A 42706-nucleotide genomic window follows, 5' to 3' on the forward strand; every position below is an offset into this window, starting at 1 on the left:
CACGGAAAACGAGCAACGCGTCGAACTTTTCATCAGCCTCGTCCAGCAACATCATCGCACGCACAAGCCTGCAGCGTTCTACGCACGCGAGATCGGCCTATCGCCGACGCATCTCAACCGTATCGCCCGCAGCATCACCGGCCAAAGCGCCCACGAGATCATCGCACGCAAGCTGACGGACGAAGCACGGCGCGAGCTCGTCTTCACCCGCGGCAGCGTGCAGGAGATCAGCTTCCGGCTCGGCTTCGCCGATCCCGCTTATTTCTCTCGCTTCTTCCTGCGTCAGACCGGCATGACACCCAGAGCCTGGCGTCTTTCCGAGCGCACGAAGCTCGGCGCGTAAGCGCCCAGCCAGAGTGCCTACCGGACTGCATACGATTGCCGCCGCTACAGAAATCGCCCCGGCAGCGACGGCCGGCGCATGACGAGCGACGCCACCGTCGCCAGCAGCATGATGATGCCGAGCAGGAAGAAGGCGTCGGCGTAGCTCATTGTATAGGCCTCTCGCTGCACGACCCTGGCGACCATTGCCGTCGCCTGGCCCACCGCATCCTGTTCGCCTGGCGCCCGTGGCCGAAGGGTGCGCGCGAGCGCCTCCATGCGAGAGAGTGCTTCGGGGTTGCCGCTGTGCACATGAAGACCGATCAGGTTGGAATGGACCTGCTCCTGCACGCGAACGACCGTCGCAACAAGCGCCATGCCGACGGCCGACCCGACCGTCCTGACGATATGCACGAGCGAAGCGATCCAGGGTATTTCCTGAAACTGGATGTCTTCGGTGATCAGCACCATGGTCGGCACCGCCAGCAGCGGCGCCCCGAGCGCCTGCAGCATCAACGGCAACAGGAAATCGCCGGCCGCCCAGACACTGCTGAGATTGACCGCCATCAGGATGCCGCCGCCGGTCAGGATCCCGCCTACGGCCAAGAGATTGCGCGGGTCGACCCTGTAGCAGAGCCAGGCGACGACGGGCGTCAGCAGCAATTGCGGGATAACCGCATTGAGAAACAGCCCGCCGCTTTCGAGCGCCCGGTAGCCCTGAACGCGGATCAGATATTGCGGGATCAGGAAGGCGGATGACATGATGGCGAGCCTGACGGCAAACATCATCAGCAATCCGAGCCCGACATTGCGCCGCCAAAGCAGCTTCGGACTGACGACAGGCTTCGGATGCAGCACGGCGTGGATGAAGTAGGCGCCGATCAGGAACACGCCGGCCAGAAGCAACCCGACGATCGGGCCCGAGTGCAGCCAGTCCAGCCTGTTGCCCTGGTCGAGCGCCGTTACCAACGCCGCCAGACCAAGCGAAAGTGCCAGGAGCCCAAAACCGTCCACCTTGCGGAAACGCATATATTTGATCGGCTCGTGCGCCAGGCCATAACCGGCGGCAAAGACTGTCAGCGCGCCGGGGACGGCATTGAGCCAGAAGAGGAACTGCCAGGACAGGCGATCGGTCACCCAGGCCTCGAGCGAGACCGAAAGGCTGGGTGTGACAGTCGAAATCAACGCATAGAGCGACAGACCATACAGGCGCTGCTGCTGCGGCAAGTGGCGCATGATGACGGCATAAGCCATCGGAATGAGGATGCCGGCGCTCAGTCCCCTCAGCGCCTGCAATGTCAAAAGCACCTGCAGGTTCGGGCTGAGCGGAACGGCGAGCGAAAAGATTGAAAACAACCCCGCGCCGATGATGACCCCGCGCGTCGGCGAGAGAATGCCGCGCAGCCAGACTGCGGCCGGGATCGCGGTGACCTCGGCGACGATATAGGCCGTCGTGATCCAAGACGCTTCGTCGAAGCCGAGACCGAGTGCGCCTCTGATATCCGCCAGCCCGATTTCTGTCAGGCGCGAATTGAGGATCGAGGTAAAGGTGCCGAGGAGCACGGCTCCGATCGCCACGATGGTTTTCACGCTTGGCAACGGCACGCCAGGCTTTGCGATCGCAACGGATGTCATCGTCAGCCCTCCCCGTCCTCAGAGCTTCGCGGGCGTATCGGTGTGAATGGTCGACACGACCGACATGCCGGGCCGCAACTGCTGGCGCAGCCCCTCGGGCACATCGGTCAGCGCTATCTTCACCGCGATGCGCTGGGCGACCTTGGTGAAGTTGCCGGTGGCGTTGTCGGCAGGCAACAGGGCGAATTCCGAACCGCTCGCGGGCGAGATCTGCTCTATGCGGCCGGCAAGGCGTTCGCCCGGAAACATATCGACGGCGATCGTGACGGCCTGGCCGACCCGGACTTTGCCGAGTTGCGTTTCCTTGTAGTTCGCCACCACATAGACATTCGGCAGCGGAACGACGGAGATCACGCGCGTCCCAGCCGACACATACTGGCCGGCACGCACACTGCTCACATTGACGACGCCGTCGGTCGGCGCGATGACCTTGGTATAGCCAAGTTCGATTTCGGCAAGCTGAAGCTCGGCGCGCCGACTGGCAAGCTCGGCCGATGCCTGTTCGCGCTGCGTGCCCAACACGTCCAACTGCTGCCGCTCGGCATCGACTTCGGCCTGCTTCTCGATCATCTGGGCTTCGAAGCGGCGGATGGCGGCAAGCGCCTCTTCCAGCCTCTGGCCGGTCGACCAGCCGTCGCGGGCGAGTGTCTTCTGCCGACCATGCTCGGCGGCCGCGCGATCGCGGTCTGCGGCCGTCGCCTGAATGCTCGCTTGCGCCTGCGCGATGATGCGGTGCTGCAACCGCACGCGGCTATCGACATTGCGGATCGCCGCTTCGGCCGCCGATACGGCAGCCCGCACACGGCTGACCTTTGCCAGATATTCGGCAGGATCGATTTCGGCCAGGATATCGCCGGCGTGCACGCGCTCGAAGTCCCTGACGAGAACGGCGCGAACATGTCCGCCGATCTGCGTGCTAACCGGCGTTATGTCGGCGCGCAGATAGGCGTTGTCAGTCGATTGGTCGGTGAAACCGGCCACCCACTGCCCCCAGCCGAGCGGTATCACCGTGGCAAGACCTATGCCCATGACGATGACGGCGGCGCGCGTAAGGGCGAGATAGCTCCGCTTGCGGCGCTGCTTTTTCGTTTGCCTCGGCTCTTCGCTCTGCGACCGGCCGGTTGCTGGGGTCTGCATCGGAGCCGTTCGCTTGTCCTGAACGGGAAGTTCCGTGACGACTGCGTTCATTGCCGTAAATCCTTTGGGTCCGTTGGACCAGATCAAGATTTCGACAATATGAGCCCTGAGCGGCAATGAATGAAATGATCATTGAGCATGTGAGAAATGAGTGCCATTCATGCAGATCAAAGATACCGGCGTCATTCTTCGACGCCATAGCGCCTGGCGCTTTCGATCAGTTCATTGCGCAGCCATTGCACCGACGGATGTGCGCCCATGGTGCGATGTGACAGCATGGAGATCTGAAACGCCGGCGCCTGGTAGGGCGGCTCCCGCCAGGTCAGGTCGAGTGCCTTGGCGGCGCGCTTGGCAAATTGCAGCGGCGTGAAGGCGAGCATATCGGTCGCAGCCACCAGCGAGGGCACGGCCAAAATGTGAGAAACGGTGGCTCCGACCTTGCGTACCAGGCCTTCGGCACCAAGCAGGGCCTCAATATGACGCGGATTGCTGGTGATATAGGCGCGTTCCAGCCCGCCTTGATCGATTGTCGCGCCAGCACCCGCCTGGATCTGGTCGGAGATCAGAATGTCGATCTGCGGATAGAGCGAAAGTTCGCGCAGGCCGAAGGCGCCCCTGGCGGCGGGATGATCCCGGCGCATCAGCCAGACGCTTTGGTCCGAAAACAGCGGTTCGCTGACGAAGCGCGAGGGCGTCTTGCCGAAAACGCCGATGGCGACATGGATTGTTCCGCGATCGAGTTCCTCGGTGATGTTCATTTCACTGAGCGCGCGCACGCGGCAGCGCGCGTTCGGCGCCGCCTTGCGCATGCGCGACATCAAATCCGGGACAATCGTTGCGGTGATGTAGTCCGAAGTCGAGATCGAAAACTCGACCTCGGACGTTGCCGGATTGAAAACCGGCTCGGACAACGCAGCCTCGATCTGAACGAGGGCCGGTTTGAACGCTTGCGCCAATTCGGCCGCCCGGGGCGTCGGGTGCATGCCGTCGAAGCCGCGGATGAACAGTTCGTCGCCGATGATCTCGCGCAGTCGCGCCAAGGCATGGCTGACAGCCGATTGCGTCAGATGCAGGCGCTCGGCTGCCCGGGTGACGCCACGCTCGTCCAGCACCGCATTGAAGATCCGCACGAGATTGAGATCGAGATTATGAACGTCACGCATATTCGACATGGCCCTGATTCATTTGATTAATGTAGCCGGGCTTCGCATATCCCGCCAGTCAGATGCGCGCCGCCGCGGCCATCGGGCTGGAGCGCGAACCCACGGGAAGGTGTGAAATGATGATCCAGGAAGACGCGCGGCAATCGCCTTGCCGGAATGAAACGCTCGGTACCACTTTGAAGCCCGGTCAGAGAATGCTTGCAGATGCCATCCTGTACCTGGCTTCGGTGAGCCTTTTATGGTGGATGGGAATCCCATTGAATTGAGCGAGATTGCGCCACGCGCGACAGTCCACGCAAGAGAAGGGACCGAGTGGGACAATGCACGACATCACTGCTGGATCCGCAGCTCCACCCCTCTGAGCCTTTGCCTGTGAGGCGCCGGATCGCTGGGGCCATTATTGGCCTTTTGATCTTGCGATCGTACACCCATGGCCGTTTAATGTGAGAAACCTAGCTGGCACCCACCTGGCTGAGGAGAGCCCGCGCTCATGAAGCCAATGAACGAAAAGCACCTCGCGGTTCTGCGCAGGCACATGGTCGAGGTGATTGCAATCTATGCCGACCTTGAAAGCGAAGAACTCGGCAAGGCGGCGTTCGATGAACGGGTGATGGCAGCGATGCTCCAGGTGCCCCGGCATCTCTTTGTGCCCGCACCGGCTGCGCCCTTTGCCTATCAGGACATGCCGCTGCCGATCGGCTTCGATAAAACCGTGTCGCAGCCCTTCATGGTCGCTCTCATGATCGATCTCCTTGATCCCCAACCGCATGAGGCAGTGCTCGAGATCGGCACCGGCTTGGGCTACCAAGCCGCAATCCTCGCGGAGCTCGCCGGGCAGGTTTGGAGCGTTGAAATCATCGAGGAATTTGCAAGCCATGCCGAGGCTCTCCTCCGAAGCCTCGGCATCTCAAATGTCGGCATTCGTATCGGCGATGGGTCTGGCGGTTGGCCCGAACGCGCGCCATTCGACAAGATCCTGGTTACGGCGGCGGCCGAGGAGGCGCCGCCGGCTTTGCTCGAGCAGCTCAAGCCAATGGGCCGTTTGGTTCTTCCTATGGGCTCTGAACAACAGTTTCTGACTGTCATTGACAAGGATTCGGCGGGACGACTCGAGACGCGGCAATTCATCCCGGTTCGGTTCGGCCGGCTCGAGACGGTCTGATGCCCGCGTTGCCATCTGGCAAAATAGACCCTCACATTCTATTCCGAGGATCGTTTACCACGCCCATGCAGACGCTCGGCTGATTGACAAAAATCCTGATGTGAGCGGATTTGACCCGAAAGCCAGCATCATTGCCTGCACGAAGTTTGCCAGCGGTTTCAGGTGGGTGTTGCCGTGCGTGCGGGTGGAGTTGAAACAGCAGAACCATACTGGGTATTGTTCTGCCGGTCGATGAAATCGAGTGCCGCGACCGGAATGGATCCGATCGATACATTGTGCGACCTGATGTTCAGAACAAGCGCTTTCGCAGGTTTGAGGAATAAGGCGATGTAACGCGTCGCCTGCGAGGTTGGGGTGGCCCGCCCTTTTGCGACCGTCAGTGCCTCAGGCCCACTCACCACGTGATCGTCTCAGCAATCGCCGCACAGTCACTAGTCAGCGCCGCCTTATTGCCGCCAGCTGACCGCTATCACCGATCATCGCGCGGTTTGTCAGAAGCTGACGCGCGCGCCGATTTTGGCACCGGCCGACTGCGAGCCGTCACCTTCGATGTTGAACAGCAGCGAGAAGTCGAGGTCCCAGTTGTCGTTGTTGGAAAGTGCAAGCCCGGCCTCGACCCGTCCGAACAGACCTTCGCCATCGAGCGAGGCAAAGCCGACATCCGCGCCGACCGTTGGCGACAGGGTCAACCCGTTTTCCAGCTCAAGCGTCCGCTCGACGTCGAACCCCACGCTAAAGCGCGCCTGTTCCTCGATGAAGCCCTTTAGATCGATCGTCTCGCCGATCGCGTTCTTCACGGTGTAATCGTCAGTCTTCTCGTTGAAATAGACGGCTCTGAGTTTCGGCGTCAGAACTGTGAGCTCGTCGAGCTGCCATTCGCCGGTGAGCTTCACATCCGCCATCCAGCGGCTGGTGTCGAAGCTGCCGCCGAAGATGCCGGTATCTATGTCGTTCGACGAGCCGCCATAGAGCAGGTTGGCGTCGAGGAAGACGCCCTGCCCAATTTCGAACGAGGCATAGGGGCCGGCGAGCCAGCCATTGCCGGTCAGTTCGGCGTCCTCCGCCGTCGGATCCGTCATGTAGTCGTAGTGGAAGGACAGGCCGACCAAAGCACGGTCGTTGATGAGATAGTCGGCACCAACTGAGAACAGCGCGAAATTGCCCCATTTGTCGCTTTTGTCATCTTCATCCTTGTGGAACAGGAAGCTACCGTTCACCCAGATGTCAAAGAGCTGGTCAGTCTTCACGAAGGTTTGGCCGGCTGCAGCCGCATCGGCTGCATCACGTGCTGCCTGGATCTGGGCGAGGCTGGAGGAGAAGCCGAGCCGTGCGCCCTTGTCCGTGGGCGTTACAGCCGTCGTCACCGGATCGGTACTCGCCGCAGCCCGACGTCGATCGAGAAGGCCCGGCACCTGGACCGTCGACGAAAGCAGGTTCTGCCGTGTGCGGACGAAGTCGCGCACGAGGCCGTCGATCTCTTCTCCGACTGCCACGCGATCGAGCGCAATCCGATAGGTTACGTGGCCGACATTGGAGGAGCCGAACGCGCTGTGCAGCGTGTAACCAACAACCGCAGAGCCGGAATAGGATGGGTTGGGCGTGAACTTGAGATAGTAGCCGACCGGTGTGAAGCTGCCTGCGGCCGCAAGTTCCCCCTCGACGATTTCTGCTTTGCCGGCAATCGGAGGCTCGACCGAGGCGATTGCGGCGTTGATGAACGGGCCACCGGTCGCGCCGCTGTTGAGGTAAACGTTGTTCGGCGCCGAACCCGCTGGAACGTCGATGACGAAGTCCGGCGCGGTGACAGAGCGTCCGTTCAGCTTCAGCGTATAGGTGGCCGATCCGCTGGCGCCGCGGCTGTCGGTCACCGCGATGGTGAAGCGGTAGGTGTCGGGCGTCGCGTCGCTGGCGAGTGGCCCGGTCAATTCCCCGGTGGAGACGTTGAGAACCATGCCTTTCGGCAGGTCGCCGCTCTTGACGCTGTAGACCAGAGCGCCAACGCCGCCGGTCGCCGAAATGCGCGAAGAATAGGCTTCGCCGACCATCGCGTCTGGCAGCGCACCGGCAGACGGGCTGAAGACAAAATTGCTGGGTAGGATAGAAAGCGAGTAGTTCGCCTGGCCTGTGGCGCCGCTCGCGTCCGTTGCCGTCACGGTGAAGCGGAAGTCGCCGTCAGCGGACGGCTTTCCGGAAATGCGGCCGCTTGACGCATCCAGCATGAGACCGCCAGGCAAGGCGCCTGATGTCACGGCGTAGGTAAACCCACCAACGCCGCCGCTTGCAGAAATCGACGTGTCCGAATAGGCGACGCCAAGAGTGCCGGATGAAAGCATCGCGCCGGTAGCCGGCGTCAAAACTACCGGCACCGCTGCGACCGTGATCGAATAACTCGCATTGGCAGAGCCGCTATTCGCCGCCGTCGCCGTCACCGTGAAGTTCGCGGTGCCGATCGCGCCGACCGTCGGCGTGCCTGATATCGCGCCGTTCGACGCATTCAGGCTCAGGCCCACCGGCAGCGAGCCGGTCGTTACAGCATAGCTGATCGTACCAACACCGCCGCTCGCCGAGATCGACGTATCCGAGTAGGCAACGCCGACCGTTCCGGCTGACAGCACCGTGCCGGTTGCCGGGGTCAACACCAGCGTCGGGGCCCAGATTGCGATGGAGTAGCTTGCAGAGACGGAACCGGTTACTGCCGCCGTTGCCGTTACCGTGAAGGTCGCCGTACCGAGCGCGCCCGCCGTCGGCGTGCCTGATATCGCGCCGCTCGACGCATTGAGGCTCAGGCCTGCCGGCAGCGATCCGGCGGTCACCGTATAGCTGATCGTACCAACACCGCCGCTCGCCGAGATCGACGTATCCGAATAGGACGAGCCGGCGGTGCCGGCCGAAAGCGCCGTGCCGGTAGCCGGCGTCAGCACCAGAGCCGGCGCTCCAATGGCGATCGAGTAATTGGCCGAAGCCGAACCGCTGGTCGCCGCGGTTGCCGTCACGGTGAAACTCGTCGTGCCGAAACCGGCCGCCGTCGGTGTGCCTGATATCGCGCCGGTGGCCGCATCAAGAGCAAGGCCCGCCGGAAGAGCGCCTGATGTCACCGCATAGCTGAACGTGCCGACACCACGAGCCCACCGTGCCACCGGAAAGCGCTGTGCCGGTTGCCGGCGTCAGCACCACGGGCGGAGCACCAACTGTGATCGTGTAGCCGGTCGAGGCGGAGCCCGCGGTTGCAGCCGTCGCCGTGACCGTGAAATTCGCCGTGCCGAGTGCCGCTGCCGTCGGCGTGCCGGTGATGGCACCTGTTGTCGCATCGATGGTCAAGCCCGCCGGCAACGTACCCGCCGTCACCGCATAGCTGATCGTACCCACGCCGCCGCTCGCGGAGATCGACGTGTCTGAATAGGTCGAACCGACGATCCCGGCCACCAATGCGCCGCTTGCCGGGGTCAACACCACCGGCGGGGCCGCGATGGTGATCGAGTAGTTGGCCGCAGCCGAGCCGCTCGTCGCCGCCGTTGCCGTAACCGAGAAATTCGCCGTGCCGAGTGCTGCAACCGTCGGTGTGCCGGCAATCGCGCCGGTCGCCGTGTCGATGCTCAGGCCCGCCGGAAGCGAGCCGGCGGTCACCGCATAAGTGAATGTGCCTACACCGCCGCTCGCCGAGATCGCGGTCTCCGAGTAGGAGATCCCCACCGTTCCACCCGACAGCGCAGCGCCGCTCGCCGGCATCAGCACCACGGCCGGCGCTCCCACCACAATCGTGTAGCTGGCCGACGCGGTACCGCTGGTTGCCGCCGTCGCTGTCAGCGTGAAACTCGCCTGGCCGAGCGCTGCATCAGTCGGCGTGCCGGTGATCGCGCCGGTCGATGCGTTGAGCATGAGGCCGGGAGGTAGGGATCCAGCGGTCACCGCAAAGCCGATCGCACCTGCGCCGCCGCTTGCCGAGACCGAGGTGTCCGAATAGGATGAACCGACCGTGCCGGCCGAAAGCGCCGTGCCGCTTGCCGGCGTCAGCACCACCGGCGGCGCCCCCACCACGATCGTGTAGTTCGCCGAGGCAGAACCTGCCGTGGCCGCTGTCGCCGTCACCGTGAAGTTCGCCGTGCCGAAGCCGGCCGTCGTCGGCGTGCCTGATATCGCACCGGTTGCCGGATCAATGGCGAGGCCCGCCGGAAGGGCGCCGGTCGTTACAGTGTAGCTGAACGCACCCACACCGCCGCTCGCGGAGATCGACGTACCCGAATAGGACAACCCGACCATGGCGCCCGAAAGCGCCGTACCGCTTGCTGGCGTTAGCACCACGGGTGGCGCCACCACCGTGATCGAATAGCTCGCCGAGGCCGTGCCGCTCGTCGCAGCAGTCACAGTCACCGTGAAATTCGCCGTGCCGAGTGCCGCTGCCGTCGGTGTGCCTGATATCGCGCCGGTGGCCGCATCAAGAGCAAGGCCCGCCGGAAGAGCGCCTGATGTCACCGCATAGCTGAACGTGCCGACACCTGTCCGAATAGGACAAGCCCACCGTGCCACCGGAAAGCGCTGTGCCGGTTGCCGGCGTCAGCACCACGGGCGGAGCTCCAACCACAATCGAGTAGGTCGCCGATGCAGAACCCGCCGTTGCCGCCGTCGCCGTCACCGTGAAATTCGCTGTACCGAACGCACCGGCAGTTGGCGTGCCGCTGATCGCGCCGGTCGACGCATTCAGAGTGAGGCCATCGGGAAGCGCTCCGCTGCTAACCACATAGGTGAACGCACCCACACCGCCGCTTGCCGAAATCGTCTGCGAGTAGGCAGAACCGACGGTGCCGGCCATCAGAGCCGTTGTGGCCGGCGTCACCACCACCGGCGGTGCTCCGATCACGATCGTATAGTTGGCCGTAGCCGAGCCGCTGGTCGCGGCCGTCGCCGTCACCGCGAAATTCGCCGTACCGAACCCGCCCGCCGTCGGCGTGCCGTTAATTGCACCGGTCGATGCATTCAGGGTGAGGCCCGCGGGCAGACCGCCAGCGGTCACCGAATAGGTGATCGCGCCCGCGCCGCCGGTCGCCGAAATCGATGCGTCGGAATAGGCCGAGCCAACGGTTCCCGCCGTTAGCGTCGTACCATCTGACGGCGTCAGCACCACCGGCGTCGCGGCCACCGTGATGGAATAGCTGGCCGAAGCCGAGCCCGCGGTTGCGCCGGTTGCCGTCACCGTGAAGTTGAAAGTGCCGAACCCGCCCGCCGTCGGCGTGCCACTGATCGCACCGGTTGACGGGTTCAGGGCGAGGCCTGCAGGAAGAACACCTGATGTCACGGCGTAACTGATCGTCCCCAACCCACCGCTCGCCGAAATTGACACACCCGGATACACAACGCCAACCGTGCCGCCCGCCAAGGCGCCGCTCGCCGGTGTCAGCACCACAGGCGGTGCTACGATCGCGATCGAGTAGCTAGCCGAAGCGGAACCGGTGGCCGTCGCCGTCACCGTGAAGTTCGCCGTGCCGAACCCGCCCGCCGTCGGCGTCCCGCTGATCGCACCGGTCGATGTATTCATGGAAAGACCCGCCGGCAGCGAGCCGGCCGTAATTGCATAGGTGATCGTCCCGACACCGCCGCTCGCCGAGATCGAGGTGTTAGAGTAGGACACCCCCACGGTACCGCCGGTCAAAGCGCCGCTCGCCGGCGTCAGCACCACCGGCGGAGCTGACACCGTGATCGAGTAGCTGGCCGAAGCCGAACCGGAAGTCGCAGCCGTCGCCGTCACAGTGAAATTCGCGGTTCCAATCGCGCCCACTGTAGGCGTGCCGGTGATCGCGCCAGTCGATCCATTGATGCCGAGGCCTGCCGGCAGTGCGCCGGCGGTCACCGCGTAGGTGATTGTGCCAGACCCCCCGCTCGCCGAGATCGATGCGTTGGAATAGGAGGTTCCCACCACGCCGGCCGAAAGCGCTGTGCCGCTTGCCGGCGTCAGCGACAACGGCGGGAAGGCAATCACGGTGACCGTAACGTTCTGCGTGATGAAGTGCACCCCGCCGGTCGAGATGGTGGTGCTGTCCTGGACCTTCAGGTTGAAGGTCGAACTGCCAACCGCAGATGGCGTGCCGGTCAGGAGACCGCTGGTCGAGAGCGTAAGCCCGGGGGGCAGGCTGCCGCTGTCGCGGGTATAGGTGTAGCCGGGAGTGCCGCCGCTTGCAGAAAACTGGACGCTATAGGCCGTACCGACACCACCGTCCGGCAGAGCATCCGGTGTTACGTCGATGGTAGGCGGGGCGATGAGGACGCTGTAGGCTTTATCGAGCGTATTGGCCGTCGGCGTCGTCGAATCGACAACACGGACGGTAAAATTGTAGGGACCCGAGCCGGTCGGCGTACCGGAGATGATACCGGAGGAGGAAAGGGAGAGGCCGGGCGGCAGATTGCTGCCTGCGACGAGCGAATAGGTATAGGGGCCGGTTCCGCCGCTCGTGCTGAGCGCCTGATTATAGGACGTGCCGATCACCGGCGTGGCAACGCTCGAGGGCGTGACCGTCAGCGGGGAGGTCGACGGATTGATCGTGATGTTGAATGTAATCGGCGTCGCGAAATCATCCTTGACGATGAACGTGTCGGATGTCGCACCGTCGCCATTGTTAGTGTAGATGAGCGCCGAAGTGTTCGACGGCATTCCGAAGGTCAGGCTGCCGTGGGACGGGGATATGTTGGCCGGCGAAATAAAGCCGAAATCCGCGCAGGTAAAGGTTGCCGTACCGCCCGAGCTTATAGTTGCCGTCTGCGGTGAAATACAGGCCGCCTGAGCCGCTGATATCGGCCACAGCGCCGCCAGGCAGGCGAACATCACCAAAGCAAGGAGGTGGGCCACGTTCGTGCGATATCCGCACACCAGGTTTGCCCAACCAAACGATTTCTGCGCCATTGTTCCGCCCTTGTGCGCACGGCACGTCACATGGACGCAAGTCCATCGTCACGATCAGTCCGTTCACCGCCTCACCCAGTGACATGTATTTTCGAGTCACACAACCCAGCATCGTGCGACTTTAGCGAGAAACTCGTTCAAAAAGTTTGTCAAACCGCCCTTCCCAAGATGCTCGTTATGAGAGAGAGTGCGCCGCAGGATAAATCCAGAGTCGTCGAATTTTATCGGGATGGGGGCAACCATGAGCGAACCTTTTGTGGGGCAGATCATGATGAGCGGGTTCGGCTTTGCGCCGCGCGGTTTTGCACTGTGCAACGGCCAGATTTTGGGGATCAATCAGAACCAGGCCCTGTTCTCCTTGCTGGGGACGTACTACGGCGGCAACGGCTCAACCACCTTTGCCCTGCCGAATCTGCAGGGGCGAACGCCTGCAGCGGCCGGTCCGTCCGCCGACCCCAGCTGGAACCCGACACCCTATGAAATCGGAGAGGCCGGTGGCATTGAAGCTGTGACCCTCATGCAGCAGCAGATTCCTGCCCACCAACATCAGGGCAACGGGACGACTGCGGAGGCCAATCAGCGCAACCCGACGAACACGCTTTACGGTACCACCTCCCTGCCGATCTATGCGCCATCAGGCGAAGCGCAGGTTGTGCTGGCGCCCCAGAGCGTCGCGTCGGCGGGCGGCGGACAGCCGCACTCCAATATGCAGCCATTCAACGTCATCAGTTTCTGCATTGCGTTACAGGGCGTATACCCGCCCCGCAATTGAACCTAGCCGCCGGAGGATAACAATGGGCACTCCCTATATCGGGGAAATTCGGATGTTTGGCTTTTCCCGCGTGCCGACCGGCTGGCAGGCCTGCGATGGTTCGCTGCTGTCAATCGCGGAATATGACACACTGTACATGCTGCTTGGCACCACCTATGGCGGCGACGGCCAGAATACGTTCGGCGTGCCCGACCTTCGCGGTCGCGTGCCCCTGCATCAGGGCACCGGCCAAGGACTGAGCACGCGCTTGCCCGGCCAACTTGGCGGCACCGAAACCGTGACCCTTCTCGCGACCCAGCTGCCGCCGCACAACCATCCGATGTTTGCGACAACGACAGCAGCCAGCGCGACCGCGATCGGAACGAACGCCGAACTCGGCGCACTCTCGGGCAACACGATGTATGCCACTGATGTCACTGGCCTTAATGGGTTCAATACGTCCCCGAACTCGACCGGGCCCACCGGACAAACCCAACCCCACGACAATATGATGCCGACCTTGACGGTGCAATTCTGCATCTCGCTATACGGTGTCTTTCCGTCGCAAAGCTGATGCAGCCCCCATTGCACGATAAGGGAATAGAAATGTCAGAGCCTTTCATTGGTGAAATCCAGCTTTTCGGCTTCAATTTCGCGCCCCGCAATTGGGCGCTTTGTAATGGCGCGACGCTTGCAATTCAGCAGAACACGGCATTGTTTTCATTACTGGGCGTAGCTTACGGCGGCAATGGCAGTTCCACTTTTCAATTGCCAAACTTTTCCGGCCGCGCCGGCTTCACTCAGGGCATGGCACAGGGGCTCTCGCAACACACGCTCGGCGAGGTTGTCGGCGAAAACAACGTCACACTGAGCACGTCGGAAATGCCGGCGCATACGCACGGGTTCACGATCTACAACCAGACCGACATGGCAAAACGGGCAAGCGCACCTTCTGCCGGCAACGCGTTGACCGTGCCCATCGAGAGCTCGGTCACGGCAAAGGACGCTCAGCCGAATGCCCAATTCGCGTCAAATATGATCGGCTTGGCGGGCAACAACCTGCCGCATGAAAACCGACAGCCTTATCTTGCCGTGAACTTCTGCATTGCCCTTAACGGCACCTTCCCGTCGTTCGGGTGATGTTGCCAGCCGACATTGCCACGATCGGATTTCCGGCACGCCTCGATCCGCCTCGCCTGCCGGTCGCGGGCATGTCCTTGCGCCACGCCACATCCGAGGATTTTCCGTTTCTGCTACAGCTCTACCGGTCGTTTCGAGCGGAGGAACTGGCGGCGGTGCCTTGGTCAATCGAACAGAAACACGCCTTTCTCCAACAGCAGTTCCTGTTCCAGCATCGCCACTACATGGCGACGTTTCCCGACACAGATTTTCTCGTTGTCGAGATCGGAGGCGAGCCAGCCGGCCGCGTCTATCTTGATGCGAAGAAGGAGCGTTGGCTCATCGTCGATATCGGTGTTTTGCCGCAATGGCGCCGTCAAGGCCACGGAACCACGCTGTTGGCGGCCATTCAGCACGAGGCGACGGTGTCCGATTGCGAGGCCGTCGTCCTGCACGTCGAGCAGCATAACTTCCGGGCGCAGGCTCTCTACCATCGTCTTGGTTTTCGAGCCGAGGAGAATGGTGGTTCTCACGTCCAGATGGAATGGTCTTGCTGCAACCTCGCCGAGACTGGGCGTCTCTGACCGCCTTTCACCTCATCAATTGAATACGGCCTGGTAGACGATGCCCTGCTTGTCCCTGGCGACCGGTACGAGGAAGATCTCCAGCGCGCCGAGCGACGCATTCCTCAGGCGGTAGATCTGCTGCGGCAGGACGATCGCCGAACTGCTGCGGAACACCAGGGAAAAAGGCGCGCGCCGCATGCCAGGCAGGATCTGTGTTGTGCCCGGAGAAGCTTCCGCCAAGGTCAGCGGCACGGTGCTCTCGCCAAGAGACAGATCAAACGACTGGCCGACACAACCCGCAAAATTTTGAAGCGTCAGAAGTTCCATGCGCTGTTCTCCCCGATGATTCCCGCTTAGGTCGATAGCTGTACACCTACAGCATTGCGGTTGAGCGCAAAAGACTTCGGGCATCTCGAGTTCTTTCGCTGAAAGCGACCGCCAGCGTTCCCCTTGTACATTCAGCGAATTTTCAGCACAGAACAAGAACATCGGCTTCTGTTCCCTTCGTTTCGTTTGGTGGGTGTCGCGCGCCAATATCCTTGTCGACAAATTGCCTACATAGAAAATATATAAAATCGACAGTTGGGTTTTGGCCTCGTACATTGGCAAAAGCCTCAAAGATTCTGACATAGGAGCCGACATGCCTTTGCCATCCCGCCCTGCCTCGATCTCCGCTACGGAAAGACATGCGCGACTGGGAAGATTGCGCGAAAACATGGAAGCTGCCGGTTTCTCAGCCGTTCTGATAGGAGCGACAGAAAGCCTTCGCTATTTCACTGGCCTTGTCTGGCATCAAAGCGAACGTCTCCTCGGTGCGCTGGTGACACCCACGACACTTACTTACATCGTTCCGGGTTTCGAGCGCAGTCGCGTGGAAACACTGCCGCACCTGCCTGGCGAAATCGCCACTTGGGAGGAAGAGGAAAGCCCCGCTCGGCTCATTGCTTCACTGCTTGCAGCCACTGATAAGCTCGCGCTCGACGATGCGCTGCCGCTGTTTGCCTATCATGAGCTCGTCAGGAATCTCGGCGTTGATCGCATCGGTGATGGTGCTCGTTTGATCCGTGGTCTCAGGCTCTGCAAGTCAGCAGCCGAAATCGCGCTGATCCAGTACGCGATGGATCTCACCCTCGAGGTTCACAAACGCGCGCACGTCATGATGGAGCCGGGTATACGGGCCTCCGATGTCGTGCGCTATATCGATGAACAACATCGCGCGCTCGGCGCCTCCGGTGGCTCGACCTTTTGTATCGTATCATTCGGAACCGCCACATCCCTGCCTCATGGGGCAGATGGCGACCAGGTGCTTGAGAAGGGACAGGCGATCCTCGTCGATACGGGAACACGCATCGACGGCTATCACTCGGACCTCACCCGCACCTACATGCTGGACGAGGCGGACGCAGAGTTTGAGCGCGTCTGGTCGATCGAGCGCGAGGCACAACAGGCGGTCTTCGAAGCCGCGCAGATCGGCGTGGAGGCTCGCATGCTGGATGAGGCGGCCCGAGCGGTGCTCGTGCGCGAGGGCCTTGGTCCGGATTATAGATTACCGGGCCTACCCCATCGGGCCGGTCATGGTCTGGGCCTCGAGATCCACGAAGAACCTTACATCGTGCGCGGTAACGGCACGCGCCTTCGTGCCGGCATGTGCTTCTCCAACGAACCGATGATCGTCGTACCAGGTCAGTTCGGTATCCGGCTCGAAGACCACATATTCATGTCTGACACTGGACCGCGCTGGTTCACGCAACCCGCCACCGGCCCAACTCAGCCTTTTGCTTGAACGACATGACTACGCTCGGGGGCTTGATGCCATCAGTCCAGGCGATGAAGCCTGTGATGAACTGACTGACTGGCCGATGATAGAGCACTTGCGGCGGTCCAGCCTGTTTAATGAAGCAGCACGCTTAGCCGAGGCGCGGACAGCCGGGCCGGTTAGCAAATGCGACTGTCACGAACCGCCCGCGCCGTTCGCCATCGATGACGATTTGTCTGCGTGTCACGGTCTGAATTTCCGGATCACGTAGTCCAAGTCTCGATGCACGACGAAGCGCTTGCCGCTCGCTACAGCCGGGCCGCTCGTACTCGTCCTCGTAGTATCGACGGTCCAGATCTATCGCGCAGCTCAGGACGTCCGTCCGGGCCGATGTAGAGGTCGAGGGACTGCGCCGACGACGTGGATGAAACGGCTGAGAGGGCGCCGACCGAGAGCAGGCCTGCCGCCAAAAGATTATGAATGGACTTTTGCATGTCCGCCTCCTCAATAGAGTTCAGTTGAGCCTATTGAGAACTGAACGACAAAGGCCAGGTAAGGTTCCCCAGCATCAACGGCGGTTGCCGCGCTCGTCCTTTGTATGACAATCGTGAAGGCGGCAACCATTGGACGTTTCAGTATCGCTCTATCGCGATCGCTTCGGTTGGCATCAACGCCTTTCTTCTGCCTTTCCCGCACTTAATTCTAGATGAACAAAAACGCCGGCACGAAATGACCACCCCGCAGACAGCCCCAATCGGACCGAGGTTCAGCCGCATTCTCACTTTTAACTGGCCACGACCGGCTGTCGCATTGGAGAGGGCTATAGATGCCGCTCAAACCGGCCGACGATCGCGCCGGTGCGTAGGCGCTCAAACAGAGCGGCGAACCCACGCAGATACAAATCGCGCTGCGCCACTCCCCAAGTTCGCTGGGTGTAGCGGCCGATTTCCTTCACATCCTCACGAGCAAGCGGCGTGATCGCAAATTCAGGCATGCGCCGTTTCCTGGTCGAGTTCATCGAGAATCGCGGTCAGATCAAAGGGGACACAAGCGCCCGCGTCGGCCTGACGCCAGGCAGGATCCAGCGCCTCGCGCAGTTGCTGCAGCTTCGCCGCATCCGATTCTTCCCCCGCAATCTTGAGACGCAGCGCCTCGCGGATCACCTCCGAGGCATTGTTGTAGAGGCCCGACGCCACCTTATCGCGGACATATTCATCGAGCTTTTCGGTCAAAGAGATATGCATGTGTGCATCCTTTCGCCACCCAATCCTACAAGGATTGACAATCTTTATGAACGATCAGGGTGCATCGATCAGTTCACGTGCCCAGCAGGACCAGCACCAGGACGACGAGAGGACGGCATGCTTCGGAGAGTTGCCCCCGCCCCTGCGCCCCCATCGGCAACTCGGAGCGCAGCGAACGAGAGAGTTGATTCTCGACGTGTTCCACAACCGCCGCTTTGATGCCGATAACCTGACTCTCCGCGACCGTCGTGTCGCTGCCAGAGCGTCCCTTCTTCGCATTGATGTTTCGTGCGGATTGATTTCCCTTGCCTGGAAGAGCCATGGGTGACGGGTTTCAGGTTTAGATTTGACACATGTTGGCCAAGGAAGGCTGGTGTCTTCACCAGCAGGAGCATCTGATGATCGCAGAACTCTTCGATAGAAACAGGATTTGGTCAGAAGAGAGAAGAGCCTTGAAAGCCGACGCGAGCGTTTGTCGGAACTGCAGCGGCAGAGTATCTATGGATCGGGTGTTCCGATAGCAGCGTGCGGCCAACGTCATCGCCGGCCTGGAGTCTGGCGAGGTGTTCCTGCACCGCAACGTCGCCAACTTGATCGATCCGACTGACCCATGTTGTCCATCGTGGAATATGCTTTCAATTGCTCGGCGTTAAACCATCATCATATGCGGTTACTACGGTTGCGGCGGCATTCGCGCAGTTGTCAGCGGTGAAGCACTCGTTGCCCATTTGAAGTGCGACCCGACACCCTCTTCGCCTCGATAGGTCGTCACACTGGTAGTCAGTGCGCCTATTCACGTGTCAGAAAATGGAGGTTGCCGCCCAGATCGGAAACGACGAGCCGCCGCTCGTCCCAGACGAGGACGGACACCGGTCGTGTCAAGGCGTCGAGAATGATCTTTCGGCTGCCCGTCATTGTGTCGAGTCTGAGCAAACGACCGCTGCCTTTCCGGAAACCTTCCGGCTGATCGTAGATACCATGTTCGAGAACAAGCATCGCTCCATCATTGTCGAAGGCGATAGCAACGGGCGCATTCAGGCCATCGACGTCAAGTCGCGGATTTGACGCGCCACCGGTTTCGGGGATCGATACGATCTTTCCAGCACCGGCAAGGAAAGGAAAGCCGCCGAACAGCGCGACATAAAGGCGTCGGTCGCGCAGCCCGATCCCGGTCGGCACAGCATCGACTTCATAGCTGTTCCCGGTTGCGAACTCTGTCGGCGAAAGATCCTGCAGTGCCGTCGCCGCCTCGGCCATACGGCGGAACGTCATGATCGTGTTCTTCTGCCCATCCGTTTGCACCCGTTCGACACTGTTTCGCGCGGCATCGATCACGTAGTAGACGCCGTTCGCCAAGATGAAGTCGAACGGATTCCAGAAATCGCTGCTGATGACGCGGACCGCGCCAGCCCCATCGATCGCAACGAGGGCGTGATCATACGGGCCTGCGTCGGAGTTGGCCGGCGTCCACCCTTGGGCGACGACAAGAACGTTACCGGCACGCACGACACGGTAGGGACCGGTCGGGTCGCCGATCACATCGAGGCCATGCGAAAAGACCGGACCGAATGCGACGAGCTTACCCTCCGCGTCGCGGCGATAAAGCCGGCCGCTGGCCAGATCGGTGACGAGCAGAGCCTCGCCGTCGCGGGACATACCGGCGAACGCGCCACCCGGCAGGTTAACGGTCTCTAGCCGGTAGCCGGGTGCGACTGCCGGCTCTGCGCTAGCGCCGACTGCCAGGAACAGAAGACCAGCAATGATTGTCAAGCCGCGGAGCGAATGCATCGGAAGCCACCATTGGCTGAGAAACGAAATTCCGGATTATAGGCGAGGCGATAGGTCGTCGTAAGGTGGCGTGCATCGCTGTTCCAGGAGCCACCGCGAAGCACGCGGTATAGCCCCGTAACGTTTGCCGCAGCCCCACCGTCATAGGGCGCGTAAATATCACTGGTCCACTCCCAGACGTTGCCGACAAGATTGAGGACGCCCTCGCTGCTTGCGCCATCGGCGAAGGACTCTGCTGGCGCGGTCATCGGATAACCGTCGCGCGCGTCGCCGGAGCAGCAGATATCCGCGCCGGAATTTGCCCGCACCAAGTCCCCAGGTGCCGAGCCCCACGGAAATGCGCTGCCCGTCGTTCCGCGTGCCGCTCTCTCGTATTGTTGCTCCGACGGCAGCGCCAACCCGTAGTGACGACAAAAAGCATCGGCGTCTCCCCAACTCACCCCGACGACCGGCCGGTCGTCCAATCCCAGAGCCGGGTGATTTGCGTAGAAGGCCGGGCGGTGACCGGTCTGATCGATGAAGCGTCCGTATTGTCGGTTCGTGATCTCGGTACGGTTGATCGCGAAGGCCCGCTCCCACAGAACGCGGCGCGGGTGTTCATTTTCGGGGCCGTCGTCACGACCGAAGACGAACGCGCCGGCAGGGATCTCTATCAGCGGATTGCCGTCGATGGGACCGGCATCGGCGGCGGCCGCGGCGAATGCCACTGTGATTGCAATTGCCGCCGTCCAGATGTCAGAAGTCGACACGGTATTGTGTCCCTCCATCGAACAGAAAGACGCGATCTGTCTCAACCTTCACGCCGATCCGCTGATCAATCTGGCCAGCGAAGTTCTTGTCGGCGCGCAAAGTCATCAGTTGGCCGCCTAGCTGCAGGCTTACAAGCGTGTTCTCGCCCGTGAGCTCCACCGAATAGATCGGCGCAACCAGATTGACGTCGGCATCCTCGGCTCCGGCCGCATGGACGTCCTCTGGACGCACACCGAGAACGGCGGAAGAGATGTTTGCCCGCCCAAGACCCGCCACCCTTAGGCCGGCCCTAACGAACACGCCGTTTGTCACCTCCCCGGGGATCAGATTCATCGGCGGCGAGCCGATAAATCCGGCAACGAAGAGGGTGCGCGGATCGTTGTAGATTTCCCTCGGCGTTCCGAGCTGCTCGATCACGCCCTTGTTCATCACGGCCACGCGGTGGGCGAGTGTCATCGCCTCTATCTGATCGTGGGTGACATAGATCGTCGTGACCTGCAGCTCATGCTGGAGATGCTTCAGCTCGGCGCGCATTTGCGTGCGAAGCTTGGCGTCGAGATTGGAAAGCGGCTCGTCCATCAGAAAAACACGTGGCGTGCGGACGATGGCGCGGGCGAGTGCCACGCGCTGGCGCTGACCGCCGGAGAGTTCCTTCGGCAGACGCGACAACATCGTGTCGAGTTCAACGCGCCGCGCGACCTCGGCTATTCGTCGCTTGTATTCGGCTGGGGGCACTTTGCGGATCTTCAGTGGATAGCCGATATTGTCCTCGACACTGAGGTGCGGATACAAGGCATATGACTGGAAGACCATCGCGACGTCGCGATATTTTGGCAGGACGCCATTGATGCGTTCCGCATCGATGTAGATATCGCCCGATGTCGCCTCCTCGAGACCGGCAACCATGCGCATCGTCGTCGTCTTGCCGCAACCGGAGGGGCCGAGCAGGACGAGAAACTCCTTGTCCCGGACCTCTAGATTGAAGTCGGCGACCGCGATGAATTCGCCGAACTTCTTGGAGACATTGGTGAACGTGACGGACGCCATGGTCTCACCCCTTGACGGCCCCGAGAGACAGCCCCCGGACAAGATGCTTCTGAACGATGAAAGCGAAGATGACGATCGGCACGCAGGCCATGAACCCGGCGGCGCTGATTTCCCCCCAATAGGTCTTGTACTGCGTCACCCGCCCGGCGATGCCGATCGGAAGCGTCTGCGACTGCTCGGTGAGCGTGATGATCAGGGAAAGCAGGAACTCGTTCCACGAGATGATCAGGCAGAAGATGGCCGTCGCCGCGAGCCCTGGACGCGCGAGCGGCAAAGCGACATGCAGGAATGCGCCCCAGCGCGTGTCCCCGTCGACGATCGCGGCCTCTTCCAGTTCGACCGGCAGGTCCTGGAAATAACTCTTCATCATCCACGTTGCGAACGGCAGGTTGAAGGCGGTATAGGCGACGATGAGCGCCGACTTCGTGTTGAGCATGTCGAAGTAGTTGAAAAACAGGTACAGCGGAATGATGCTGACGATAGGAGGCATCATGCGCGTCGAGAGGATCCAGAACGAAATCTGCTTTCGCCACTGCCACGGATAGCTGAAGCGCGCCAAGGCATAGCCAGCCATCGTGCCAAAGCCTACGGAAATGATCGTGGTTCCGGCCGCAACGAGCAAGCTGTTCAATGCGTAGCGCAGGAACGGCCGCTGGATGAACGCTTCGTCGTAGTGCTTCAATGTCGGGTTGCGCGGCAGCCATTCGGGCGGTACTGCGAAGATGTCGATGTCGAACTTGAACGAATTCGCCGCGATCCAATAAACGGGAAACAGCGTCAAGATCAGCGCGATGAGGATCGCCAGATAGGCGGATAGTCTGAGAAGCATCTCCCGGACCCGGCTGCGTGTTCTTATCGTCGCCATCGTCGCCTCACTCCGCCAGCCGCATGCGCTTCATGAACCAGGTGCTCAGCGCGATCGTCACGAACAGCACGAAGAGCGAGATCGCCGCAGCGTAGCCGGGATCGGCGAAGCGGTAGGCGACCTGATAGATGTATAGACTCAAGACCTTCGTTCGGTCTGCCGGACCTCCCCCCGTCAGGATGAAGACCAGGTCGAAAAGGCGCAGCGCATCCATGACGCGCAGGAGCAAGGCAATGGCGATGACCGGCTTCAGGAAGGGCAGCGTCAGATCCCAGAACTGCCGCCATGACGAGGCGCCGTCGAGCGCTGCGGCCTCGTAGGGTTCGACCGGCAGGCTTGCCAGCCCCGCCAACATCAGAAGAAAAATGAAGGGCGTCCACTGCCAAACATCGGCAACGATGATCGAAAACATCGCGAGGTTCACGTCGCCCGCCCAGGCTTGCAGTGGAAGACCGAGACGGAACATGATTTCGTTGAGGACGCCAAACTGTGGCTCGTAGATGATCTTCCAGGTGATCGCGACGGCGACCGGCGGCAGCATCATGGGGATCATCAGGACGGTTTTGAGAAAGGCTAGTCGGCGGATGAATTTATCGAGGAGCAGCGCCAGGCCGAGACCGAGGAGGAATTCGGTCGTCACTGCCACGACTGTAAAGACAGTCGTGTTCCAGAGTGCGACGTGAAATTGCGTGTCGGAAAGCAGTCGAGCAAAATTGTCGGGGCCGACGAACTCCCAGGGCAGATCGGGGTTCGGGCTGATTTTGTGAACCGCGGCATAGAACATATAGAGGCTGGGAAAGATCGTCAGCCCGAGCAATATGAGGACCGTTGGCGCAAGCATGAGGATCCGCAAATGGCGCTCTGCCCAACGCTCCAGACCGCCGCCCATGCGAAGCGGCGTGGTCAATGTGCCTTGATCGGGCGTCAACATCTCCCTCCCGTGAACAGGTTGTCCATACGCACCTCAAACCCCGCGAGCGCTACGGGTAATTGCCGTCACCACCATGGGAGCGGGGCCCAAAAACCCAGCTCCGCGCAGATCGCATCGCCGCCTATTTAAGGCCCGTAATCTCTTCGACTGCTGCCTGTGAGCTCTTCAGCGCCTCCTCTGGCGTAATCGTGCCTGCGACCGCCTTGGAAAGCTCGATCCCGAAGGCATTCTCGATCTCCGGCCACTTCGGATGGCGTGGACGAGGCGTCGAGGCCTGGATCGCCTCCATCAACACCGGATAGTGTCGGAACTGTTCCTGCGAGGTCAGTTCCGGATCGGCAAAGACCGAGGCTCGGACAGGCGGATTGCCGCGCGTGGCGGAAATCTTGATCTGCTCAGCCGAGGTCGCCCAGACCATGAAGTCGAAGGCCTCCTGTTTATTCTTGGAGGCCGACATGATGCCCATGGTCCAATGGCCAATTTCGGAGCTGCCCGGTTTCGTCCCCGCCGGAATTGGGGCGTAGGAAATCTTGCCAACCATCTTCGACTGGCTCGGATCCTCAAAGGTCGCAACCCAGTTCGGCCAGTTGATAGACGAGGCGGCGGCACCAGCAGCAAGCGCCGTACCCACTTCGTTGGCATTGTAGCTCTCGATCCCCTTTGGAGAAACGTCGCGCAGCGCCATGAACATCTTCATCGCGGCCGCGCCTTCCGGCGTATCGATCGTCACCTTCGTGCGATCCTCGTTAAACATATTGGCGCCGTAGGACCAGAAGATCGGCATGAAGTCGGCCACGACCGGGTTACCCTGGCCGCCCCGGAAGACATAACCGAAATAGCGACCTCCGCCGTTCTTGGTTAGGGTCTGGCTCGCCTTCAATACGTCATCCCAGGTCTTGGGAGCGTCGACGCCGGCTTCCTTGTACTTGGCGGCGTCATAGAAGAACATCTGGGCGTTTCCCACATAGGGCAGGCACACATAAGGTCCCGTATTGTAAGGGTTGCGACAGATCGCCAGCGACTTCGACAGGAAGTCGTTGTCCGGGCCTTCCATGCCCGCATTCTTGAAGTATGGCGTCAAATCCTCGAGATGTCCGTTCTCGGCGAAAAACGGAATCCACGGGTCATCCATCAAGATGATGTCGAACACGCCGGATTTGGTTGCCCCCGCATTGGCGCCCTGTTCGAACACATTGGCATAAGGCGCCTGCACGATCTCCACCTTCGTGCCCTTCATCTTCGAGTAGTCGTCGGCAGCAGCCCTAAGGCCGTCACCCTCGCTGCTCGATGGCACGAGGACTGTGAAATCGGCCCATGCGACCCCGTTGATCGCCAGCGCGGACGCCGCAGCAGCGAAGACGAGAAACAGTTTGCGAACCATCGTACACCTCCCATTCCGAGTTGATATCCAAAGGCCGCTTTTTCGTAGGGGGCCCTACCCTATCCGGTACGGCGGAGATGCGAGCTCGACGCCCATGCGAACCGACACGCGACAACTTGAAACGCCGTCCGGCATCTCGTCGAGCCGGCGCTGCTCCCAAAGCCGATTTTACCACATCAGGAGCATTATTTAGAGAGTCTGTATTAGCATTCGCTACTATTGCATATTGCATGATCACAATTCTCAATTCCCGAACACCGTCGTATGTTCGCCCACGTCGGAATGTGATCTCAATTGATAGGAATGTGGGGACTGTGCCGGCCGAAATCCGGATCATAATATGTCCGCAGCATTCCCGGCGGCCTCAAAAACGCGATAGATTGGCTTGTCTCCGGTGAGGCGGTGGTCGGATTCGTTATCTCTGCCCACATCAAAGGTGATTCCGCGCACTTCACGCACGCGTTCAAACGCTGGACGGGAGTTCCACCATCACGGTTTCAGATGGACCGGGAATGAAAATCGATCATTAGATCGCTAGAACAGCACAGATTGTGCGCATCCCCGAGGCCTCGTCTGAGGCCATGGCAGATCCTGCCCGAATTGGAGCCGCCGATGCTGGGGCTCAGGCTGTAGCGGACCCGGGCAGTTCAGCTCCCGATGGGGACGATACATCACTGCTGGTCGACGAAGTGACTGCAGTAGTAGTCGTCGATCCGGGTGCGAGCGCGAACCACGCTACCCAGGCTTGTGGCAAAGTCGATCGAGCACGTCGCGAAGCGCAGTCGCGGCTTCATCTCGCTCGCCAGCAGACATCAACTCGGGTTCCGCTTCTAGTCTGAGATGCGGCAGCTCGGTTCGAACGGCGCTGCGTGCGGCGACCAGATTGGTCTTCAGATCGAGGACACGATATGTGGCGACGGGATAGGCGATACCCCTGATCTGGACATGCCCCAGCTCGACACAAGCGATTGTGTCCTTCACTTGCGCAAAGGTCTCATAGGAAATGAGCACTGCCCCCGCCGGCGCCTCCTGCTCGAGGCGCGAGGCGAGATTCACGGCGCCGCCGATTATCGTGTAGTCCATCCGATCTTCACTGCCGAAGTTGCCGACCGTGCAGTAGTCGGTATGAATGCCGATGCGGCATCGTAGCGGCGTTTCAATGCCGATGTCGCGCCAGATTTCTGCAAGTTCGCTCATCCGTTTCTGCATGGCGAGAGCCATCTCAACACAGGCGAGCGCGTCCTCCTTGACGCCGCGGGTCTCCGGGTCCCCGAAAAACATCAGGATCGCGTCGCCGACATACTTGTCGATGGTGGCGCCGTGTTCCAAAGCAATTTTCGACATTTCCGTCAGGTAGTGATTGAGGAGTTGGGTGAGATCCTCGGACTCCATCTTGTCGGTGGTCTCGGTAAAGCCGGCAATGTCCGAGAAGCATATCGTCAGCTTCTTCCGCTGGCTGGCGATCCTGACGTCCTGACGGCCGGTGAATATCGAGTTGTATACTTGTGGTGCCAGATACTTCGCCAGCTTGCTCGATAGCGCCTCGAGGGCTGCGGATTTCTCCGCGAGGTTCTCCTCCCGCTTTTTCAACTCCGAGATGTCCGAGTAAACGGCCACCGTGCCGCCGCCTGTGATGCGGCGCTCGCCTATCATTATCCATCGCTCGTCACTTCGCCGCTGCACCCACGGTTCACCAGGATTGCGGTGCCGGGAGAGGCGCTCGGCGACCCATTCCTCGAGGCGCCCCTCGGCATCCTTGATGTAGCCGCGCTCGGCGGACCGGCGGATGATGTGCTCGAATGTGGTGCCGGGCGTCAATTCGATCGCAACATCGCTGTAGAGCAGTTCGCGGTAACGGCTGTTGCTGAGAACGAGCCGGTCCTCCACGTCATAGAGAGCGAACCCCTCCGAGATGCTCTCGATGGCATCTACGAGCCGTTGGCGTGCTTCAGCAACCTCGCGCAGATTCTTTTCCTCGACCTCGACAGCCGTGTCCCGGAACAGCCTGAGCGCCTCAGCCATGCGGCCGATTTCGTCGTGGCCCGCGGCAGGCAATGGCGCACAAAGATTGCCGTCGGCGATCGCGAGCATGCCCTGGCTCACGCTTCCCAGACGGGCGAGAAGACTGCGGTCGACATAGAGCCAGACAATCAGAATCGAACTCAACAGGCTGAGAACGGCCGAGCCAAGGACAACGCCGGTGCCGTAGCGCTGGACGACCGCGGCCTCGAGACCGGACGAGGAAATCTCACGGTTTGCCGCAGCGACAAGGCGATCGACAGCAGCGGTGAGACTGCGGGACAGCCGATTGTTTTCGGCCAGAAGTTTTTCGCCCTCAGCCAGGACGGCAAACTCGTCCTGTCTAGCCTTCGGTATGCTGTTGCCACCATCGATCAGCGCCTTGAACTCGCCCACCCGCTGTTGGAAGCGGGACCGTAGCTTCTCGTCGATCTCGGCTGAAACCGTTTCGAGGACGGCGAGCGACCGGCGCAGCGGAAAGAGCATCAATGCAAGATCGCCTGGCGTCGGCGCGTTCGCCAACTTAACCAGCGCGTCGTTGACGGCGGATATCTCCTGGTGTGCCCTCTGCTGGGGGATGTAGGCCTTAATCGCCTCGACCAGGTCGGAAGTCGCCGCCGCGCGTCGGTCTGAGGCGAGCGACGCGTCGGCCGCGACAGTTCTCCATTGCGCAAGCTTGGAATTCATCACCAAGATGCCAGCCGCCAGAAGGCGTTGGCCTGCAATTGTCGTAGCCGATAGGCGACGTAACAACTCCTCCTTGCGCGCGACTATGGTGAGCTTGGCGGCGACAAGGTCGTCGAGTGCGTCGAGGTTTCGCCGCAGACCAAGCACCGCCGCCTCGATCTCGGCCACCGCCGCCGTGCCAAGCGTGCCCCCCTTGAGCGCGGCAAGCAGTTCCTCTAGGCGCGCCATCTCGACCCCGATCGCAGCCGAGACCTCGTTGTGCCGTACCTTGCTCGTTGAATTCAGTACAGACGGAGCAGTTGCCGCGACCCGCTCGGCTTGACGCGACAGTTGGAGGGACGCCAGCGCCGACGGCACCCGATCCTTGGTTATGCTGTCGACAACCTCGCCTACCTGGAGGAAGGCATAAAGAGCAGCTGCCGTCGCGAGCACCGCGAAGGTGCTGATGCCGAAGAAAGCCAGCAACAGGCGGCCGCGTATGCCTAGGCGTTCAAGCATCGCGGCGACACTTAATCTGAAGTGACGCGGCGGCGTGTGGCGGGCTGCTATTCAACCGGCACATACTCTCCACCCCGCCAGACGTACCACACCCAGCTTTGGTTCGTGAGGTCGCCCTTGTCGTCGAAATCGACCGGGCCGAGCACAGTGTCGAACTCCTGTCCGCGCAGTGTCGCGATGACCGCCGGCAGTTCGAGCGAGGCTGCCTTATCGACCGCTTGCGCCCAGAGTTGGACGGCAGCGTAGCTCAGCAGTGTGTAACCTGCGGGCTCGAAGTTTTCGGCACGGAACCGCTCCACCACCGGGGCAGCTTCGGGGTTTCGCCGCGGGTCCGCGGAGAACGTAAAGAGGGTCCCCTCGGCTCCCGGGCCGGCGATCAGCGCAAACTCTTCGGTTGCCAGGGCGTCGCCGGAGATGACCTGAAGCGCGTAGGCGCGGTCGCGTGCAGCGCGTACAATCAACGCAACCTCGGCATGATACCCGCCGACATACAAAACGGCGATACCAGCGGCCTGTAACGCAGCGATCTCCGCCGAATAGTCGTTCTTAGCAGGCGTGTATGCGTCGTAGACAGCTTCGGTTACGCCCCGCTTGTTCAACTGCTTTCTTGTCTCACCGGCGAGACCCATACCATAGGTCGTGCCGTCGTGAAGGATCGCGATTTTCTTTTCGCCCCATTCATCGGCCAGGTAGTTGCCGGCCACGATCCCCTGCTTATCGTCGCGACCTATGACTCGAAAAACGTTGTCACGGCCCTGTTCGGTCAACAGCGGATTGGTCGATCCTGGTGAAATCTGCAGAACCGCCGCCTCCTCATAGACCTTTGATGCCGGGATCGAGGCGCCGGAGCAGTAATGTCCGACGACGAACACCACTCCGTCAGCCACCAGTTTCTTGGCTGCCGCCACGGCCTGCTCGGGATCGCAGAAATCGTCGACGTTGATGACGCGCACCTGCTGGCCAAGGACGCCGCCCGCCGCATTGATGTCGGCTACGGCCATCTCTGCCCCACGCTGACCCTGCTCGCCGATCCAGGCGAGCCGTCCGGTCATCGCGGCCGAAACCCCGATCACTACCTCCGCCTGCGCGGGGCAGATGTAGATAGCCGCAAGCGCGGCAACAGCTATGGTGACCACGCGGTGCATCACTGTACCCCTAACGTTAGCTTACGCTAATCAAGTCGATGCCGACAGTCCTTTGCGTAAGTGCGGATACCTCGGCCGGTTCCGCAACAGCCTTGCCTCGCGTCAGCGTCGTCGGGCCGCCCGCGCAGAATGCTTTCTTGGCTGAAACAGTCGCAGCACTGCATGCCGAGCTCGGCAAGGAAGGACTGGCGCGGCCTCACCGGGTACTTCGACGCACCATCGCTTAAAAGTGCACTCAGATTGGCCGTGAGAGCCAGCAATCGTCCACGTTAGCGAAAGAGCAAAAAGGCCGTTACGGGTGATACTCTCGTCCTGTTGCTGGCGACCTGCGCCAGTAGCCGCCTGATTGATCTGCGCGATCAGGCAGGTGGACGTAGACAATCGGAAATCGCCGGCCTGCGTGTGGAGGATTTGACCGACGAGGAGCCAGTTTTTGCCGATCCCAAAGGCAAAAATTCCCTTCCCCTGCCGTGTTTGACGATCCATCTTGGTCGCACGCTGAATTGAGCGAGACCCGCCCCAGGCGACCGTCCGCCGAAGAGAACGATTGGAGTGAGACAATGAACGGCACGATCACCGACAATGTCGCGGCATCACGCTTCGAGCTTGCTGTTGGCGATGAGCTTGCCGTTGCCTATTACCGCAACGAAGACGGCCGGGTCGTTCTTACCCACACGGAGGTTCCACAGGCACTTTCCGGGCAAGGCATCGGCACACGGCTGGCGCGTGGGGTCTTCGAGACGCTCCGCCAAAGACAAGCTCGCATTATCGCCAAATGCCCGTTCATGGCCGCCTTCGCGGTAAAGCATCCGGAATATAGCGCGATGCTCGATGGATGAGTTCGGTGCGGCAAGTTGCCGACGGCCTCAGGCAATTGGTGTGATCCCCGCCGTCCGCGTCCGGCGTTCCGTGCTCAAGGGCGGCGGTATGTTCGACTTTGCCATTACGGCTTTCCCCTGAAGGGAAAGCCGTAATGATACGTGAAACTGCTTCCGTCAGAGGCTTGCGCCGACTTCCCGAAGCTCCTTCAGAACCGGCGCCTTCGGCAGCCAGATCTCGTCATAGGCGGCGATGATCTCGGCGGTGTTCTGCAGGTCTATGTCGACGATCTTGATACCGGTATTCTTGAAGTTCTGCAGGAGGGTGGCTTCCTTTGCGACGGTCGCGTCGATCTGTTTGTCGAGTTGCTCGCGGGTAAGGCGGGCGATAAGTTCGCGATCCGCTTCGGGAACGCCCTTCCATATGCGGCCGGAAGCCAGCGCGACACAGGGCATGAAGATGGCGTTCATGCGCAGCATGGTCTTGGCGACCTTGTCATATCGCTGGTTCCAGGAGAGATCCAGGTCGGCTTCAAGTCCATCCACCTGCCCGTTGGACATAGCGTCAAACACCTGCGGCGTCGGGATTGGCGTCGGCGCTGCGCCGAGCAGTTGATAGAAGTCACGGTAGGCCGGCGTTGTGTTGATACGCAGCTTCATACCCTTGATATCTTCAATGCCGGCGGTTTCCTGACCCGTGAAGACGACGCGCAGGGTGGTGATGCCGTAACCAAGTCCAATCGTGCCGGTTTGGGCAGGCAGTACGTCGAGCAGCTTGATTGCGGTCGGGTGACGAACGAGTGCAGCGACCTTCTCCGTGCTTTTGACGAGCCACGGCGCATTGATGGCCGCGATCTGGGGAATGCGCGAGCCGAGTTCCGCGGTCATGATCCAGCCGAGATCCAACGCACCGGACTGCATCTGCTGCAGCATGGCGCCTTCGTTGCCGAGCTGGTTCGACGGGAAGACCTGGATCGCGAGGCGCCCGTTTGTTTCTTCGGCAAGACGCTTGCCGACGGCTTCAGCCGCAAGGTTCCAGGGGTGGCCCGGTGGCGTGGTGATGCCGAGACGATAGATCTTTGCAGTCTGTGCACGCAGAACCGACGGCGCGGACATCGCCATCGCGGCTCCCAGCGAGACGCTCTTCATCAAAGTACGACGCGTAATGTTCATTGCAGGTTCCCTCTGTTGTGAGTTTATCGGTTAGGAGAAGTAGGTCGACAGTGCCGGGAAGATCGAAAGCAGCACAAGGATGACGCAGCAGATCAGGAAAAACGGCAGCGTTACGATGAACATCTTGCCGGGCTTCGCCCCCGTTACTGCGGCGGCAATGAAGAAATTCAAGCCGACCGGCGGGGACAGAAAGCCGAGGACCAGGTTGATCACGGCGACGACGCCGAAATGCACCGGATCGATGCCGTAGACTTCTGTCGCGATCGGCAGCAGGATCGGAACGGTCATGATTAGCCCCGGCGCGCCATCGATGACCGTGCCGATGACGAGCAGGATCACATTGACCAGCAGCATAAACGTCACCGGGTCTTTCGCGATCGTCTGGATCCATTCCGCCACGTGCTGGGGAACCATTCCGTAGACGAGAACCCAGGAAAAGACGGCAGCCGCAGCGATCAGGAACAGAATGCCGGCCGACAGGACCCCTGCCTTGACGAACATCTCGGGAAGCTGCTTCAGGCGGAGATCGCCGGTCACGAAACGCCCGACGAGGATTGCGGCAACCACGCCCATGGCCGCGGCTTCGGTCGGATTAGCAAGCCCGGTCACGATCGATCCCACGATGATCAGCGGGATGATCAGTGTCGGCGCGGCCTTCAGCGTGATGGTCACACGCTCGCTCATCGGCAGGCTGGTGCCGCGCGGGTAGTTGTAGACGTATCCCATAAGCGCGATCACCACACAAAAGGCGATGGTAAGAATGACGCCGGGAATGATACCGGCGGCCAGCATGGTTCCGACGGGAACCTGCGCGATGACGCTGTAGACGACGAACATGATGGAAGGGGGAATGATCGGCCCCAGCATGCCGGCATAGGCGGTCAGACCGGCAGCGAAGGTCTTGTCATAGCCCTTCTTCTCCATTTCCGGGACGATCATCTGCGACATCAGCGCAACCTGGGCCGCGGCCGAGCCGAGAATGGACGCCACGAACATGTTGGCGAGCAGGTTCACATAGGCAAGGCCGCCCTTGAGCGCGCCGACGAATGCCATTGCCATGTCGATGATACGGCGCGTGATGCCGCCGCCGTTCATGATCTCGCCGATGAGAATGAACAGCGGAATGGCGATCAAGCCGTAGCTGTCAAGACCCATGAACATTTGGGTGGGAAAGGAGACGAACAGGACCGTATTGTCGCTTTGCCAGATATACGCGGCGGCCGTGAGGCAAAGCACAATGGAGATCGGCAGGCCGACTAGCATAAGGGCGACGAATGCGCCGAAGGTAAACATCAGGCGGCTCCTTCTGCAGTCGTCAGCGAGACCTGTACGCGCTTGCGCGCGATGCCGAGGTCTTCAAGCAGGTTTGCAGCATTGTGGACGATGAGCGTGAGAGCGAAGATCGGCAGAATCAGGTTGACGATCCAGGTCGGCCATTCCAGCGTCTGGGTTCGCTCGGTGTAGAGGAAGTTGAACGTTTCGGCGGCAAAAGCCTGAGCGTCGAAACCGTGGGAAACGATGCCCAGCGGATCCAGCCAGATCCAGCACACCACCGCAAAGCCGGTCGCAAAAGTCAGCGATATTGCGGTGGAAAAGGCGCGCAGCCGCGCGACCCATTTGGGTGACAGTTGATCCGACAGAAGCGTGACGGCGAAATCGATCCGCAGCCGCGTCATGACCGAAGCCCCGATAAAGCCAAGCCAGATCATCGAGAAGATCGAGGCCTCGTCGATCCAGTAGATTGGCACCTTGGCGAATCGGGTGACGACATTCACCAAAATCAGCGCCAGCAGCACCGTTATGAAAATCCCGGCCAGGAACTTCTCAGCGCGCAGGAGCGCCTGGGACAATCCTGTTATTTTCTCCGCCCAGAGCGGGTGGTTTCGTGGCTCCCCGGTCGATGACATGGCACGCGCCTCCTCTTCCTGCATACTTCTTGTATTTATAAAGTATACATAGTTGCGCTTTGTCAACCGCTTTTCAAGCCGGCTAAGAAAGTCGGCACTGCTCGGTGACCGTCGTTACCTATTCTGCTGCAGGCCACGCCTCAGGTCGGGAAAGCGCCTCAAGGCGGTAACACTTATTGGCTGTGGGAAAGCTGCCAAGGCCAACGTTGGCCTGACGGCAGAGAACGTCGACGATCTGATAGCGGATCTCAAAGGCGACGATGGATACCAATTTCCCCGGGGTCGTCCGGTCCAGGGAAGCCAATCTGGTAGCGCACCGCGAAGCGGACCTTTATACGGCTGCTCTCCGTCGAGTTGTTTGGTTTGGAGTAGTCGTAGTCACCACATCGATCAGCTTTGCGCGGTGCCTGAGAAAGTCGTCCCCTGATAGAACCCGACACTCTCGTTGAAGCCTCCCCATTGAACTTGCTCCTCGGGAAGTCCCCGTCGGGTGAGATCCAAGGAGCATTCGAGTGATGCGGCTCGTCGATTGATGGCGGGCAAAAGCCGCGTAGAGCAGCCGTAACAATACCTCACCTCAGGTGGCTGCGCCTTTAGCCGGAGCGGACAGCAGCTCCTGTTGTCTCGCTACCCCGATTAGCCATTTGTGAAATTTTTGCCCGAACGGCTTTTCGAGAGCCGTCCGGTCCCAGGCTAAGTAGTAGCTTTCGGACAGTTGCATGCGAATGTCGAAGGGAACCATCAAGGCGCCGGAGGCAACCTCATCCAGTACCATCGAAACCTGTGCGAGAACGAATCCCCTACCGTTCACCGCCGCGTCAATGGCGCTGCTCGACAAGGCAAAGGAAAGGCCAGAGAACGTTTGGCGGCCATCGGCATGCACCAAGGAGGCCCAGTCCCTCCATTGCGGCGAAGCCTTGTAATCCGCCTCCCATTCCACGTTTAGCAGCGGGAATTTGAGAATGGCCTGCGGACTGTCGAGGACACGGTTGGCGATCAACGCGGGCGAACAGACCGGTACGACCCAGTCGGTGAACAGATTTGCAACATGCTCGTGCGCATAGGCGCGCCGGCCGTAGGTAATGCGGAAGTCCACCTGCTCGATACCGATGCGGGGCTCTTGCTCCTGGCCGAGAATGCGCACACTGGATTCCGGACAGAGGGACTGCCAGTCGAAAATCTTGCGACCGACCCACCTGTTGGCGACCGAGGTCAAGGCACTGAGGACGATCCCGGTCTCGTTCCTGGCGCGCGTGAGAATATTGGCGGCATGGGAGAGCTGCTGAAAGCCTTTCGCGACTTCCCGGTAATACAGCCGCCCCCATGACGACAATTCGACCCGCCGCCCACGTCGCTCCAAAAGCGTGAGCCCAAGACATTGCTCCAGGTTTCGTACCAGTTGGCTGACGGCGCCGGGCGTTACACCGAGATCCTCCGCAGCGGCGCTGACCGAGCCACATCGTCCGATCGCCTCAAAGGCTTGCAGGCCGCGCAAGGACGGGTTCGACATCGTTAGGCACTCCTCGGACAGGTCGCTCAATTTAGAAAATCTAAAAAAGAACGCAGGAGCTGGCAACTTGTTGGCACAAAAAAAACGGCGGACATTCGCTTAACAAAACGCAAGGAGAGCGAAATGTTTCTCAAGAATGCCTGGTACGTCGCAGCCTGGGACCAAGAAGTCGGCCGCGAGCTAAAATCGGTCACGATCCTCGGCGAACACATCGTTCTTTACCGCAAGCAGGACGGTCATGCCGCCGCGCTCGAGGATGCCTGTCCCCATCGGAAGCTGCCGCTGTCCATGGGCCGCATCAAAGGTGACGACGTGGAATGCGGCTATCACGGCCTGACCTTCGATTGTTCGGGCTCCTGCACGCGGGTTCCGGGCGCCGAGCGCATTCCGCATGTCGCCAAGGTGAGATCTTACCCAGTCCACGAGCGCTACGGCCTGCTTTGGATCTGGATGGGCGATGCAGAGAAGGCGGATCCGAAGGAAATCTTCGAAGTCGAGTATTTCGACAATCCCGCCTGGGGAATCAATCGCGGCGAGTCCATGACGCTCAACTGCAATTACCTCTACATGACGGACAACCTGCTCGACCCGTCCCATGTCGCCTGGGTCCATCAGTCGTCCTTCGCAAGCTCGGCCTGTGAGGAAACGCCACTCGAGACGACCGTGAAGGACGACGGCGTCACCGTCTGGCGCTGGATGATCGATTCCGAACCGGCCCCGTTCTACGCGCCCTTCCTGCAATTCGAGGGCAACACCGACCGCAAGCAGCACTACGAGGTGCGCTATCCGAGCAACGCGATCATTAAGGCCATCTTCGCGCCGGCCCACACCGGCGGGGAAGGCCGCGTCCTGCCAGAAAACACCTTCCTCATGGACAGCTACAACTTCATGACGCCGGTCGATGAAAACCGGACCAAATACTATTGGTTCCAGATGCGCAACTTCGCGCCGGACGACGCCAAGGTTTCCGAGAGTTTCGCAAAATCCGTACGGGGCGCCTTCGAAGAGGATCGCGTCGTGCTGGAGGCGGTCCATCACGCGATGGCCAACATGCAGACACCGAACCTCGACCTGAAGATCGACGTCGGCCCGATGCGCTTTCGCCGCAAGCTCGCCCAACTGATTGCCGCCGAGGCGAAAGCCGGCACGACCAGCGAAGCCGCTGAATAAGGATCAATCCGGATGCTCGATGCCGCGGCCTCGCGCTTTCGCCCCTTCGAAGTTGTCTCGAAGGTGCGCGAAAGCACCACGATCACGTCTTTCCGCCTTGCCCCTCTCGAACGGCAGCACTGGCGGCCGTTCGAGGCGGGACAGTTCCTGACGATGCGCGTTCCCGACCGCAAGGGTGGCCATGTCCTGCGCAACTATACGGTCTCCTCGTCCCCGCGCGAGGAAGGCACGTACCGGATAACCGTGAAGCGTGAGGCCGCACCGTCGCAGGACGTGCCGGATGGCCTGAGCTCCTGCTGGCTCCATGACGAGATCGAGCCCGGCGCCGTCGTCGAGATTGACCCGCCGCGCGGTGCCTTCAAGCTCGACAGCGCGAGTTCGGGGCCCGTCGTGCTTCTTTCTGGCGGCGTCGGGCTGACACCGACGGTCTCGATGCTGAATGTGCTGGCAAGGGAAAGCGACCGCCCCGTCTGGTTCATCCATGCCTGCGACAGCGCGGCCGTTCATGCGTTGCGAGAGGAAGTCGAGCAACTCGCCGCCCAGCGGTCCGGCATCGCCGTACACTTCTGCTACCGTTTCGCCGAGACCGGCGATCTCGCGGTCGCCCGGTGCCACTCGACGGGTTTCCTGACGCGCACCACGCTTCAGAGCCTTCTGCCGCTCGACGACTACGACATCTACATGTGCGGGCCGCCGCCCTTTATGCGGGCCATCTACGGCATTCTGACCGGCCTCGGAGTGCGGAAGGAACGCATTGCCTACGAATTCTTCGGGCCGGCGAGCCTGTTGTCGGAGGCCGGGCAGTTGACGGCGCGGCCCGCGATGGCGCGCGCCGCCGAGCCAGCCACCGAGGGGGACGGCCCACGCATCTTTCTCCAGAAGTCGGGTCGCAGCCTTGCCTGGGACGGGACGAGCGAATCCATCCTTGCCTTCCTGGAGGCACGGGGCATCGAGCCAGAATTCTCCTGCAGGGCGGGGGTCTGCGGGACTTGCGAACAGGGTCTCGTCTCAGGCGAGGTCGACTATTTCGAGGAGCCGCTCGACGCGATGCCGGACGGCCGGGTGCTGCTGTGCTGCACCAGGCCGAAATCCTCGATCGTGCTCGATCTCTGACGCGCTCAGAACAAGAGGCTGCGGCCTGAACCAGGGTGTCCAATCCCCGAAGGAGGATCCGTGACGAAACCGCTCCATACCGAAATCCCGCTCAATCCGCATGTAGCAGGCCTGCCGCCGTACAATGCCGGCATGAGCATCGCCGCCGCACAAAAGCACAGCGGTCGGCAGGACATCGCTGCCCTTGCCAGCAATGAAAACCCGGATGGCTGTTCGCCGGATGTCGCGGCGGCGCTCGCCAACCTCAATCCGTCGCGCTACAGCGACCCGGCCTGCACGGTGCTGCGGGCGGTGCTCAGCCATAAGCTCGGCGTTCCCGCTGAACGTATCGTGGCCGGTAACGGCTCGGAGGAGATGATCGCCGCGGTCTGTCGCGCCGTGCTGCGTCCCGGTGCCCTCGCGGCGACAGTCTGTCCCGGTTTTGGGCTGCACGAGATCGAGGCGCTGGCCAATGGCGCCAAGGTCGAGAAGGTCGCCATGCGGACAGATCTGAACTTCGACATACCGGCGATCGTCGCCATGCTCGAGCGGGCGCCGGTGATTTTCTTCCTCTCCTCCCCCTCCAATCCGGTCGGCCCGGCGCTCGACCGCGAAAGCCTGGAGCGCATTCTCGCGGCGGTCACGCCGCAGACGCTTCTCGTTCTAGACGAGGCCTATTTCGAGTTCACGGACGCAGACATGCCTGACGGCCTCGCCGCGCTCTCGGCCACGGACCTGTCCTGGGTCGTATTGCGAACCTTTTCCAAGGCCTACGGCCTTGCCGGCCTGCGTGTCGGTTATGCCGTGATGTCCGATGCGCGGCTCGCGCGCGCCGTGACCGCGGCCAAGACACCGTTCAACGTCAATGCTGCCGCGCAGGTCGCAGCCGTCGCCGCACTGGCGGACGAGGCATGGATGCGCTCTTCGGTTGCCGCACTGAAACGCGAGCGGGCACGTGTGTCCGAGGCCGTTGCCGCCATGGGGCTTTCGGCGGCCCGATCGCAGACGAACTTCCTGTTCATCGACGTCGGCTGGGACAGCCGGGCGGCGCTGAATCACTTCCTGTCGAAGGGGATCATCGTCAAGCCGTGGAAAGAAGAGGGTTACGAGACCTTCATCCGTGTGACGATCGGCACGCCCTCGGAAAACGACCGCTTTCTCGACGCGCTCCGCGCCCTCGCAAAGCGTGAAGGATGAGGAGACGCCTGCGACGTCCTCTCCAATCCAACACACAACAAGGGGTCGGGCCACGACCCCACGGGAACGAACAATGAGCGCAAACGCACGTCAGCACAAAGCAAACCGGGAGCCCCTCGCATGTCCCCTTCAACGCCATCCGGTCTTTTCGCCGGCGATTTCTCGGCCCTGCGCGCCCGGTTTCTCTCCGCCGCGCGCACCGCTGGGGCTAGTGTCGTCGAATACCTGCATCCGCTGCATGGACCGAACGGCGAACGTCTGGCGACCGACGTTGCCTATCTTGGACGCGATGATGCCAAGAAGCTCCTGGTGTTGATCTCCGGCACCCATGGCGTCGAGGGTCCTTTCGGCTCGGCCTGCCAGACTGCCTGGCTTTCACAAAATTCGCCCTGGCAGCTTCCCGACGACACCGCGGTCCTAGCCATCCACCTCATCAACCCCTGGGGCACGGCCTGGACGCGCCGGGTGAACGAAGACAACGTCGACGTCAACCGCAATTTCATCGACTGGCAGAAAGCGCCGCCGAAAAACGAACGGTATGCCGCACTGCACGGCGCGCTCGTCTGTCGTGCCTGGGAAGGCCCGGAGCGCGATGCGGCCGCTGAGGCACACGAAGCGGCCAAACGGAGACTCGGCGGCTATGCCGGCATCGCGCCCATTGTGGAAGCCGGCCAGTACGGCCTGTTCTACGGCGGCGACGGTCCTGTCTGGTCCAACCGCACCCTTATCGAGATCCTATCGACATTCGCGCAACAGGCGACTGAGGTCGTCGTCTTCGACCTGCACACGGGCGCGGGCCCTTACGGCTATCCTGCCCTCCTCTCCGTTGCTGAGAACGAGCACGACGGTTTGGATTGGGGGCGGCGCATCTTCGGTCCGACGCTCTCGGTCGTCGTCACCGGCGAGAATGCAACCACAGATACCGGCATCTCCGCGACGGCCACCGGCTATGTCTCGGCCGCGGTGCGAGACGCGCTGCCGAAGGCGCGCGTCCTGCCATTGGTCGTCGAATGCGGAACCCTCGACGGCGCCACGGTCGCGGATGCGGTTCAGGCGGACAACTGGCTTCATTTGTTCAGCAAGATCGATACCCCGCTCGGCAGCAGGATCAAGGAAACCCTGCGCGCCGCCTTCATTCCGGAGGACGCTGACTGGCAGCGCACTTGTCTTGCCGCTTCGCTGCGCCATTTCGACCGTGCCTTCGCAGACCTCAAGTCGGTCGGCGGCGCAGGTGCCGAAAAGCCGGTTCCTGCGGCGCCGGCCGTCACCGTCGTCGCCCACCCGGAAGCTAGCGGTCCAAGGCTTGACGAAAGGCCGGCGATCGAAGTGCACCACATCCACAAGCGCTTCGGTCCCCTCCCCGTGCTCAACGGCGTCAACATCTCCGCGCAACCGGGCGAGGTCGTGTCGATGATCGGCTCCTCCGGTTCGGGAAAGAGCACGTTCCTGCGCTGCATCAATTTGCTCGAACAGCCAAACGACGGGCGCATCGTTATCGATGGCGAGGAAATCCGCATGAAGAAGACGTCGGACGGCAGCGCCGCGCCGGCCGACATGCGGCAGGTCGAGCGCATCCGCTCACGCGTCGGCATGGTGTTCCAGAACTTCAATCTCTGGCCGCACATGACAGTTCTCGAAAACATCATCGAGGCGCCGCGGCATGTCCTGAAGGAAGAGCGGCAGGCGGCTGTCGACCATGCCCATGCGCTCCTGAAGAAAGTCGGCCTCTCCGACAAGCACGACCAGTATCCAGGCCAGCTGTCGGGCGGTCAGCAGCAGCGCGCCGCCATCGCCCGAACGCTCGCCATGCGCCCCAAGCTCATCCTCCTCGACGAGCCGACCTCCGCGCTCGATCCCGAGCTTGTCGGCGAGGTGCTGCGCGTGATCCGGCAACTGGCCGAAGAAGGAAATACGATGATCCTCGTGACGCACGAAATGCAGTTCGCGCGCGAGGTCTCGCACAAGATCCTCTTCCTCCATCAGGGAAAGGTGGAGGAGGAGGGTGCCCCGGCGGAGGTCTTCACCAACCCGCGCTCCGAACGCATGCGCCAGTTCCTGGCCCGTACGCTCTGACATTCCGCCGCCATCACCCGTCCGGGGATCTCTCCGGACGAGACCCAACAAGAAAGTTCAACATGGGGAACCAAAACATGAAGCTCAAAAGTCTATTGCTCGCCACGTTCTTCGCCGCCGGCCTCACTGCGGCCCAGGCCGCCGAGGGCGAATTGTCGATCGGGACGGAGGGTGAGTATCCGCCATGGAGCATGGCAGACGCCACCGGTAACGTGACGGGTTTCGACGCCGATGTCGGGACCCTGCTCTGCGCCAAGCTGAAGATGAAGTGCCATTTCGTCGTGCAGGCCTTCGACGGTCTCATTCCGGCGCTCAAAGCCAAACGTTTCGACATCATCATTTCCGGCATGTCGATCACGGCTGAACGCAAGAAGCAGATCAACTTCTCGGTCGGCTATGCGGAACTCGCAAACATGTTCGTGGTGAAGAAGGATTCCGATCTCGCCGGCATCAAGGACATCGATGCGCTGCTGAAATCGCTCGACGGCCGCACGGTCGGCGTCCAGGCCGGCACGACCCATGCCCATTTCGTGGAAAAGCGCGCCTCCTCCGCCGTCCTGAAGACCTACGACACGCTCGACCAGATGCAGATCGATCTCGCCAGCGGCCGCGTCGAGGCCGCCTTCGCCGATGCCTCCGCCCTTCAGGATTTCCTGGCGCGCCCGGATGGCAAGGACTTCCAGTTCGTGGATGTGAAGGTGCTCAGCACTTTCGATCCGACGCTTGGCGAAGGCATCGGCGTCGGCATTTCGCAGGAGAATACCGAGCTGAAGGCCCGCATCGACGAGGCGCTCTGCGAGTTGGTCGCTGACGGCTCGATCGGCAATACGAGCCAGACCTGGTTCAAGACGGACATCTCCCGTCCCTGCCAGTAACACCAACACGACGTCTCCCGGGTGAGGAAAGGCCGTCAGGTCGATCCTTCTTCGGGGGGCTTCATCCGACAGGACAATGCGAAGGTTGGGCGGGTTCGATGGAACTTGGATTATGGCAGGTATGGGACGGCGGCTGGATCTCCGCAATCCTGCGCGGCGCGGCGATCACCGTCGCCCTTGGGGTCACGAGCATGGCCTTCGGCATCGTCATCGGCGTTGCCTGCGGCCTGATGAAATGGGCGCGGCTGTTTCCGCTCACGCTTGTCGTGGACGTCTACACGTCGATCGTGCGCGGCGTCCCGGAACTCCTGATCATCTATCTCCTCTTCTTTTCCTCCGTGGAATTCGTAGCCCAGGTCGCCGCGGCGTTTGGCTATGAAGGTCTGGCTGGCAACGGCTACGCCTTCACCATCGCAGTCGTTGCAATCGCAGCCATATCGGGGGCCTATTCGACGGAGGTCGTGCGGGGGGCTCTGGCTGCCATACCGGCCGGACATATCGAAGCGGCGCGGGCGCTTGGGATTCCAGGCAGGCGCATCTTCCGCCGCATTATCGCCCCACAGATGCTGCGGATCGCGGTACCGGGTATGAACAATGTCTGGCAGACCACGATCAAAGACACCGCGCTTGTCTCCGTGGTCGGTTTGCAGGAACTGATGCGCGCGGCCTTCGTCGGGGCGGGTTCGACCCGCCATCCCTTCATCTTTTATCTCATCGCCGCTGTCGTCTACCTCGCAATCACGCTGATCAGCCAGGGTGGTTTCGATTGGATCGAACGCCTTCTGCGTCCCCGTACGAGGAAATAGTCCATGGATTTCGAACTCGTTCGCCTCGCAGTTCCGACCCTTGCCAAGGGGCTGTGGCTCACCGCTGTCCTGACGGTCACTTCGATCGTCATCGGCTTCAATCTCGGTCTGGCGCTTGCGGTCATGCGCCTGTCGAAAAACACGGCTCTGAGCAGTTTTGCCAAAAGCTACAGCACCGTTTTCCGCGGCACGCCGCTGCTGGTCCAGCTCTTTCTCTTCTACTACGGCCTCGGCCAGCTTTCCTTCGTGCGCGACAACCCCATGCTCTGGTGGATCGTCGGCGATGGCGCCCATTGCGCTGTTATGGCGCTGGCACTCAACACGGCGGCCTATACGTCGGAAATCCTGCGCGGCGGCCTCATGTCCATTCCCGGAGGGCTCGTCGAAGCCGCTCAGGCCTGCGGCATGTCGCGGCTCCTGCGCTTTCGCCGGATCACGTTTCCCCTCGCCATCAGGCAAGCGCTGCCGGCCTACGGCAACGAGCTTGTGCTCGTCGTCAAGGGAACGAGCCTTGCCTCCACCATCACCGTCCTCGAAATCACCGGCCATGCAAAGCGGCTGATGAGCCAGACCTATGCAATCCTCGAAATATTCGCCATCGCCGGTGTGCTCTATCTCCTGATCAATCTGGTGCTGATCACGCTCGTACGGCTCCTGGAAGCCCATCTTACGCGCTACCTGCCCCGATAGGCCTACCGCCTGAAGCGGGCGAAATCCTTAAAAGGAAAGAGAAATGTCTATGGATGTACGCGCCGCCGTCGCCGTTCAGGCAGGTAAGCCGCTGGAAGTGATGACTGTTCAGCTCGAAGGCCCGCGGGCCGGCGAGGTGCTGATCGAGGTCAAGGCGACCGGCATCTGCCACACCGACGATTTCACGCTTTCCGGCGCCGACCCCGAAGGTCTGTTCCCNCCGCGGGCCGGCGAGGTGCTGATCGAGGTCAAGGCGACCGGCATCTGCCACACCGACGATTTCACGCTTTCCGGCGCCGACCCCGAAGGTCTGTTCCCGGCGATCCTCGGCCATGAAGGTGCCGGCGTCGTCGTCGATGTCGGCCCGGGCGTGACCTCGGTCAAGAAGGGCGACCATGTCATCCCGCTCTATACGCCGGAATGCCGGACCTGCCCGTCGTGCCTGTCGCGCAAGACCAACCTGTGCACGGCGATCCGCTCGACCCAGGGCCAGGGCCTGATGCCGGATGGCACCTCGCGCTTTTCGATCGGCAAGGACAAG

37 protein-coding genes and 5 pseudogenes (1 of these 42 only partly in view) are annotated in these 42706 nt (G+C 61.3%); 19 read left to right on the forward strand and 23 right to left on the reverse strand.

Features of this window, described 5'->3' with window-relative positions:
- A protein-coding gene (locus ASD00_RS03720) for a helix-turn-helix domain-containing protein (protein ID WP_057204817.1) crosses the window boundary here: on the forward strand, positions 1-343 show its end. 545 nt of this gene lie to the left of the window's left edge; the window shows 343 of its 888 coding nt (coding positions 546-888); the start codon falls outside the window, past its left edge; its stop codon occupies positions 341-343.
- Between the two features lie 44 nt (positions 344-387).
- Here the strand turns inward: ASD00_RS03720 and ASD00_RS03725 are convergent, their stop codons facing one another.
- From ASD00_RS03725 to ASD00_RS03735, 3 genes are all read right to left on the reverse strand, one after another.
- The gene (locus ASD00_RS03725) at positions 388-1956 is read right to left on the reverse strand and encodes a DHA2 family efflux MFS transporter permease subunit (protein ID WP_057204744.1); all 1569 of its coding nucleotides are present in this window, start codon (positions 1954-1956) and stop codon (positions 388-390) included.
- Between the two features lie 18 nt (positions 1957-1974).
- Entirely contained in the window at positions 1975-3144 is a 1170-nt protein-coding gene (locus ASD00_RS03730; RefSeq protein WP_057204746.1) for an HlyD family secretion protein, read from the reverse strand.
- A 131-nt stretch (positions 3145-3275) separates the two neighbouring features.
- A complete protein-coding gene (locus tag ASD00_RS03735) occupies positions 3276-4265 on the reverse strand; it encodes a LysR family transcriptional regulator (RefSeq protein ID WP_057204748.1) in 990 nt (329 codons plus the stop codon).
- A gap of 481 nt (positions 4266-4746) precedes the next feature.
- Here ASD00_RS03735 and ASD00_RS03740 point away from each other — a divergent pair, with 481 nt between their 5' ends.
- Entirely contained in the window at positions 4747-5418 is a 672-nt protein-coding gene (locus ASD00_RS03740) for a protein-L-isoaspartate(D-aspartate) O-methyltransferase (RefSeq protein ID WP_057204750.1), read from the forward strand.
- Between the two features lie 491 nt (positions 5419-5909).
- On the opposite strand, the gene ASD00_RS03745 is transcribed toward ASD00_RS03740, so the two are convergent.
- Genes ASD00_RS03745 through ASD00_RS03755 form a run of 3 tightly spaced genes read right to left on the reverse strand, consistent with a single transcriptional unit; the run spans position 5910 to position 12253 of the window.
- Entirely contained in the window at positions 5910-8555 is a 2646-nt protein-coding gene (locus tag ASD00_RS03745; protein ID WP_082523431.1) for a putative Ig domain-containing protein, read from the reverse strand.
- Entirely contained in the window at positions 8476-9888 is a 1413-nt protein-coding gene (locus ASD00_RS03750; RefSeq protein ID WP_057204754.1) for an Ig domain-containing protein, read from the reverse strand. Before ASD00_RS03750 ends, ASD00_RS03745 begins: the two co-directional genes overlap by 80 nt.
- Entirely contained in the window at positions 9851-12253 is a 2403-nt protein-coding gene (locus tag ASD00_RS03755; RefSeq protein ID WP_162249707.1) for an Ig domain-containing protein, read from the reverse strand. Before ASD00_RS03755 ends, ASD00_RS03750 begins: the two co-directional genes overlap by 38 nt.
- Before the next feature lie 295 nt (positions 12254-12548).
- On the opposite strand from ASD00_RS03755, the gene ASD00_RS03760 reads away from it, so the two are divergent.
- Genes ASD00_RS03760 through ASD00_RS03770 form a run of 3 tightly spaced genes read left to right on the forward strand, consistent with a single transcriptional unit; the run spans position 12549 to position 14198 of the window.
- Positions 12549-13079, forward strand: a complete 531-nt coding sequence (locus ASD00_RS03760; protein ID WP_057204819.1) for a tail fiber protein — start codon at positions 12549-12551, stop codon at positions 13077-13079.
- Positions 13080-13131: 52 nt separating this feature from the next.
- Entirely contained in the window at positions 13132-13632 is a 501-nt protein-coding gene (locus tag ASD00_RS03765; protein WP_234907811.1) for a tail fiber protein, read from the forward strand.
- Between the two features lie 11 nt (positions 13633-13643).
- Positions 13644-14198 carry a tail fiber protein gene (locus ASD00_RS03770; RefSeq protein ID WP_244495995.1) on the forward strand — a complete coding sequence of 185 codons (555 nt, stop codon included), beginning with the start codon at positions 13644-13646 and terminating at the stop codon, positions 14196-14198.
- Between the two features lie 164 nt (positions 14199-14362).
- Here the strand turns inward: ASD00_RS03770 and ASD00_RS41360 are convergent, their stop codons facing one another.
- Positions 14363-14644, reverse strand: coding sequence for a hypothetical protein (locus ASD00_RS41360; protein ID WP_228751018.1), 282 nt, complete (start codon positions 14642-14644; stop codon positions 14363-14365).
- A gap of 132 nt (positions 14645-14776) precedes the next feature.
- Positions 14777-15346: a hypothetical protein gene (locus tag ASD00_RS41365; protein ID WP_244495996.1), complete on the reverse strand. Its 570-nt coding sequence runs from the start codon at positions 15344-15346 to the stop codon at positions 14777-14779.
- Positions 15347-15383: 37 nt separating this feature from the next.
- On the opposite strand from ASD00_RS41365, the gene ASD00_RS03785 reads away from it, so the two are divergent.
- Positions 15384-16526 carry a Xaa-Pro peptidase family protein gene (locus tag ASD00_RS03785; RefSeq protein WP_057204767.1) on the forward strand — a complete coding sequence of 381 codons (1143 nt, stop codon included), beginning with the start codon at positions 15384-15386 and terminating at the stop codon, positions 16524-16526.
- A gap of 793 nt (positions 16527-17319) precedes the next feature.
- Here ASD00_RS03785 and ASD00_RS39690 read toward each other — a convergent pair.
- The 9 genes from ASD00_RS39690 to ASD00_RS03825 all read right to left on the reverse strand — a co-directional run bounded on the left by ASD00_RS39690 (position 17320) and on the right by ASD00_RS03825 (position 24505).
- Complete coding sequence (locus tag ASD00_RS39690) at positions 17320-17493, reverse strand: type II toxin-antitoxin system RelE/ParE family toxin (RefSeq protein ID WP_156408145.1); 174 nt, start codon at positions 17491-17493, stop codon at positions 17320-17322.
- Positions 17486-17731: a type II toxin-antitoxin system ParD family antitoxin gene (locus tag ASD00_RS03790; RefSeq protein ID WP_234907813.1), complete on the reverse strand. Its 246-nt coding sequence runs from the start codon at positions 17729-17731 to the stop codon at positions 17486-17488. Before ASD00_RS03790 ends, ASD00_RS39690 begins: the two co-directional genes overlap by 8 nt.
- Positions 17732-17816: 85 nt before the next feature.
- Complete coding sequence (locus tag ASD00_RS03795; RefSeq protein ID WP_057204771.1) at positions 17817-18065, reverse strand: hypothetical protein; 249 nt, start codon at positions 18063-18065, stop codon at positions 17817-17819.
- Between the two features lie 467 nt (positions 18066-18532).
- Positions 18533-19531 carry a ScyD/ScyE family protein gene (locus ASD00_RS03800; protein WP_057204773.1) on the reverse strand — a complete coding sequence of 333 codons (999 nt, stop codon included), beginning with the start codon at positions 19529-19531 and terminating at the stop codon, positions 18533-18535.
- Positions 19510-20250 carry an SUMF1/EgtB/PvdO family nonheme iron enzyme gene (locus ASD00_RS03805; protein WP_057204822.1) on the reverse strand — a complete coding sequence of 247 codons (741 nt, stop codon included), beginning with the start codon at positions 20248-20250 and terminating at the stop codon, positions 19510-19512. Before ASD00_RS03805 ends, ASD00_RS03800 begins: the two co-directional genes overlap by 22 nt.
- A 16-nt stretch (positions 20251-20266) precedes the next feature.
- Positions 20267-21328, reverse strand: coding sequence for a sn-glycerol-3-phosphate ABC transporter ATP-binding protein UgpC (gene ugpC / locus ASD00_RS03810; RefSeq protein WP_057204775.1), 1062 nt, complete (start codon positions 21326-21328; stop codon positions 20267-20269).
- A 4-nt stretch (positions 21329-21332) separates the two neighbouring features.
- Positions 21333-22193 carry a carbohydrate ABC transporter permease gene (locus tag ASD00_RS03815; RefSeq protein ID WP_025429155.1) on the reverse strand — a complete coding sequence of 287 codons (861 nt, stop codon included), beginning with the start codon at positions 22191-22193 and terminating at the stop codon, positions 21333-21335.
- A 7-nt stretch (positions 22194-22200) separates the two neighbouring features.
- The gene (locus ASD00_RS03820; RefSeq protein WP_057204777.1) at positions 22201-23124 is read right to left on the reverse strand and encodes a sugar ABC transporter permease; all 924 of its coding nucleotides are present in this window, start codon (positions 23122-23124) and stop codon (positions 22201-22203) included.
- Positions 23125-23245: 121 nt separating this feature from the next.
- Positions 23246-24505, reverse strand: coding sequence for an ABC transporter substrate-binding protein (locus tag ASD00_RS03825; RefSeq protein WP_057204779.1), 1260 nt, complete (start codon positions 24503-24505; stop codon positions 23246-23248).
- Between the two features lie 339 nt (positions 24506-24844).
- Between ASD00_RS03825 and ASD00_RS41370 the strand changes: the two are divergent.
- Positions 24845-24913: pseudogene (locus tag ASD00_RS41370) on the forward strand (NAD(P)H-dependent oxidoreductase); the annotation flags it as partial.
- Between the two features lie 327 nt (positions 24914-25240).
- On the opposite strand, the gene ASD00_RS03830 reads toward ASD00_RS41370, so the two are convergent.
- Both ASD00_RS03830 and ASD00_RS03835 read right to left on the reverse strand, forming a co-directional pair.
- Positions 25241-27709 carry an adenylate/guanylate cyclase domain-containing protein gene (locus ASD00_RS03830; RefSeq protein ID WP_057204781.1) on the reverse strand — a complete coding sequence of 823 codons (2469 nt, stop codon included), beginning with the start codon at positions 27707-27709 and terminating at the stop codon, positions 25241-25243.
- A gap of 47 nt (positions 27710-27756) precedes the next feature.
- Positions 27757-28854, reverse strand: a complete 1098-nt coding sequence (locus ASD00_RS03835; protein WP_025429159.1) for a branched-chain amino acid ABC transporter substrate-binding protein — start codon at positions 28852-28854, stop codon at positions 27757-27759.
- A 186-nt stretch (positions 28855-29040) separates the two neighbouring features.
- Here ASD00_RS03835 and ASD00_RS38255 point away from each other — a divergent pair.
- Positions 29041-29352, forward strand: a pseudogene (locus ASD00_RS38255) (integrase); the annotation flags it as partial.
- 62 nt (positions 29353-29414) lie between these two features.
- Positions 29415-29693 carry a GNAT family N-acetyltransferase gene (locus ASD00_RS03845; RefSeq protein ID WP_057204785.1) on the forward strand — a complete coding sequence of 93 codons (279 nt, stop codon included), beginning with the start codon at positions 29415-29417 and terminating at the stop codon, positions 29691-29693.
- A gap of 156 nt (positions 29694-29849) precedes the next feature.
- Here ASD00_RS03845 and ASD00_RS03850 read toward each other — a convergent pair whose 3' ends face one another.
- The 4 genes from ASD00_RS03850 to ASD00_RS03865 form a co-directional block, all read right to left on the reverse strand.
- Entirely contained in the window at positions 29850-30845 is a 996-nt protein-coding gene (locus ASD00_RS03850; RefSeq protein WP_057204787.1) for a TRAP transporter substrate-binding protein, read from the reverse strand.
- Positions 30846-30875: 30 nt separating this feature from the next.
- Positions 30876-32138, reverse strand: a complete 1263-nt coding sequence (locus tag ASD00_RS03855; RefSeq protein ID WP_025429163.1) for a TRAP transporter large permease — start codon at positions 32136-32138, stop codon at positions 30876-30878.
- Positions 32138-32752 carry a TRAP transporter small permease subunit gene (locus tag ASD00_RS03860; protein WP_057204789.1) on the reverse strand — a complete coding sequence of 205 codons (615 nt, stop codon included), beginning with the start codon at positions 32750-32752 and terminating at the stop codon, positions 32138-32140. Before ASD00_RS03860 ends, ASD00_RS03855 begins: the two co-directional genes overlap by 1 nt.
- A 577-nt stretch (positions 32753-33329) precedes the next feature.
- Positions 33330-34262, reverse strand: a complete 933-nt coding sequence (locus ASD00_RS03865) for a LysR family transcriptional regulator (protein ID WP_057204791.1) — start codon at positions 34260-34262, stop codon at positions 33330-33332.
- Positions 34263-34385: 123 nt separating this feature from the next.
- On the opposite strand from ASD00_RS03865, the gene ASD00_RS03870 reads away from it, so the two are divergent.
- The 10 genes and pseudogenes from ASD00_RS03870 to ASD00_RS03910 all read left to right on the forward strand — a co-directional run.
- Positions 34386-35432, forward strand: coding sequence for an aromatic ring-hydroxylating dioxygenase subunit alpha (locus ASD00_RS03870; protein WP_057204793.1), 1047 nt, complete (start codon positions 34386-34388; stop codon positions 35430-35432).
- A 12-nt stretch (positions 35433-35444) separates the two neighbouring features.
- On the forward strand, positions 35445-36545 hold the full coding sequence (locus ASD00_RS03875) for an FAD-binding oxidoreductase (RefSeq protein ID WP_057204794.1): 1101 nt from the start codon (positions 35445-35447) through the stop codon (positions 36543-36545).
- Positions 36546-36605: 60 nt separating this feature from the next.
- Positions 36606-37721 (forward strand): histidinol-phosphate transaminase, encoded by a 1116-nt coding sequence (gene hisC / locus ASD00_RS03880; RefSeq protein WP_063963214.1) that lies wholly within the window; start codon positions 36606-36608, stop codon positions 37719-37721.
- 120 nt (positions 37722-37841) lie between these two features.
- A pseudogene (locus ASD00_RS42425) lies at positions 37842-38879 on the forward strand (DUF2817 domain-containing protein); the annotation flags it as partial.
- Positions 38880-39041: 162 nt separating this feature from the next.
- Positions 39042-39794: an ATP-binding cassette domain-containing protein gene (locus ASD00_RS42430; RefSeq protein WP_057204826.1), complete on the forward strand. Its 753-nt coding sequence runs from the start codon at positions 39042-39044 to the stop codon at positions 39792-39794.
- Between the two features lie 77 nt (positions 39795-39871).
- Entirely contained in the window at positions 39872-40669 is a 798-nt protein-coding gene (locus tag ASD00_RS03895) for a transporter substrate-binding domain-containing protein (protein WP_057204796.1), read from the forward strand.
- A gap of 98 nt (positions 40670-40767) precedes the next feature.
- Positions 40768-41475, forward strand: coding sequence for an ABC transporter permease subunit (locus ASD00_RS03900; protein WP_057204798.1), 708 nt, complete (start codon positions 40768-40770; stop codon positions 41473-41475).
- A gap of 3 nt (positions 41476-41478) precedes the next feature.
- Positions 41479-42165: an ABC transporter permease gene (locus ASD00_RS03905; RefSeq protein WP_057204800.1), complete on the forward strand. Its 687-nt coding sequence runs from the start codon at positions 41479-41481 to the stop codon at positions 42163-42165.
- A 49-nt stretch (positions 42166-42214) separates the two neighbouring features.
- A pseudogene (locus tag ASD00_RS42240) lies at positions 42215-42286 on the forward strand (GNAT family N-acetyltransferase); the annotation flags it as partial.
- Between the two features lie 99 nt (positions 42287-42385).
- Positions 42386-42706 (forward strand): annotated as a pseudogene (locus tag ASD00_RS03910) (alcohol dehydrogenase catalytic domain-containing protein); the annotation flags it as partial.

The organism is Ensifer sp. Root31, from assembly GCF_001424825.1.
Taxonomy (GTDB): domain Bacteria; phylum Pseudomonadota; class Alphaproteobacteria; order Rhizobiales; family Rhizobiaceae; genus Ensifer; species Ensifer canadensis.

Coding starts and splice junctions, on each gene's coding strand:
- ASD00_RS03725 (WP_057204744.1), bottom strand. CDS start 1,956: ATGACATCCGTTGCGATCGCAAAGCCTGGCGTGCCGTTGCCAAGCGTG.
- ASD00_RS03730 (WP_057204746.1), bottom strand. CDS start 3,144: ATGAACGCAGTCGTCACGGAACTTCCCGTTCAGGACAAGCGAACGGCT.
- ASD00_RS03735 (WP_057204748.1), bottom strand. CDS start 4,265: ATGTCGAATATGCGTGACGTTCATAATCTCGATCTCAATCTCGTGCGG.
- ASD00_RS03740 (WP_057204750.1), top strand. CDS start 4,747: ATGAAGCCAATGAACGAAAAGCACCTCGCGGTTCTGCGCAGGCACATG.
- ASD00_RS03760 (WP_057204819.1), top strand. CDS start 12,549: ATGAGCGAACCTTTTGTGGGGCAGATCATGATGAGCGGGTTCGGCTTT.
- ASD00_RS03765 (WP_234907811.1), top strand. CDS start 13,132: ATGTTTGGCTTTTCCCGCGTGCCGACCGGCTGGCAGGCCTGCGATGGT.
- ASD00_RS41360 (WP_228751018.1), bottom strand. CDS start 14,644: ATGCTGCTCGACGTGCAGGACGACGGCCTCGCAATCGGACACCGTCGC.
- ASD00_RS41365 (WP_244495996.1), bottom strand. CDS start 15,346: ATGTACGAGGCCAAAACCCAACTGTCGATTTTATATATTTTCTATGTA.
- ASD00_RS03785 (WP_057204767.1), top strand. CDS start 15,384: ATGCCTTTGCCATCCCGCCCTGCCTCGATCTCCGCTACGGAAAGACAT.
- ASD00_RS39690 (WP_156408145.1), bottom strand. CDS start 17,493: ATGCCTGAATTTGCGATCACGCCGCTTGCTCGTGAGGATGTGAAGGAA.
- ASD00_RS03795 (WP_057204771.1), bottom strand. CDS start 18,065: ATGGCTCTTCCAGGCAAGGGAAATCAATCCGCACGAAACATCAATGCG.
- ASD00_RS03800 (WP_057204773.1), bottom strand. CDS start 19,531: ATGCATTCGCTCCGCGGCTTGACAATCATTGCTGGTCTTCTGTTCCTG.
- ugpC (WP_057204775.1), bottom strand. CDS start 21,328: ATGGCGTCCGTCACGTTCACCAATGTCTCCAAGAAGTTCGGCGAATTC.
- ASD00_RS03815 (WP_025429155.1), bottom strand. CDS start 22,193: ATGGCGACGATAAGAACACGCAGCCGGGTCCGGGAGATGCTTCTCAGA.
- ASD00_RS03820 (WP_057204777.1), bottom strand. CDS start 23,124: ATGTTGACGCCCGATCAAGGCACATTGACCACGCCGCTTCGCATGGGC.
- ASD00_RS03825 (WP_057204779.1), bottom strand. CDS start 24,505: ATGGTTCGCAAACTGTTTCTCGTCTTCGCTGCTGCGGCGTCCGCGCTG.
- ASD00_RS03830 (WP_057204781.1), bottom strand. CDS start 27,709: ATGCTTGAACGCCTAGGCATACGCGGCCGCCTGTTGCTGGCTTTCTTC.
- ASD00_RS03835 (WP_025429159.1), bottom strand. CDS start 28,854: ATGCACCGCGTGGTCACCATAGCTGTTGCCGCGCTTGCGGCTATCTAC.
- ASD00_RS03845 (WP_057204785.1), top strand. CDS start 29,415: ATGAACGGCACGATCACCGACAATGTCGCGGCATCACGCTTCGAGCTT.
- ASD00_RS03850 (WP_057204787.1), bottom strand. CDS start 30,845: ATGAACATTACGCGTCGTACTTTGATGAAGAGCGTCTCGCTGGGAGCC.
- ASD00_RS03855 (WP_025429163.1), bottom strand. CDS start 32,138: ATGTTTACCTTCGGCGCATTCGTCGCCCTTATGCTAGTCGGCCTGCCG.
- ASD00_RS03860 (WP_057204789.1), bottom strand. CDS start 32,752: ATGTCATCGACCGGGGAGCCACGAAACCACCCGCTCTGGGCGGAGAAA.
- ASD00_RS03865 (WP_057204791.1), bottom strand. CDS start 34,262: ATGTCGAACCCGTCCTTGCGCGGCCTGCAAGCCTTTGAGGCGATCGGA.
- ASD00_RS03870 (WP_057204793.1), top strand. CDS start 34,386: ATGTTTCTCAAGAATGCCTGGTACGTCGCAGCCTGGGACCAAGAAGTC.
- ASD00_RS03875 (WP_057204794.1), top strand. CDS start 35,445: ATGCTCGATGCCGCGGCCTCGCGCTTTCGCCCCTTCGAAGTTGTCTCG.
- ASD00_RS03895 (WP_057204796.1), top strand. CDS start 39,872: ATGAAGCTCAAAAGTCTATTGCTCGCCACGTTCTTCGCCGCCGGCCTC.
- ASD00_RS03900 (WP_057204798.1), top strand. CDS start 40,768: ATGGAACTTGGATTATGGCAGGTATGGGACGGCGGCTGGATCTCCGCA.
- ASD00_RS03905 (WP_057204800.1), top strand. CDS start 41,479: ATGGATTTCGAACTCGTTCGCCTCGCAGTTCCGACCCTTGCCAAGGGG.